Source organism: Candidatus Poriferisodalis sp. (genome assembly GCF_965208485.1).
Classification (GTDB): domain Bacteria; phylum Actinomycetota; class Acidimicrobiia; order Acidimicrobiales; family Poriferisodalaceae; genus Poriferisodalis.
Genome location: NZ_OZ242344.1, coordinates 3,670,177 through 3,727,847, shown reverse-complemented (window position 1 = coordinate 3,727,847; position 57,671 = coordinate 3,670,177). Strand labels below are relative to the sequence as shown.

Here is a 57,671-nt window from a genome sequence, read left to right as displayed (position 1 = left end):
CAAGGCCGGCTCGAACAGCATCTCGAACAGCATGATGTCGTCGCGGCTGGCACCCTCAGCGGCCCACCCGACGGGGACGCCCGCAGCGTCGGTCGCCGCCGATTTCGGGCGGTGCCCAGTTGCAAACCCGCAGGTCAGGGGCTTGTCCTTCCGGCCAGACCTGCATACTTCAGCATCCTGCTAAGCGTCCGCGCCCCCGGGATCGATGAGTTGTTTCCCGAACTGCATGCACGGCCTAGGAGTATGTCTGAGGTTTGCTCGCGGGGTGCCACCCGCTGTTCGCGCGGGTCAGAGAACCAGCGCACCGCACCAGCGCACCGCGCAATGAAACCCGCGACGCACCACTAGGGTTCAGAGCCAGCCATTGGCCCGACTACGCTCCCCCGCAGGGAGCCCTCGTCGAGCCGGGCGATCGGCGCCACTCTTGCGTGGTCGCAACACGGTGCACCGCGTGACGCAACCAGAAGCAGATCAGGGAGGATCTCCGCAATGTCCACTAAACGAATGACCAAGCTGCTGCTGTTGCTGGCAGCGTTCGCATTGTTCGCTGCGTCGTGCGGTGACGACGGCGATGGCGACGGCAACACCACCGACGTCCGAGAAACCTCGCCACCGGCTGCGGCCGACGACGACATGGACGACATGGACGACATGGCCGACGACGACATGGCCGACGACGACATGGACGACATGGCCGACGACGACATGGACGACATGGCCGACGACGACATGGCCGACATGGCCGACGACGACATGGCCGACATGGCCGACGACGACATGGACGACATGGACGACATGGACGACGACGACATGGACGACATGATGTCGATGACTCCCGGCGAGGGCGTCACCGTCACCATGGGCCGCGCCAACTGGAGCACGGGCTACTTCCAGGCAGAGCTGTACAAGGACCTGCTCGAGGAACTGGGCTACGACGTCACAGACCCGGCCGAACTGGAGCTTGGGCCGAACAACGCCTACATCGCTATGGCCCAGGGCCAGATGGACTTCTGGGCCAACAGTTGGTACCCGGGCCACCTTGCCTGGCTGGCCGCTGAGCTGTCCGACGGCTCGCTCGTCGGCGAACACGTGAGGATTGTGGGCGAGGAGATGATCGCCGGCGGCCTGCAGGGCTTCCTGGTGACCAAGTCCTTCGCCGACCAGTACGGCGTCTACACGATGGACGATCTGAACAGGAACGCTGATGCCTTGGCGGCCTTCGACGCTGCCGACCCGGTGCCGGGCAATGGCATCGCCGATATCTTCGGCTGCCCCGAGTCGTGGACCTGCGACAACATCATCACTAATCAGATCCTGTTCTCCGAGTGGGACAACATCGACCAAGTGATCGCAGGCTATGACGCCATGTTCGCCCAGGCTGTCGACTCGGCCAACGATGGTGTCCCAATGGTGATCTACACTTGGACGCCTTCGGCGTACATCACCCAGCTGCGCCCAGGCGACAACGTGTACTGGATGGGTGTCGAAAACATCTTGGACGATTCCAACCCTTCCAACACCGATGGTGGTGAGGCACACTCGCAGCGTGGCGAAGACGGCACGGGCGGCTATGCGGCCATCGGCCCGGACCAGTGCCCGTCGGCCGCCGACAATCCTGACGGCCTGTGCCCGATTGGCTGGATCGCTGCCGACATCCTGGTCACTGGCAACAACGACTTCCTGGCTGCCAACCCGGTCGCCGCGAAGCTGCTCGAGGTGGTGAAGCTGTCGGTGATCGAGGTTTCGCTGGCCAATGTCGATCAGGGAGAGGGTGCATCGCCAAGCGACTTGGCCATCGACTGGATCGCGAACAACCGCGACACGGTCGACGCTTGGCTCGACGCTGCTCGCGCTGCTGCATAGGCAGGTGCACATAGCCGCCGCCTAGTCGGGCGAGCGGCACAGCAAGCACTCAGCAGAGGGTGTCGGGCCGCGGCCCGGCACCCTCTGCGCGTCGTGCCGCGCTCAGTCCTGAAGCTCGGGCAGCGCAGGCGGGGCGTTGGACGCCGCCACCCGTGCCATGCCGCCATCCACCACCAGCGTCTCGCCGGTGATGTAGCGAGATGCGTCAGACGCGAAGAACAGCACGACATCCGCTATGTCGTCTCCGAAGCCCCAGCGCTTGAGCGCAATCTGGCCGGCAAGGTCCTCGATCAACCCCGGGACGTTGTTGCGGGCGTCTTCCCAGATGGCAGTGGCGATGAGGCCGGGAGCGATCGAGTTGACCCGGATGCCTTCAGGTCCCCAGTCCGCCGCCAATGCCCGTGTCATGGCATCGACAGCACCCTTCGTGCCGGCGTACGCCACGCGGCCGAGCGGGCCGTGCACGCCTGCCACCGAGCTGATATTGATGATCGAGCCGCCGCAGCGGCTGATCATCGACGGGGCCAGACCGACGCTCAGCATCACCAGCGACCGCACGTTGATCGAGAAAACCAGGTCGAAATCAGCCTCGGTGAGCTGTGCCGGGGTGCGACGCATGGGTATGCCGGCGTTGTTGACCAGCACATCCACCCCGTCGACCTCGCCCAGGATGCGCCGCGCCAAGTCGGTGCCCGCACCTGCTGGGGCCAAGTCAGCGGTGAGCACAACAGGGTCGTGCTGCAGCTCGGCAGCAACACGTTCAAGGTCAGGCGTAGTGCGCCCGGTCAGCACCACCTGTGCGCCCGCGCTGTCCAGCGCACGGGCGCTGGCTTCCCCGATGCCGCGGCTGGTCCCGGTGACCACCGCCACCTTCCCGTCAAGCCGGATGCTGGAACGTTCGGGACCCTCTGTGCTGGTTGCATTCGTCATGCGCGCAAGCTAACGCGCCGTGCCCCCAGAGGCGTCAGGGCGTCTGCGCGGCCAGGAAGGCGGCGAACTGATCCATCGCCGCAGTACGGGCGTCGCCTTCCATCCAGTCCTCGATCAGCGTGGAGTTCGGCGCAGCCTCGTGGACGATCCGGGACGATGACTCGGGGTGGTACAGATCGCTGCCTGCCAGCACCAGCAACGGCGTCTGCACGGTCGCCACGAAGTCCCGATCCACGTTGAACAGGAAGTTCTCGCCGTCGTACATGTTCGAGCGGAACTGCTCCCAGGCTGCGTCGTCGGCCTCGGGATGCGCGTCGCGAATCGCCGTGGCCCAGTCGTCGAACATGGCGTAGAAGGCATCCCGGTTGCCGTCGAGGCCGATCGTCTGGAACAGCGTGGCACTGGCGACCCGCTCGGGTGCCGCCTGGATCAATCCCATGATGTACGGGCCGCCGATGCACATGCCCGCCACGTGGAATCGCTCGCAGCCGAGGTGGTCCATGAGCGCCAGCTGGTCAACGGTGTAGGTCGCCCAGCCGTCGCCTGCCGAGACAGGAGCGCTGGAGCGGCCGGCATTGCGCTGGTCCATCGCAATGACCCGGTACCGGTCAGCAAGCTGGCTGATCGGGTTCCACGGCGTCTGTTCCCAGAACGACGCCGCTGATCGCATTCCGCCGGGAGCAATGAGCAGCAGCGGGAAACCGGAGCCGTGGTCGTCGTAGTGGATGTCTGCGGAGCCGTGCACGAAGTTCGCCATGGCACAAGTCTGCCGCAGTGCGGCGATACGGACCCGGCTGAAGCGAGCGCCGGCTACACGACAGCGCCACGACAGGCCACTAACGTGCCGATGCGATGATGCGCCTGACCACCTCCGACGGCGAGCACGCCGTACTCCACGATCTCGGGGGGCACGGAACACCGCTGCTCTTGACGCACGGGAACGGCCTCAACGTCGGCATGTGGGCAACCGTGGTGCCGCACTTGGTGGACAGCTTCAGGTGTTGGGGCCTGGACTTCCGCGGACACGGTGCGTCTCGCCCCCAACATGACGCCATGTCGGTCGATCGATCCCGCTTCACCGATGAAGTCCTCGCCGCCGTGAACGCCCTCGGCGGCGAGCCGATGCTGGCGGTCGGTCACTCGCTCGGGGCGGCCAGCCTGCTGCACGCCGAGCTGTGCCAGCCGGGCGCCTACCGGGGCCTGTACCTGTACGAGCCGGTGCTGGTTCCCGAGGGTTTCCCGATGCCCGATTCCGACCATGAGCTCGTGGTGGCTTCACGGCGGCGTCGCATCCGCTTCGCGACGGTTGACGAGGCGTACGACCGCTTCATGTCGAAGCCGCCGTTCTCGCGCTGCGAGCCCGAGGCGGTCAGGGCTTACGTCGAGATCGGCACGTATCCCTCAGGCGACGATGCCGTACGTCTGTCGTGCTCGGGTGACACCGAGGCCCGCATCTACGAGTCGGGCGTGCCCATGGACTTCGATCGCTTCGGGTCGGTGACGTGCCCCACCGTGATTGCCCGGGGCGATGCCCCCGCCCAGTGGAACGAGATCCCGCCTCGGGTAGCGCAGCCGATTGCCGAGGCGCTCGGCAACGCCCGTCTCGAGACGTTCGCCGAACTCAGCCATTTCGGCCCGATGGAGAACGGCGAGATGGTCGCGAAGGCCATCCGCGCCCACCTCGAACCCCTCCCTCATTCCTAAACCTGCGCAGAAATGCCGCTCGGCGCGCCACATGTGCACCATGAACACGGCGCTGAGATCTAGTGGTGCGTCGGCAATTTGCGCAGGGCCTGCCGAAGCCTGTTTCCGCAGGTCAGCGAGCCGCGACCTGCCCGCAAGAAAACCGCGGCACACCACTAGGCGACAGCGGGGAGCGAGTCGGGATCGAGGCCGTAGAGCTCTAGGACGTTGCTCCAGACCATCTGCTCCTTCTCGTCGTCGGGCACGCCGGCGAGGATCTCGTCGAGAATCGGTCGCGAGTTCGGCCAGATCGAGTCGTGATGGGGGTAGTCGTTGCCCCACAGCAGGTTGCCGACGCCGATCGAGTGCCGGGTCGCGATGCCCTCGACGTCGTCCTCGAAGGTGACCCAGAAGTTCCGGTCGAAGTACTCCGAGGGCTTCATCGTGAGCTCGTCGGAGACTTCCCAAGGTGTGCGGTACGCCGCATGGTCGAGGCGCTGCTTGAAGTGGCCCACCCAGCCCGTCTCGTACTCGGCACAGACGAAACGCAGATTGGGGAAGCGCTCGACGACCCCGCCGCAGATGAGGTCGATCACCGTGTTGGCGATGGTGGTGTGCGCCAGCGTGTAGCCCTTCAGGTGGCCGCCGGGCGTGCCCCAGTGATCGGGCATGCCGCCTTCGAGGCTGGACCCGGTGAAGATGTGCATGGTGAGCGGCACGCCGAATTCCTGGGCACGGGTCCAGAACGGGTCGAAGTCGGGATGGCAGTAGGGCTTGGCCGGGTCGATGTGCGCGGGGATGGCGAAGCCCCGCACGCCGAGCTGGGCCGAACGGTCGATCTCGGCGACGGCTCGCTCCACGTCGGGCAGCGGGAGACAGCCGACGCCGATGAGGCGGTTGCGGTCGACTGAGCAGTAGTCGAGCACCCAGTCGTTGTGGTTGCGGAATGCGGCGTCGCGAACTTCGTCGTCCGGAATGGCGAAGGTGAACATCGACAGGCTGGGGTACATCACCTCGCCCACGATCCCGTCTTGGGCCTGTTCGTCGAGACGTGCCGTCGGGTCCATGACACCGGGGTTGAAGCCGTCGTAGCCCCTTTCGATGCGAGCGTGGGTCGCCGGGTCGGACAGGCTGGCACCGGCGATGCCCAGCCGGCCCACCGGCACCGGGCGGAAGCCGCCCGGCAGCACCAGCCAGGTGCCGGGCTTGTCGTCGTGGTCCTTGCTGATGTACGGCGCCCGATCACCGAACCTGTCGGTCAGCCCTGCATAGATCTCGGCTGCTTCGACCACATGCGAGTCACACGAGTAGTACCGCATCGCTCTCCCCTGCTTCCCATGGAACGTCTGTGCGGCTGGTCGCCCCAGTGCAAACACACTGCGGGGCCAACAGTACCAGCGGCCTCGCTTGCGCTCCCGAGGTGCAACATCTCGCTGCACATACTCCCCACGTTGGTTCTGGCCGCCTGCACTCGCCGTGGACCGCTGGCGCTCGTTGTGAAACAGTGACGCCATGCGTGCATTGGAAGTCCAGTCCCTCACCGGCCCTGCCGGAGTCGCCGTCGTCGACGCCCCCGAGCCGGTGGCCGACGCCGACAGCGCGTCGGTCATCGTCGACATCGTCTGCGGTGGCGTGTCGTTCCCCGATCTGCTGCAGAGCCAAGGGCTCTACCAGTACCGGCCCGATCCCCCGTTCCGGCCAGGCATCGAGGCCTCGGGCGTCGTCCGATCGGCGCCCGACGATTCGGGATTCTCGCCCGGTGACCGGGTATGCGTCTCGGCGAGCGGCTGCCTGGCCGAGGTCGTGACCGCCAAGCCCCGCGACCTCTTCGCGCTGCCTTCAGAGCTGAGCTTCGAAGAAGGTGCTGCGCTGGTCATGAACTACCAGACCGCCGTGTTCTGCATGATCGACCGGGCGGGCCTGCGCGAGGGCGAATCCGTGCTGGTGCTCGGCGCATCGGGCGGCGTGGGTACCTCGGGCATCCAGGTCGCGAAGGGAGTCGGCGCGAGTCCGGTCATCGGTCTGGTCTCCACCGAGGCAAAGGGCGAGATCGCCCGTGCAGCCGGCGCCGCTCACATCGTGCTCATCAGCGAGAACTGGAAGGACGAGGTGCGCGAGCTCACTGGCGGGCGCGGCGTCGACATGACCTACGACCCGGTCGGTGGCGACCGCTTTCTCGACGGCATCCGGGCACTGGCGCGCTTCGGACGGCTCGTCGTGGTCGGGTTTGCCGCTGGCGAGATCCCGACGGTGAAGGTCAACCGGTTGCTGCTGCGCAACGTCAGCTTGGTCGGCGCTGCGTGGGGCGAAGCCGCCGCGGCGGACCCGACGATCCCCGCCCGCATCCACGAGCGGCTGCTGCCGATGATCGCGAGCGGCGCCGTCCGCCCGCCGATCGGGCAGGTGCTGCCGTTCGAGAAGGCTGCCGAGGCCTACCGGCTGCTCGACGAGCGCGAAGCCGTCGGCAAAGTGCTCGTGCGCATGCGCCCCGACCCGAGCTAGGAAACTGCTGATTTATTCGGATCCGGGCAAGTCTGCAACGCTCTGACCTGCGGCTTTGTGTCCGTGAATCGGCGATTTCGGCAATTGCTCAGCAGTCTCCTAGCTGGACTGGGCTAGCCGGATTGGAATTCTCGGGCGAGGAGCGACATCGCGACAGCCACGTACGCCGCGTCCTCGCCCACGTTGTGGCCGCCCGGACCCTCGCTGCGCGCTCGGGCCTGCTCTTCATTCTCGACCGTGACCAGCCCGAATCCGATGGGAATGCCAGTCTCGAGCTGAACCGCAAGCACGCCTTGTGCAGCGGCCCCGCTGACCAACTCGTAGTGCGTCGTCTCGCCGCGGATCACTGCCCCGATCACCACCATGGCATCGACCTGACCAGAGCCGGCGAGCAGCCTCGCGGCCAGCGGGATCTCGAAGCATCCGGGCACCGTCACGTCGGCGGCGTGAGCGGCCGCCAACTCATCGAGGCCTCTCTCGACACCCGCGGCGAGCCGGTCCACGATCTCGGGGTTCCACGTCGCTCGCACGATGCCGACACGGAGCCCTGCTCCGGCCCCCGCCGGCGGCCTACCCGCTCGCTGATCGCCGCTCGCCACGCCTGCACCGTATCGGGATCGCCGCAACCGCTCGCAACGCACTCGAGCACGCCTCCGCGCCCGCCCGCTGCGGGCACGGCGCGTGTGCTCAGACGTTCGCGATGGCGCTGAGGATGACCGCCGTCAGGATGCCGAACATAGCCACGATCACACCCAGCGACGCCACCGTGGTGCCTACGATCCAACGGAATCGCTGACGCGCCTCGGCACGGTCCGACTCACGCAACGCAGCCGCCTCGGCACGATCAGACTCACGCAACGCAGCCGCCTCGGCACGATCAGACTCACGCAACGCAGCCGCCTCGGCACGATCAGACTCACGCCACGTCACCGCCTCAGCACGATCAGCCTCACGCTGCTGCAGCACCCCGCTTACCAGCGCCGCGACCTCGTCCTTCGTTGCGAACCTTGACAGCTCAGCGCGCAGAAACTCCTTGGTGACCAGATCAGACAGGGGGGCTGGTGCCAAGCACGACATCAGATACTCGGCCAGCAGGTCGTCGATCTGCTCACGCAGCCAAGCATAAAGCCGTGCTCGTTCTTGCTCTGACATGGCGCACCTCTCGTGGCCTCAATCTGAACTTGGTGGTTCGAGTCGCCGTCCGACAGAGTTCTAGAGGGAAATACAATCTATTTCAAGATATTTCCATGAGATTGAGTCGACCTGCGCTCAATACTGCCGGCCCAGCGTCGAGCGGCACGGCATGACAGGCCAGCAGCGATGCAGGACATGGGCACAAGCAATTCGGCACTCCTGCACATGCGCGTACGCTGAGCCGATGGCAGGCGCACGCGCCCGGCTCGCGGCCGACATCGGCGGCACGTTCACCGACATCGCGCTCGAAGTCGGCGCTGACAGCGGTCCCGGTGAGCTGTACACGACGAAGGTGCTGACGACATCGAGGGCGCCGGCGGATGCCGTGCTCGACGGCGTCCAGACGGTTCTTGCCACCGCCGGTGTCGAGTCCGCCGACGTGGAGGTGTTCATTCACGGCACCACGCTCGCCACCAACGCCCTCATCGAACGCCGCGGCGCCCGCACGGCGCTGCTCACGACCCAGGGCATTCGCGACTCGGTCGAGATGGCCCACGAGAATCGATTTGAACAGTACGACCTGTACATGCGACGGCCAGAGCCGCTGGTGCCGCGCAACCGTCGCATCGGCATTCCCGAGCGCCTCGCGGCCGACGGCAGCGTGCTGCTGCCGCTCGATGAGGACGCCGTCCGAGCCGCCGCCGCGAGGCTGGCCGCCGATGGCGTCACCTCGGTTGCGGTGGGCTACCTCCACTCGTACCTCGACGACCGGCACGAGCAGCGCACCGCCGAGATCCTGGCCGAATGCTGGCCCGAGGCGACCGTCACGCTGTCGGCCGAGGTGTGCCCGGAGATCCGCGAGTACGAGCGGTTCTCCACCGCGTGCGCCAACGCGTACATCGCACCGCTCATGCGGCGCTACCTGACCGACCTCGATGGGCGACTCACGAAGCTCGGCCTGGGCTGCGAGCTGTTTCTCATGATGTCGGGCGGCGGGCTGGGCACGCTCGCGGAGGCACTGCGCTTCCCGGTCCGGCTGATCGAGAGCGGTCCCGCCGGCGGGGCGCTGCTGGCCGCAGAGCTGGCCCGCGGCCTCGATTGCGAACGGGCGCTCAGCTTCGACATGGGCGGCACCACCGCCAAGCTCTGCATCGTCGAGTCCGGCCAGCCGCGCACCAGCCGTGAATTCGAAGTCGGGCGCGAGTACCGGTTCCTGCCAGGCAGCGGGCTGCCGCTGCGCCTGCCGGTGATCGAGATGGTGGAGATCGGCGCCGGCGGCGGATCGATCGCCAGCGTGGACGCACTCGGACGGATCACGGTGGGGCCGGCCAGCGCCGGCTCCGAGCCGGGTCCTGCTGCATACGGCCGCGGCGGCACGGAGCCCACGGTGACCGATGCAGATGCGGTGCTGGGCAGGCTCCTGCCGGGGCGCTTCGCCGGCGGCACGCTGACGTTCGACCCAGAGGCTGCTGCCAAGGCGGTCACCGCGGCTGTGGCAGAGCCAGCCGGCCTGCAGACCACGGTTGCTGCCATCGGCATCTCCGAGGTCGTGGACGAGAACATGTCCAACGCCGGCCGGGTTCACGCCGCCGACCGGGGCTGCGACATCAGCCGCGGCACGCTGATCGCCTTCGGCGGGGCCGCCCCGCTGCACGCCGCCGGCGTGGCCGCCAAGCTCGGCATCGACGACATCGTGATCCCTGCGGGCGCCGGGGTCGGATCGGCGCTCGGCTTCCTGCGCGCCCCGGTGTCCCACGAGTCGGTCCGCACCCGTCACGCCCGCGTCAGCGAGCTGACGACGGCCGCACTGGCTGGCCTGCTGGGTGACATGGCCGATGAGGCGTTCGGCATCGTGCACACCGCCGCGCCGGGTGCTCCCACCAGCACCCGGGTCCGGGCGCTCATGCGGTACCGCGGCCAAGGCCACGAGATCAACGTCGAGATTGACGCCGCCGATCTGCTTGCTGATCGTGACGGCGGCGACATTCCGGCGCCGACCGATGCCGAGCAGCTCGCCGATTCCTGGCCGGCGCTCGGCGATGCGGCAACCGGACAGCAGGATGCGACAACGGGACAGCAGAGTGCGACAACGGGACAGCCCAACGCAGCAGTGAGCCGCGCTGATGCGGCTGCGGCCGATGCCGAATTGCGCGCAGCGCTGCGGCAGGCGTTCACCAAGGCGTACCAGCAGCTCTACACCCGTCATATCGGGAATCTCGAGATCGAGGTGCTGAGCTGGCTGCTCGAGGTGCGCACTCCCGGGCCCGAAGCGGCAGCACCGCACGCCGAGACGGCCGCCGTAGCCGTCACGTCGTCGGTGACCACGGCCGTCATCGACACCAGCACCGGACGAGCGGTCGACCATGCGACGTTCGAACGCGACGCGCTCGGCGAGGGCAGTTGGCTGATTGGCCCTGCGCTCATCACCGAGGATCAGACCACCACGGTCGTGCCTGCAGGATTCGTGGCCACGGTCACCGGCGGCGGGCACCTGCGGCTGCGCGGCGAGGTCTTCAGAAACGGCACGTCGCGGTTCGACTCAACTGCCGCAGGCTCGGCTCGCGCTGGCGGTGCCGCCGAACCCGCGCTCAGGCCATCTGCGCACCTTGCGCCAGCACAAGCAGCCGGCACGGCCGATCTCGACGCGGTGCGCCTCGGCGTGCAGTGGAACCGCCTCATCTCGGTGACCGAAGAGCAGGCACGGGCGTTGGTCCGGGCTGCGTTCAGCACCTCGACCCGCGAGGCCGGCGATCTCTCCGCTGGCATCTTCGACCCGCAGGGGCGGATGCTCGCCCAGTCCGTCACCGGCACGCCGGGCCACGTCAACTCGATGGCGTACTCGGTGCTGCACTTCCTGGAGCGCTTCCCGGCCGCCGAGATGCGTCCCGGCGACATCTTCCTGACCAATGACCCGTGGAAGGGCACCGGGCACCTCTTCGACATCGTCGTGGTCACGCCGGCGTTCCGTCACGACGAGCTGGTGGCGCTGTTCGCCTGCACCAGCCATGTCGTCGACATCGGAGGAGCCGGATTCACCACCGATTCGAAGGAGGTGTACCACGAGGGCCTGTACCTGCCGATCCTGAAGTTCGCGACCGACGGCGTCTTCGATCCGACCGTGGTGGCGATCATCGAGGCCAACGTCCGCGACCCCACCCAGGTCATCGGGGACATCCACTCCCTGGCCGCCTGCAACGAGACTGGCGCGGCCCGCCTCATCTCGATGATGGACGAGTACGGCATGGCCGACCTAGACGAGCTGGCCGGCCACATCATCACGTCGTCGCACCGGGCGATGCTCGACGCCATCGGCGAGCTGCCGTCGGGCACGTGGCACTCGACGATGCGGGTCGACGGCATGGAACAGCACATCGACATCGTGTGCACCCTGAGGGTCACCGATGACGGCATCGAGGTGGACTTCGACGGCACCGGGCCGCAGTCGGGCTGGGGCATCAACGTGCCGATGGCCTACACCGACGCCTACACGTCCTTCGGCGTGCGCTGCATCATCGGCCCCGACATCCCCAACAACACCGGGTCGCTCGACGCCGTCCGCGTCCGGGCGCCTGAGGGCTGCATCCTCAACGCTCCGCATCCGGCTGCAGTGAATGTGCGCCATGTCATGGGCCAGCTGCTGCCCGACGCCGTGTTCGGCTGCTTGGCGCAGGTCGTGCCCGAGCGGGTGCCGGCCGAAGGCACCTCGTCGCTGTGGAACCTGCTCGGCACGGGCATGTGGGAGCCCGACACGGGAGTCAGCACCACGAATCGCTCGATCACCAGCGTCGGCCGGCGAGACCCCAAGAGCGCCCGACGCAGGCTCGAGCGGTACATCCTGATGAGCTTCCACTCCGGCGGCGCCGGCGCCCGCCCGCATGCGGACGGGTTGTCGGCGACGGCGTTCCCCAGCGGGGTGCGCAACATGCCGGTGGAGGTCAACGAGATCGGCACGCCGCTGGTGTTCTGGCGCAAGGAGTTCCGCACCGATTCGGGCGGCTTGGGCAAGCACCGGGGCGGGCTGGGGCAAGTAATCGAACTCGAGAACCGCCAGGGCAGAGCCTTCTCGATCAGCGCGACATACGAGCGGACCGTGTTCGCTGCACGAGGTCGCCATGGCGGCGGGCCGGGTGCGCTGGGTCGCTTGTCGTTCGACGACGGGACCGAGGTGCGCGCCAAGGGTCGCTCGGTGATCCCCTCCGGCCGGCGCCTGATCGTGGAATTTCCCGGGGGCGGCGGCTACGGCGACCCGGCCGATCGCGGTCCCGACGCCTTAGCACGTGACCTGCAACTCGAGTTCACCTCACCGCAGTGATGCCTCGACGCGGCGCAGCCCAGCCGTCGTAGCGCGTGGCCTGCGGTTGATATTCGCTTGGGCGCAGTCGACTCCAGCGCGATACTTCTGGGTCGGCGCTGACTCTCGACACTCGAATCCGCCGGCAGGCAACGAGGACCTACATCGATGAACGCAACTGCAGACGCCACCGCCGCCGAGACTGCGAACAGCGATCCCGCCCGCCATCGCAGCACCGCCGAGCTCACCGCAGCACTCGGTCACATTCGCGAGGCCCCTGCCGACAACGGCACGATCGAGCTCATCGTCCGGCGCCCCGCAGAAGACGCCCGTGAAGTGCTCGACGCAGCCGAGATCAACGAGGCCGAAGGCGTCGCAGGCGACACGTGGAACCAGCGCGGCTCCTCGACAGCACCCGATGGCGGACCGCATCCCGACGCACAGCTCACCATCATGAATGCGCGTGCGGCGGCCGCCGTCATCGGACCAGTTGAACGCTGGCCGCTCGCGGGCGATCAGATCTACGCAGACTTCGACATCAGCCACGAGACGCTGGCCCCCGGCACCCGGCTGAGCGTCGGCCAGGCCGTCGTGGAGGTCACCGCCAAGCCGCACCGGGGCTGTGCCAAGTACGCAGCCCGATTCGGCCGCGACGCCCTGCGTTTCGTCAACACCGGCGAGGGCCAAGCCCTGCGCATGCGAGGCGTCAACTGCCGTGTCATCCAGCCCGGCACGGTCCGCGTCGGCGACTCCATCACCCGCCTCTGACCCGCCCGCCGCACCGCAAGCCCGGCACTTTCGTTCTCCGGGGCATCCACTCGAAGCGGCGCGCAGGATGCGTGCGGGTGCTGAGCGACGTTCAATCGGTCTGCATCCGACACTACGAACCTGATCGAGCGACCTAGGACAGGAAAATGCACGTGAGCCTGTGACATCCCCCTACTACGCTCGTACGCCATGAAGTTCATCCATACAGCCGATTGGCAACTCGGGATGACGCGCCACTTCCTAAGCGGAGAAGCGCAGGCCAGGTTCAGTCAGGCTCGGCTCGACGCGGTCCGGAGCATCGGCCAGCTTGCGACCGACGAGGAGTGTGAATTCGTCGTGGCTTGCGGCGACGTGTTCGAGTCGAACCAGGTCGATCGTCAAGTGCTCACCCGAGCATTCGATGCGATGGCCGCCACGCCAGGCGTGACCTTCTACCTGCTACCTGGTAATCACGACCCGCTCGACGCAGCGTCGATCTACACGTCTCATTCGTTCAAGGAGCGGCGGCCTGCGAATGTAGTTGTGCTGGACGGCAGCGAGCCGATCGAAGTCGCAGCTGGGGCCGAACTGCTGGCTGCGCCGTGGACTTCGAAGCGACCGCTCGCCGATCTGGTTGATCGTGCTGTTGATCTGGTTGGTCCCTCGGATGCACTTCGTGTGGTCGTCGGACATGGGGTGCTCGACGCGCGCTCGCCTGACAAGAGGGACCCGGCGCTTGTTTCGCTGAGTCGCCTCGAAGAGCGCATTTCCGCTGGCGAGATTCACTACGCGGCGCTCGGCGACCGCCATTCCGTCACCAATGAAGGCACCACGGGGCGCATCTGGTATTCGGGAGCGCCAGAACCCACCGACTACGACGAGGTCGATCCCGGCAAGGTGCTGCTAGTCGACCTCGCTGCGGACCGGTGTGTCGTGGAATCGCGCCGAGTGGGAACCTGGGCCTTCGAACTCGTCGAGCAGCGGCTGACTTCGGATGCAGACATCGACACGCTCCAGAGCACGATTGACGCAGTGACCGACAAGGAACGCACCGTGCTCAAGCTTGCACTCGTCGGGCAGATCACCCTCGCGCAGAGCGATCGGCTCGACCGCCTGCTGGAGCATTGCGTCGACCGTTTTGCCGCTGTCGAGGAGTGGAAGCGACGCACGGACCTCCATGTGCTGCCCGACGACATAGAGGCCGAGACATTCGGCCTCTCGGGCTTTGCCGCCGAAGCGCTGGACGACCTGCGCGGTCTCGCCCGGTCATCCGATGATTCCCAGGCGGCTGAAGCCCGCGACGCCATGGCCCTGCTCTATCGGCTCACGAGGTCCGCATCATGAGGGTCCACCGCATCACACTGCACAACTTCGCGGGCGTCGACAGCGTCGAGGTCGTCTTCGACACCAGCGGTGTCACCGTGATCGAAGGTGACAACGAGGCGGGCAAGACGACCATCGTCACTGCCTTGGATCTGTTGCTCGACCGCAAGGTTCGGGATCGTTCGGGCAAGCAGGACGTCAAGGCGATCCGGCCCGTCCACTATGACGCCGACCCCGAGGTCGAAGCCGAGATCTCGACGGGTCCGTACCGGTTCGTGTTCTCCAAGCGTTGGGGCAGAACGAGTTCCAAGAACGCCACTGCGCTCAAGGTCACGGCGCCCAGCCAAGAGCAGCTCACTGGTGACGAGGCACATGATCGCGCGTACGAGATTCTTGACGAGACGCTCGACGCCAGTTTGCTGCGAGCACTGCAGGTCCATCAGGGTACCGAACTGCTCCTGCCCACGTTCCAAGACACTGAACTCGGCGCCGCGCTCGACGTCGCGGCGGGCAGCGCCGCCGGTGGGGATCGCCACGGCGATCTGTGGACTGCCATCGAAGTCGAATACAGCGACTACTGGACGCCGACCGGGCGCGAGAAATCGTCCGTTGCCGAATCGCGACATCGACTCGAAGAGGCCGAAGCCAAGGTCGCAATGCTCGAAGAGCAACTGCGTGGAATCGAATCAGACGCGAAGACAGCGGCGCAGCTCTCCGACAATGAGCCCCGTCTGGTCGAAGCAACGAACGATTCCGCCAAAACCCGCGACAAATGCCGCCGCCAGGTTGAGACCGCCGAGACATTGGAGGACGATCTCAAGGCACGGCAACGTGAACTCGATGATGCTGACCGTGACTATGGGCGCGCGCTTGTAGATCAAACTCGACGCGAAGAGCTGGTTGATGATCTACGTGGCCAAGAGGACGAACTGGCTGAGATGACTGCCAAGACTGAGCAGTCGGCACCAGCGCTCGCGGCAGCCCAGAGTCGCAACAAAGACGCCGAAGACGCTTGGAGGTCCGCTCAGGAACAGCTCGGCGAGGCTCAGCAGGCGTCGGAGTTGGCCGATCGAGACCGTGAGCACCTGCGCCAGATCATCGAGGCCCAGCAATTCAGCGATCGCCACCAGCGCCTGTTGGCCGCCCAGCAGCAGTTCGATCAAGCCGATGACATAATCGATGCCATCGACCTGAGCGACGAGGACGTCAGCCAGATCGAAGCAGCCGAGCGAACTCTCATTCAGGCTCAGGCAGCTGCACAGGCAGGCTCTGCAACGGTGACTTCCACTGCGCTGAACGACGTCACGCTGGTCCTCGACGGCAAGGCCGCGCAGGTTGCCCAGGGGGACGAGCAGGTGTTCCATGTGGCCGACTCGATCGAGATAGCTGTCCCTGAAGTGCTGCGGCTGACCATTGCTGCCGGGGTCGAAGCGCGCCAGCTCGCCGGTGACGTGGCCGAAGCCACAGCTGAACTGCGTCGCCTGTGCAAACAGGCCGGGGTCTCCGACCTGACCGAGGCGAGAGTGACTCATCAGCGCCGCGTCGACGCAGAACGAGAACGGCGCGAAGCGCACCTAGCCATAGAGCGCGACCGGGCCGATCTCACAGTCGACGAGATCGCGAAGAGGGCCAAGCGGCTGGCGGCACGGGTCGCCGCCTACGAGACCGAGCGGGTTGCACAAGCCCCGCTTCCCCCGGACGAGAAGTCCGCCACCCGTGCGGCCCTCGACCTGCAAGACGAATTGAAGGAACGCCGATCCGAGTTCGAGGACGCCGAGAGCGCTCGTGACCGTGCACAGGCGGCACTGCACACCGAGGAAAAGAACCATGCCGTGCTCGACGCGAGCATCAGCGCTGCTGAACGGGCAACAGTTGCTGCCCGGCAGAAGCTCGAGTCGGCCAGAGCGCAGACTTCCGACCACGAACTCGATGAGCGAGTCGCCTCGACTAGCGCAACCGCTCACCATGCCGGAAGGGTCCGTGACAGCGCCTTGAGCAGACTCGAAGCAGCCGACGTCACATCACTGCGCAGCCGGCTCTCCAATGCAGAGGCAGTAGTCAAGCGGGCCGAGAAGCAACTGGCAGACAATCGCAGCCAACTCCGCGACCTGCTCATCAGCCTGGAGCTGCGCGGCGAGCACGGCCTCGAAACTCAACTCTGGAACGCGCGCGGCGACCAAGACCGCCTTGCTGCCGAGCACCGCAGCCTCGAAGCCCGCGCCGCGGCGGCCAAGCTTCTCCACAATGTGTTCAAGCGTCGACGCGTCGAAGCTCAGCAGCGTTACCGAGCACCGTTCAAACGACACATCGAGCAATTCGGGAGCATCGTCTACGGCAGTTCGTTCAAGGTCGACATAGGTGACGATCTCGGCATTGAGCGACGCACACTCGAGGGCGTCACACTCGGTGTCAGCCAACTCAGCACGGGTGCCCGAGAGCAGCTCGGGATCATCGCTCGCTTGGCGTGTGCAGCCATCGTCAGCCCCGATGGCGGTGGTGCACCGGTGGTTCTGGACGACGCGCTCGGCTGGAGCGACCCATCGCGACTGCAGGGAATGGGGGCCGTGATCAACACAGCCGGCGACGACTGCCAGGTCATCATCCTCACCTGTACGCCGGGCCGCTACGCCCACGTCGGCAACGCCAAGGTGGTGCAGTTGCGTGCTGCAATGAACAGCGAGCGATGAAACTCGGAACTGCCTGACCAGAACCTGCGCAGGCGTTTTCCTGAAACCTTTGTAGCGCAGTACGGGGGTGCGTCGGCGCCAGACATGGGCTTTTGCTCGCCTGACGCGGGCGACGCACAGTTTCACCGCTAGTTTTGTTGATTAGTCCAGTCATTAGACTAAGTTCATAGCAGGTTACTCGTGAAATTTAATTGAAAGGGCTGACATTCCGTGGAACGATCACAAGCCGTGAATGTGCATGAAGCCAAGACGCATCTGTCGAAGCTGCTGAGCCGGGTGGAGGCAGGCGAAGAAATCGTGATCGCACGAGCCGGCAAGCCCTGCGCCCGCCTCGTGCCGTACGAACCGCGCAAGCGGCGTACACCCGGTCGGATCCGTGGCATCATCGTTCCTCCCGAGTTCTTCGACCCGCTCCCAGACGACGAGTTGGCAGCCTGGGAAGGCGAATGAGCGATCTGCTGCTGGACACCCACGCTCTGCTTTGGTGGTGGGGCAATGACCCACGCTTGTCGTCAGCAGCTCTTGAGGCAATCGCCGATCCTGATGCAGCAGTTCATGTCAGCGCCGCCAGCGCTTGGGAGATTGCGACTAAGCACCGACGCGGTCGCCTCGTCGTCCCCCAGCGCGTCATCTCGCGCTTTCACGAGGAGGCCATCGCTGAGTCCTTTCGTCATCTGTCCATCAGTTACGCGCACGCGCGTCAAGCAGGGCTGCACGAAGTGGCGCACAAGGATCCGTTCGACCGGATGCTGGCGGCCCAAGCCGAGATCGAATCGTTGATGCTGGTCACACTTGACCGGTCGTTTGAGGAATTCCCAGTCACCACACTGTGGTGAAGCAACGCAGCTTGCGGTGACCCCGCCGGCCCGGTTCAGGTGAGGTGGGCGGTGGCGGGGAGTTGTGAGGGGTGGCTGAAGACTTCTTCGAGCAGCGGACGGAAGTCCTCGACGGCCAAGTTGGGGTACTTCGGGTCGAAGCAGTTCTGGTCGTAGTTCTGGCAGAAGTCCACGCAGGCGTCGTAGTGGGGCGAGTCCATGTACCGCTCGCGGGCATCCCGGTCGCCGCCGAGATGGTGGAAGTAGTAATAGCCCTGAAAGAGCCCGTGGTGGGCGATCACCCAGTGGGTCCGCTCGTCGACATAGGGCTGCAGAACAGCGGCGCTCGCGGCGCTGTGATTCTCGGGCGCGAATGCATCGCCGACGTCGTGCAGCAAGGCAGCCACCACGAGATCGGTCGGCTCGCCGTTTCCCAGCGCCCGGGTGGCCGACTGCAGCGAGTGGTCGTAACGGTCGATCTGGTAGCCGAGCGTGGGGCCGCGCAGGCACTCCAGGATGCGCAGGAGGTTGTCCACGAGCCCGGATCGGGCGTGTGCATAGAACGCCGCGTCCAAGAATTCGTAGTCCTCGGCCGTGCCGTGCTCCATCGCAGTCCAGGACACGATCCGGCTGCTGTCATTGCCTCCCATACCGCCCCCGCTGCTGAGCGTTCCGTCCAGTATCGCCGTCATGATCGCGCACCCGCGCGCGGCTGCCGACCAATGGCGGCTGGTGGCGGCTGGTGGCGGCGGCGGTTCAGCCCTTCACGGGAGTGCGCCAGCCGAACGGATCGGGCGCTGCACCGATCTGGATGTCGACCAATGCCTGGCGCAGCCGCATCGTGTTGGCGCCGGGCTGCCCGTCACCCACCGTCAGCGTCTTGCCCTCGTACAGGATCGTGCCTACTGGCGCCAGAACGGCGGCTGTCCCCGACAAGAAAGCCTCGCCTCGCTCGGCCCACTCGACAAGCTCCTCGGGGTCGATCGACCGCTCCTCCACCTCGTAGCCCAGCGACGCGGCCAGTTCGATCACCGAAGACCGGGTGACGCCATGGAGGAACGACTCGTCGAGATGGCGAGTCACAACCCGCTCGTCGTCAGCGAGGAAGAAATTCGACGCTCCAGTCTCGGTGATGTCGCCACCGGTGGCGAACAGCATCTGGTCAATCGCCTCGTTGCCGGCCATCGCATCCAGCGTCGGCGCGAGCGCCATCGCATAGTTCCCGCCGCACTTCACCATGCCGAACTGCGGAACAGTCCGGGGAATCTCGGTCTCCACCAGCAGTGTCAAGGGCCGCACGCCGCCCTTGAAATAGTCGCCCACCGGGCAGTTGACGACATAGAGCAGCGCACTGCTCGTCGGACGGGCTGCGGCGCCGATGTCGGGCTCGGTGCCGATCAACGTCGGGCGGATGTAGAGCGAACCGGGCGGATCCGGCACTTCGCCCGCATTTGCCTCGACCGCGTCGATGGACATCTGATAGAGCACGTCGCCGTCGATCGCGGGCAGCCGGAGGCGTTCCGCGCTCGCGACCATGCGAGCGACATGGCTGTCCAGCCGGAAGATCGCCAATGACCCATCGACCTGGCGGTGTGCCTTGAGCCCTTCGAAGATGGCGCTGCCGTAGTGCAGCACGTGCGCTGCGGGGCTGATCGAGAAGTCGCCGAAGGGTTCTGCTACGCCGCTGTAGACGTACGGTCCGTCGTCAGCGCGCGCCGTCGTCATCCAGTCGCAGAAAATGGTCCCGAACGGGACCGTGAACGGGTCGGGCTTTTCAGTCACCGGCACTCCATTCGATGCGGCTTGGCGCCCCACGGACACCCAAGACATTCGCAGCGTATCGCCGGGTTCCCTCCGCACCGGGGAAAATTTGGAGCCGAGTCTCTTGGCCCCGTCCGGCGAGGTCCTTGTTGCGTACGCTGCCGCACATGACACCGAACGACCCAACCCAGATCACCGAGTCAGTCCGCCTAGAACGCCGCGACGACATCGCACTGCTCATCGTGAGCAAACCCGCCGGTCAACGCACTCAGCCACCATGTGCGCCTCGGATTGCTGGAGGGCATGGCCGCGGCCGAAGCGAGCGACGCCACAGCCGTCGTGCTGATCTGCGACGGGAGGACCTTCACCGCGGGTGCTGACATCACCGAGTTCTCTCAAGCCCCGCGCAAGCCGGGCATCAGCCCACCTCAAGCAGCAATGGAGAACTGCGGCAAGCCCGTCGTGGCCGCGATCCACGGCACCGCCCTCGGCGGAGGTCTCGAAGTCGCGCTGTGCGCGCACTGCCGGGTCGCGACCAGCAACGCCCAATTCGGGCTGCCTGAAGTGAAGCTGGGCCTGGTTCCCGGCGCTGGTGGGACGCAGCGGCTGCCGCGCATCACCGGTCCGCGAAGGGCGCTCGAGATGATGACCAGCGGGGACCCCACCCTCGAGGAGTAGGACGGCTCCGTCTCGCCCAATCAGCGCCCGATCAAACCGGCCGCACTTGGACATCGTGAGCGTGCAAGGCCAACGCACCGATGTCACCGGCATCGCCGGTCAGCACCGAGCCGCCGGACGGGGCTCGTCGGTCCTTTCAAGCAGTCCCACAACGTGCTCGCCGTCAGATACAAGCAGGTCTTGGCGCAGTATCTCTCGGCGGATGGCCTTCTCCAGCAGTTCGGAGAGCGACAGTCCGTGCGCCTCGACCTTGTCGAGCAGCGGTTTCGGCAGCGTCACCCGCACCTTCGGCATGCCCATAGTCTCGCACCCTCCGTCCGCGCCTGATCTTCGCGCCCTAGTCGACGGAACCAGAAACGATTTTCCGTGGGGATCGTCGGCGGGATTTGCGGATGGTGGCCAGATCGGCGGGCATAAAGTCGCGATTCTCAAACTCTGAGGCGATCTCGTCGATCTCGTCGTCGCTCGCCGGTGTGTCAACGCCGCTGGACGTGTCCATGCCCATCGTCACGTCGTGGTGGCAGCGATTGTGGATTCGGGCACGCCGGCGGCGCGGGCGCCGCCGCAGATGCTCTGCCATGTCTCGGCAGGCAGCGTGATGCCGTTGGCCATGCGGTGCTGGCGCCGCTCGTGCTCGACATCGCCGGGCAGCTTCACCCCTTCGCCAGGGTCGATGGCGTCGGCGTCGTAGAACCAGTCCAAGTAGTCCGCCGCGATGCCGTTGTAGCCGTCCTCGGACTCGCCGACCCCTGACTCTGATTGCGACGGGTCCACCTGCGCCGGGTCGACATAGACCGACAGCATCCCGTTCGCAAACCGCACCCGGTGCGGCCCTGCGGTGCCGGTGCCGGTGAGCGCCCCGGCCAGCAGCTCGCACATCACTGAGATGCCCGAGCCTTTGTGCTCCCCCATGGCCCTCAGCGCGCCGGGACCGTCCATCGAGTTCGGCCGCTGGCCCTCTTCGAACGTGTACAGCACCCGTGGATCGCCAGTGATCTCCCCGTCGCCCGACACCAGCGCGTTGTCGGGCACGGCCGGGCCGCCATGCAGGGCGACCATGGCCTTGCCTTCGGCCACCACTGAGGTGGCGAAGTCGTGAATGACCGGCCGGCGACCGGCCACCGGCGCACCGTAGGCGCACGGGTTGGTGCCCATGCGGCGGGCCTTGGCGCCGAACGGGGCCACCAGCCGGCTGTTGGCGACGTTCACGAAGTGCACCGAGACCAAGCCTTCGGCGGCGGCCATCTCGGCGTACTCGCCGATGCGGCCGAGATGCCCGGCGTTGCGCAGCCCGACGACGGCGACGCCGAGATCGGAGCAGCGCTCGATGCCGAGCTTCACCGCTGCCGGGCCGACGGTCTGGCCCATGCCGTACTGGCCGTCCACCAGCAGCAGCGAGCCCGAGTCGATCAGCACCTTGATTTCCTGATCGGCGAGTTGGACGCCGTTGGCGAGCAGATCCACGTACAGCGCCGAGCGGATCACCCCGTGGCTGTCATGGCCGGCGAGGTTGGCGCCCACGAGGCTCGTGCCGATCCGTTCTGATTCGGCATCCGAACACCCGGTGTGGCAGAAGATCTCGGCGATGAAGCTCGCCAGGCGCTCATGGTCGATCACCACCGGCGCATCAGAGCCGACCTCGGCGGATGTCTGGTTCTCGCTCATCGCCGCAGCGTAGGTCGCCGGCCCACGGTGTACTGATCTGGCATGGCGCGAGTCGGGCACGCGGCGGGCGGCCCGAACGCCCACCACATAGGCTCGCCCGGCGTGAGCGACACTGGTGCGACATCGCAGACGCAGCCACAGCGCTACGACGTCGTAGTGGTCGGTGCGGGCAACGCTGCGATGTGCGCAGCGCTCGCAGCGCACGAGGGCGGCGCGCGGGTGCTGGTGCTGGAGCGGGCGCCCGAGGCCGAGGCCGGCGGCAACAGCCGCTTCACCGCCGGTGCGATCCGTTTCGCCTACGACGGCGTGGACGATCTGCGGGCGCTGATGCCCGATCTCACCGACGCCGAAGTGGAGGTGACCGACTTCGGCACGTACACCGAAGAGCAGTTCTACGCCGATCTGGGCCGCATCACCGACTACCGCTGCGATCCTGAACTGGCTGACGCGCTGGTCACCCGCAGCAAGGAGACGCTGCTGTGGATGGCCGGCCACGGGGTGCGCTTCGCGCCGATCTGGGGACGCCAGGCCTTCCAGGTGGACGGGCGCTTCACGTTCTGGGGCGGCCTCACGGTGGAGTCGGTGGGCGGCGGCGAGGGACTCGTCGAATCGCTGCGCGCTGCGCTGGCTCGCAATGAGATCGATCTGTGGCACGAGGCTGCGGCGCGCTCGCTCGTGACCGACGACAGCGGCGCCGTACAGGGCATTCGGATCCGGCTGCATGGCACAGATGGGCCAGCTGTAGGGCACACGACAGCAGATGAAGCGTCACTCGCTGGGCCTCACAGCGTGGGCGCACCCCTGACGCACAATACGCATGCCCTCGAACCCCGAGCGCGGGTGGTCGACATCGAGTGCGACGCGGTCGTGCTGGCAGCCGGCGGATTCCAAGCCAACGCCGAGTGGCGCACCCGCTACCTCGGCCTTGGCTGGGACCTCGCCAAGGTGCGCGGCACCCGCTTCAACACCGGCGACGGCATCAAAATGGCGCTCGACATCGGCGCGATGTCCTACGGCAACTGGAGCGGTGCCCACGCCGTGGCCTGGGACTACAACGCTCCCGAATTCGGCGACCTCGCCGTCGGCGACGGCTTCCAGAAGCACAGCTACCCGTTCGCGATCGTGCTGAACCAGCAGGGAAAGCGTTTCGTGGACGAGGGCGCCGACTTCCGCAACTACACCTACGCCCGCTACGGGCGCGAGATCCTCGCCCAGCCGGGACACTCGGCCTGGCAGGTCTTCGACGCGAGCACCGATCACCTGCTGCGCGACGAGTACCGCATCCGCGAGGTCACCAAGGTGACCGCCGACACGCTCGAAGAACTCTGCGCTCGCATGGAGGACGTGCACACCGCCGGGGCGCTGGCGACCATCGCCGAATTCAACGCCGCCGTAGACCGCAGCGTCGAGTTCAACCCGAACGTGCTCGACGGCCGTCGTACCAAGGGCCTGAACCCCGACAAGACGAATTGGGCGATGCCGATCGAGACGCCGCCTTTCTCAGCGTTCAGGGTCACCTGCGGGCTGACCTTCACGTTCGGCGGTCTGCGCATCGACGAGACCGGCTGCGTGGTGGACACCGACCTGCGACCGATCAAGGGCTTGTATGCCGCAGGCGAGCTGGTGGGCGGCCTGTTCTACGGCAACTATCCCGGCGGTTCGGGCCTCTCGGCGGGCGCAGTGTTCGGCCGCCTGGCGGGAACCTCCGCCGCTGCGCACGCCACCGGCTGAGCCGCCGCGCGCGAGCGGGCATCGCCTCGCGACAGGCATCGTGCCGACGCGGCGTGCAGCATGCGGCTTCGGGATCATCCCCGGATCAGCATCGGGATGCTCCCCCCGCAGCGTGTCACAGGCTCGCGGTAGCGTCGCATCGCCACGCTGGCACCCTCGGACCCGCCTGACGGTCGCCCGGCGAATGGCACGAACCGGGAGCCTGCCGTGAACTCGACCGCCGACTCGACATCCAAGATCGTCTACACCCACACAGACGAGGCGCCGGCGCTCGCCGCGTACTCGCTGCTGCCGATCATCACGGCATTCACCGAGGCCGCCGGTGTCGATGTCGAGACCCGTGACATCTCACTGGCGGGCCGCATCCTCGCCGTGTTCAGCGACATGCTCGAGCCTCACCAGCGAACCGGCGACGCGCTGAGCGAACTCGGCGAATGGACCCAGCGTCGAGACGCCAACATCATCAAGCTGCCGAACATCTCGGCCTCGGTGCCCCAGCTCAAGGCCGCCGTGGCGGAGCTGCAGTCGAAGGGCTACGCGGTCCCCGACTACCCCGACGATCCAGCCGACGCCTCCGAAGCCGAGATCCGTGAGCGCTTCGACCGGGTCAAGGGCTCGGCGGTGAATCCCGTGCTGCGCGAGGGCAACTCCGACCGCCGTGCCCCCCGTGCGGTCAAGAAGTACGCCCGGCAATACCCGCACTCGATGGGCGCCTGGTCGCCGCAGAGCCAGAGCCATGTCGCCACGATGTCGGGCAGCGACTTCCGCTCCAACGAGCAGTCGGCAACGGTGCCGAACGCCGGCTCATTGAGCATCGAGCACATCGATGCCGATGGAAGCGTCCGGCTGATGCGCAAGGTCGTCGTCGATGCGGGCGAGGTGGCCGACTCCACGTTCATGTCGGTTGCCGCCCTGCGCGAGTTCCTCGACTCCCAGATCGCCGACTCCCGCTCATCGGGTGTGCTGTTCTCGCTGCACCTCAAGGCCACGATGATGAAGGTCGCTGACCCGATTGTCTTCGGGCACGCAGTGCGAGCCTTTTTCGCTCCGGTCTTCGAGCGGCACGGCGAAGCGCTCGCAGCGGCCGGCGCAGACCCCAACGACGGCTGGGGAAATGTGCTCGCCGCCGTCGAGTCGCTGCCTTCGGAAGAGCGCGAGGCGATCGAGGCGGACATCGCCGCGGTCGTGGACAAGGGTCCTGCGCTGGCGATGGTCGACTCCGACCGCGGCATCACCAACCTGCATGTACCGAGCGACGTCATCGTCGATGCGTCGATGCCGGCGATGATCCGGGCGTCAGGCCAGATGTGGAATGCCGACGGCAACCAGCAGGACGCCAAGGCCGTCATCCCCGACTCCAGTTACTCCGGCGTGTTCCAGACGGTCATCGACGACTGCCGCGCGCACGGCGCGTTCGACCCCACGACGATGGGCTCGGTGCCCAACGTGGGCTTGATGGCACAGAAAGCCGAGGAATACGGCAGCCACGACAAGACCTACGAGGTGGACGCAGCGGGGACGATGCGGGTCGTGACCGAATCCGGCGAGGTGTTGATGAGCCACCAAGTCGCCCAGGGCGACATCTGGCGCATGTGCACCACCAAGGACGCTGCCATCGTCAACTGGGTGGACCTGGCGATCGAGCGCGGGCAGATCACCGGGGCAGCCGTGGTGTTCTGGCTCGATTCGCAGCGGCCCCACGACGCCCAGCTCCTCGTCAAGGTTCATGCCTGTCTGGCGCAGCGGGCCGCCGCAGCCGGCGCCGGCGATGCCTCCGGGGGCAGCGACTCCCTGCAAGCCGCACTGGCCCGTGCGGGCGAGGCATTCGGGGCCGAATTCAGGGTGCTGGCGCCCGCCGACGCATGCCGGTTCTCGCTGGAACGCATCCGGCGGGGCGAGGACACCATCTCGGTGACCGGCAACGTGCTGCGCGACTACAACACCGACCTGTTCCCGATCCTGGAGTTGGGCACCTCGGCCAAGATGCTGTCGGTCGTGCCGCTCATGGCCGGCGGCGGCCTCTTCGAGACCGGCGCCGGGGGCTCGGCGCCCAAGCACGTGCAGCAGATGGTGGCCGAAAACCACCTGCGCTGGGACAGCCTCGGCGAATTCCTCGCATTGGCCGTCTCGCTCGAGCATCTCGCCCGCGTCGCCGGCAACGCCGCTGCCCAACTGCTGGCCGACACGCTCGATGCCGCCATCGGCACGTGGCTGGCCGAGGGCCGCGCTCCGAGCCGACGGGTCAACGAACCCGACAACCGGACCAGCCATTTCCACCTCGCCAAGCACTGGGCCGACGAGATGGCCCGCCAAGGATCCGATGGCGACCTAGCCGAGCGGTTCGCCCCGCTCGCGGCGGCGCTGACCGTCAACGAGCACCAGATCGTCGCCGAGCTGGTGGAGTGCCAAGGCGTGCCGGTCGATCTCGGCGGCTACTACTTGCCCGATCCCGCGCTCGCCGAAGCCGCCATGAGGCCCAGCTCGACCTTCAACGAGATCCTCGACAGCTTCCGCGCCAATACCGCCGCCTGAACTCCAACGTCTTTTTTCGAGCCGCCGGAACCCCAAATGACGGTACCCCTGTGAGTGACGGTACCCCTGTGACTGCATCGCCTGTCATCGGTACACGGAACGGCTCATTCTGCGGCCCGCTACGCCTCCGGCCGATGTTCTTCGGGCGAGCTTCGCTCAGCGCCTCCGCCGCTGCCACGATGTCATCACAAAGAAACGGCACTTCGCGCATGCCGGGTCGGTAGCGATCAGCGAAGATTTCAGCGATGACAGATGATGCGCCATGCCGCCGAAGTACAGCTTCGTCACGCGGTGGTACTTGCGCTCAAAGCCCGAGTCCTTGTCGAGAGCGATGCGGCGTTCCTCGATCTGGGCTGCGAGTTCCTGCACGCGCTGGTCGTCGGCGATGGTCAGCACACGATTGAGCCAAGGCGCCACCACAGCAGCATCGTCGCGCCGCGTACCGACACCTACGTCCATCCAACCGCCGTACTCCCTGAACGGAGAGATCTCGACCACCACATCGTCCGGCGGCGGCTCGCTCTCACTCGTTGGCATCACCGATCAATTGTGTCTTCTGAACTGCAGCTTTGCCTGTGCGATGCGGGCAGTTTCAGCAGACGTCAAGCAGACCTCGAATCGCTGCTAGTGCCGTGTCAAGCAACCTTCGCTGTGGCGGGGATCGCTGGAGGGCCTGCTCGCAGGCGAAGCGACGGCGCCAGCAACCGCGCAAACGTTTGCTGACGCGGCACTAGTCAGCGTCGAGTTGGCGGAGCAGCGTCGCTGGCGCACGCAAGCGATAGCTGTCCTCAATCCAGTCGGCGAGGTCGTCAAGGTCGACGTCGGCCATACGGACAAGCACAGCGCCGTAGCCGTCGTAGTGCGGGACGGTGAACAACACGTCGGGATGGTTGTCGAGCAGAACCTGCTTTATCTCCAGCTCGCAGAAGAGCACCAGCACCTCAGTGTCGTGCACATCGTCGCGGTTGTATTCCCGCTCGCCCCACATCCGGCACACCAGTTTCTTGCGAACCTTCAGCGCTGGCGTGCCGTACGACGTCGACTCAACGACCTCGGGCAGTTCCACCCCGAGCCGCAGCACATCGGAAAACGTCGCCATGGCTCACCCGGTGCCATCGTATACGCCGAGGGAATCGATCCGCTGTGACACCAAATCGCTCCGACGGGTCGAGCACTTCGGCGGGCGTGGACGTCATGAAGATGACGCTGCCAAGCTGGTCGCCATCTGTGGCGAAGGCGAACAGGACTGCCAGCCGAAGAGATTGCTCACAGCAGAGCAGAAGTGCGACTTGCGGGTGCGGATGCTGACCGGGCAGATCACCCAAGCCGATGCCGCCGCGGGGAGGCGGGCGTGGATCGCTCGGTGATCTCTCGTTTGCGTACGGCGACACGCGACGGGGCGGTCGCTGCGGGGGAAAACGGGCTGGAGATGAGCGGTCCTGTCCCCGCCCGCGTCGATGGGGCCGCCAAGGCCGTGCTGTGAGAGCTGATCGACGATGCCGCCGCAGCAGGCTGGACCCGCGGCTGCGCTTGTGCGGTGCTGGGCATCGACCGGCGACGGGCGCGGCACGGTCCCAGCGCCGCGCAGCAGGCCGGCTCGATGACGCCCGCTGCAGAGGGCGGCCGATCCATGGGCTGCTGGAGCGGGAACGCGACGAGATCGTGAAACTCTTCGAGGAATGGGGCGACATCGATCGGTCCCATCGCAAGCTCGCCCACCGCGGCTCCTGTGTGGGCAGCGCGTGTGGCACCTTCCAGCGTGGACCGCGTTCTCGCAGGTCACGGCCTCGCCCTGGCAGCGTGTCGCGCCCCAAGCGGGCGGCCCGCTCGCCGTGGCCCGACTGGTGCGATATGCCATCCCCGACGACGAGCACCAAGGCAACGACGAACAGATCCGCCGAACCCGACACGACGGGCTCCAACGAGCCGATGCCCAACACCGCGCCACACACCGAAACCGCCAACCACCATGGCCAACCAACCATCACCGCCAGCCCGCCGACGCTGCTTGAAAACCGGCGAATTGTCACGCAGAGCCAGAAACACCTCACAGCAACAGCAATCCAGCACAAACCAGTCGGGACTCGGCGTGAATCAGTCTCGGGGGAGAATGGTGCGGGCGATGTTGACTGAGGTGTGGATGCGGGTGCTGCCGACGATGCGCTGGGTGCGTGCGCCGGGTGCCAGCAGGGCGTCTGTCTCTGCTCGCACCTCAGCGGAGACCGTGTCGGGGTCGCCGACGATGCGTACCAAGTCGGGGCCGATGCGGTTGATCGACTGCGCTGCCCGCGTCCCGAGCGAGCCGCGTTCGGTGTAGACCACAACTGAGCCGGGCGTGCGCGCGGACAGCATCGCAGCCAGCCCGATGTCGTGGGGACTCCAGCCGCTGGTCACAATCACGACACGTTCGCCCGGCAGCAGCGTGGGTCCTCGCCGTTCGAGGAACTGCGCCGCGATCTGCGCGGTGTGCGTGCGCGTCTCACCGCTGAAACGCCGGAACCCCGCGCCCGGCGCGGCCCCTCGCAGCGCAGCCCCCGCCTCCGCTGAGACTGCGGCAGCGCCGCCGATCACGATCAGGTCCGCCGGGTCGACCTCTGCGATGAGCTGATGCACCTCCTCGGGCACCTCGCCAGGAGCGATGTAAACCACGGCTGCGAGCGGCAGCCTGGCGGCCACCACTGACGCAACCCCGACATCCGCGGGACTCCAGCCGTTCGCGACCACCAGCGTCGCGGCGCCCGGCTGCTCGCCCTCCAGCACCGTTCTGGCGGCTTCTACGGCGGTCTCGATACGCGTCGCTCCCGAGACCCGCTGCCGCATCGCGGAGGGTTCCGCTTCTCCCAAAGACGCGCTCACCTCCGGCGAGATCACCCGTTCGCCGCCGATCATGACGATGCGGTTCACCACCCGGATCCCCAGCAGACCCTCCACCGCATCCGACAGCTCCTCGGCCTCGGTATAGACCAGCGCCGAACCCTGCGTGCGCGCCGCCAGCGCCGCGGCCGAACCGATATCGGCCGCACTCCAGCCATTCGCTACGAACAGCGTCACCCTGTCGACATCACCATCACCACCGCCGCTGCCACCACCGCCACCACCGCCGCTGCCACCGCCGCCACCGCCGCTGCCGCTGCCGCCGCCGCCGCCGCCACGCGGAGGCGTCGGTTGCGCCTGCACCGTGGCGTCTGTCGTTGCCTCGGCTGACTGTGGTCCGAATGCGTCTTCGTATTCGATGCGCACGCCAATCCGTCTCCCGGCATCGGCTGCTGTCAACACATAGCTCGCCGCATCAGCTCCTTCGATGCGTGCCCAGTCGCTCAGGTCGGGCGTGCCGTTCGACCTCCACCACGACCACTGCAGGGAAGAGACCGGAACGTCGGGTTCGCTCAACTGGGCGTTCGCGGCTGTGCCGACACGCAGCGGAGTCGCCGACAGCTCCAGGCCAGCGGGCTCGTCCACATTGCGTACCGTCACGGTCACTGCAAGCTCCCCGAACCTGACACCGTCGCAGCCGCGCACAGTCACCTCGTAGTCGTTGAGGTTGTCGACGTCGACCGGGCGCTCAAAGTCAGCCAGACTGGCGAAGCTCAAGCCGCCCTGGGGATCGAGCAGAAATGCTTCCGCGTCATCGCCGGTCAGCGACAGTGCGACCAATCCGCCTTCGGGATCGACACCGGCAAAGCTCGCTATCGACCCGGCGCTGTTCTCGTCGACAGTCACGACCGGCGGACCCGTCACTGTCGGGGGCCCGTTCGCCGGACCGCCTGCACTCACCGTCACGGTGACATCGGCAGTGTCGGCCAAGCCGTCGGGATTGGTGGCGGTGACCGTGAACTGGTACTCCGGCTTGACAGCGGCATTCAGCGACGAGTTCAGCACGACACTGCCAGGAGCACTGTCGTCGAGGCGAAAGGAGGCTGCATCGGCGCCGCTCAACGCATAGGCCAGCGGGTCTCCATCAGGACCGGTCGCTTCGACGGTAAACGACGCGCACTCCGGATCCGAATGCTCTTCCAGGCTGAATGCATACGAAGGCTGGGAGAAAGCCGGAGACCGGCCGCTGGGCGCCACCCGCAAGATCTTGTCGTCGGAACCGTTCGACGTCGTGACATACAGCGCTCCGTCGGGACCCAGCATCGGCGTGCGCAGCCGTCCGTAGGTGCCGTTCAGCTCCGTCGGCGTCATCTCGGAGACGAGGCTGCCGTCTGCATCGAATTCCAGCAGCACCAGCTTGCTCGTCCTGAGGGCCGCGACAGCGAGGCGTCCCTGCCATGCCCCCCAGTCGTCGCCGTCCAAGAAGATGCCGCCGCTGGCTGCGATCGTGCTGGCACCGCTGCTCCATTTCGCCGGGATCGCGCTCGGGTACTTCCCCAGGTCTGTCATCGGGACGTTCTCGTTGTAGCCCGGGACAGGATCCCAGCCGTAGTTGCTGCCGGCGACGAGCAGGTTCACCTCATCGTCTGCCGACGGCCCATGCTCGACAGACCACATCTGCGTGGTACCGGGCCGCAGCGCCAGCCCTTGGACATTGCGGTGGCCGTAGGTGTAGACACGCGAGCCGACGGTGGGATTGCCGGATGCGGCGGCCCCCGACATCGGATCGACTCGCAGCACCTTGCCCCCGAGCGAGCTGAGATTCTGCGCATGAGTACCCCTCGCGGCATCGCCAGTGGCGATCCAGAGATTGCCCGACGGGCCGAACCTCAGCCGGCATCCGCCGTGGCGCCCGCGAGTGCCCGTCGGGATCCCGCCGACCAGCGGATCGTTCGCCCTCGTGGCTGTGGCGAGGTCGTTGCTGAGCGTCCAAGCAATGACCTGCACCTCGGGGCCGGTGTGGCCTTGGCATGTGTAGAAGCGGCGGTTCGTGTCGAACGCGGGATCAACCACGATGGCCATCAACCCCGTCTCGCCGCTGGCGAACAGGTCACTCATGTCGGCGGCGACCGTGTGGATGGTCCCGTCGGGCGATCGGGCCTGCAGCACCCCGCGCCGCTGCGTGAACAGCATCGTGCCGTCTGAGGTGAACGCCAGATCCCACGGGATAGCGAGGTCGCCGACGAACACGGTCACCGAGATGTCCACGCCCGTGGCTGATGTTGCGTCGGCTCGCGGCTGGAAGGCAGCGGAGGACGACGCCTGGATGTCGATCGATACCCGCGCCTCGGACACTGCAGGGAACAGTCCTGCGCACAGCAAGACCACGACAGCGAACGCTGCTGCTCGCGTACCTGAGCGCCTGCCGAGCCTCGCGCCGCCGAGTCCGCCGACCGAGCGCTCGGACGGCTCGCGGAGAGCGGCCAAGGAGGTCTCGCAGGAGAGCGTGCCGACGCCGTCCAGCGCCACCGAGGAATCGGCCATTCGCGGGGCGCCGTCGCAGCGCCGATCTGCCGGCACGTCCCGGTTTCGAGCACCGCTCATGCGTACTGGGCGGCTGTCTGGCGTTCGAGCCAGCCGAGCAGGATGGCGACTGCTCGCGGATCGTGGCGGATGCGGTGATCGGCGCCCTCGATGAGGCGCAGTTCTGCGCTCGGGTGCCCCGAGGCGAGATGGCGGGCCTCTCCATAGGGCACCTGCCGGTCGTTGATGCCATGCAGGATCAGCAGCGGCCGGTCCGCTAAGTCGCCCACAGCGTCCATCGCCCGGTTCTGCTTCAGCTCACGGTTCCAGGCGCTCATCGAGCGGGGGAAGCCCTCGGTGCGGATCACGCCGACGTTGCGGCAGTGCTGCACGAACGCCTTCGGATCGCTCGCCCAGTCGTCGAAGTCCGCCCTGGGTGCCATCGCCGCCACGCCGCGCACCCTCGGGTCACGGGATGCAGCCAGGATTGCCACTGAGCCGCCCGTCGTCGAGCCCACCAGCCACACGCCGCGGCAGCCCTCCGACAGCACATGGGTGACCGAGCGGCCGATGTCGTCAATCCAGCCGAGCAGCGAGAAATCGCCAGCGGACTCCCCGCATCCGCGCATGCTCACCGCGAGGACCGTCCATCCTTGGGCCTCGGCAATGCGCTCGGCGAACAGCTGGTAGGTGCGATTCGGCACGCCGGGGCGCTGGATCGACGGGAATCCGTGGCAGAGCACGACCGCGGGTCCGCTGCGGACCGGACGCTTCGGGCGCACCAAGATCGCCGCCAAACCCGGGTTGCCCTCGATGGTGGTCTCGGTGACGTCGGTGCTCATGTCGCTGCGAGGTGGCGATCGAACGCCGCCCTTGCCACCGTCGCAGCGTGCATGGCCTCGTCCGAGCGGCGCGCGGATTGGCGGCCCTTCCGCCGCGTCGCTTCTTGTTCCCCGCTCTTGTTCCCCGTTCTCATTGGATACGGGCTCACGGTGCGCTCGGGCCACGGCTTCGCCATTCGGCTCAGCGTCCTAGCGGCAGAGCCGCGACAGGCGGTAGCCGCGGTTGCGTGCCTCGGGCAGTTCGTCCGGACCGAACGTGGCGTAGGACTGCACTGCCACGATGTCAGCCACCGCGTCGGCAATCTGTTCTGCCAATGCCGGATCGTCGGGTTCGGATTCCATATCGTAGACGATCTGGTTGCGCTTGTCGCCCACGAACCGGCAGCCGGCGAGCTCCCTCGGGATGTCCATGGCTCACATTCTGCCGTCCGCCAGCAACATGGCGGGACTCATCTCCCGTCGCGGCGCACGGCGGCGAGCGCCCCGATGCGCTGCAGGTACTCCAGATGAGCCCCGCTGACAGCGGTGACCTGTTCGAGCGTGACTTCACGGCCGTCGCGGCGGAGCGTGCGATACAGCTCCGTGGTCGAGGCACGCTCCTCGACCGCAGAGGCAGCCATGGGATCAGACCCAAGATCGGATCGGGGATCCGGCGGCTGGACGCTCTCGTCGTCTTCTGACGGACGCGGCCCGAACTGCAGTTGATTGAGATGCACTCGCAGGATCACTTCGAGCTCTTCGGCGTTGAGACCTGCAGCGATGTCGTAGGGCAGCAAGTCGCCGATGTACGCCGCTGCCTCTGCTAACCGCCACACCGGCTCGCGGCGCTGGCGACCCAGCAGATGCGCCTGCGAGCCCACCACGCCTGCAGCGACCACGAAGCCGATCACCAGCGAGATGACGAGGACCGCGATAAGCACAGACAGCTCCTGGGCTGCTGATGTCCGGTGCGGCGCACCGACCGCCCCATGCGTTTCGCCCCGAGGCCTACAAGCCGATGCGCTGAGCCAGCTTCTCCCGGTGGTACGCAGGATCGCCGAAGATCAGCTCAGAGCTCTTGGCACGCTTGAAGTACAGGTGAGCGGGGTGCTCCCAAGTGAAGCCGATGCCGCCGTGGATCTGGATGTTCTCCGCGGCGCAGTGGAAGTAGGCCTCAGAGCAATAGGCCTTGGCCAGCGATGCCACCGACGGCAGCTCGTCGTTCATCTCCGACGCGCACCACGCCGCGTAGTAGGCAGCCGACTTGGCCGACTCGACCTCGAGCAGCATGTCGGCGCACTTGTGCTTGATGGCTTGGAACGAGCCGATCGGGCGGCCGAACTGCACCCGGTCCTTGGCGTACTGCACCGCCATGTCGAGCACGAACTGGGCGCCGCCCACCTGCTCGTTGGCCAGTGCGACAGCGGCAAGGTCGAGCACCTTGTCGATGCAGGCGAAGTTGTCGGTGTCGCACAGGTGCTTGGCCGGCGTGTTGTCGAAGGTGATGCGGGCCTGCTTGCGGGTCTGGTCCATCGTGGCGAGGTTCTCGCGGCTGAGACCCTCCGCGTCGCCTTCCACGGTGAAGAGGTGGATCCCGTCGTTGCAGCGCGCTGCCACCACGAACAGGTTCGCGGTGCCGCCGTCGGTCACGAACATCTTCTCGCCCGAGATGGTGGCCGAATCGCCCGTGTCCGAAGCCTCGACCTCGACGCCGTCGGCATCCCAGCTTCCGCTGGCCTCGGCCAGCGCCAGGGTGGCGATGATCTCGCCCGAGGCGATGCCCTCGAGCAGTTCTTCCTTGGCCTTCTCGTTGCCTGAGTGCAGGATGGCGTTGCCGGCCAGCACCACGGTGGAGAAGTACGGCGAGCACAGCAGGCTGCGACCCATCTCTTCGAGCACGATGCCCAGCTCGACGTAGCTGGCGCCTTGGCCCCCGTACTCCTCGGGAATGATCAACGCCTGCAAGCCGAGCTGTTCTGCCATCTGCGACCAGACCGCTGGGTCATAGCCGTCGTCGGTCTCCATCAGCTCCCGGACGGTGGCCTCGGACGACTTGTCCTCCAAGAATGAGCGAACGAAGTTGCGGAGCTCTTCCTGCTCCTCGGTGAATGCAAAGTTCACGGACACCCCTCCGGGCCGATGCAGCCTGAGCGCCGGCACAGCACAGGCACAGGCGCGATAGTCAGGCGAAGTTCTATCACCCAGACGCAGAATCGGCTCATCCGCAGCAGAAGGGCCAGTGTGGAACCTCACGTGCGAGCCGGGCGTTAGCTTTCGTGACATGTTCCACGCACCGGCACGCGACGGACCCAAGGGGTGGCCCGAAGAACGCTCGACTCGACCACAGCCGACTCGACCACAGCGCCCAGGACCCAGGGGCCTGAGCCTCCCAACCAGCAAGGCGGTACAGCAATGAGCGACAGCTCCAGCGAGACTTCGACGGCAGAGGGTTCCGGCAATGCCGCCCTCGAAACGACGCCATCACGCCGGAGCGGGGCGCGGCGGCTGATCAGCCGTCCGGGCACCGGCGTGGGCCTGCTGGCCGGCATCGCAGGCGCAGCGGTGGCCTTGGCCTTCGGGGAGTTCATCGACGGACTCGTCGACTCCATCCCGTCGCTAGTGGTCGCCGTCGGCGAGGCATTGGTGGACTACTCACCCGACTGGGCCGTCAAGCTGAGCATCGAACTGTTCGGCGAGAAGGACAAGGCGGTGCTGGCGATCGGCATCGTCGGCGTCTCGCTGATCATCGGCGGACTGCTGGGAACTTGCGCACTCTCGCCGCGACGACGGGCGCCAGGCGCAGAAATTGCCGAATCGGATCGCCAGCCCGTCGAACCCCGCGACGACACCGCCAACCAGCAGCGCAATTGGCTGCCCGCAGCGGGGTTCACCCTGTTTGGCATCGTCGGAGGCTGGACCGCCGCCCGAAACCCGATGAGCCCGTTCGTCGGCTCGTGGATCGTGGCGCTGACGGCGGCAGCGCTCGGCTACATCATGCTGCGACTCCTGCTGCGGCTCGCTCCCTCTCACGCTGATGCACCGGATTCTGAAGAACCGTCGGCACCGGAGAGCGATACGGTCGTCGCCGGCCGTGCCCTGCCCGACGGCGCGCTGGATGCGAGTCGCCGCCAGTTCCTGCTCGGCGTCGGCGGTGCCGGTGTTGCTGCATTCGGCTTGGTGGCGCTGGGGCGGGGCGTGCGCGGCCCGTCGGCAGCGGAGACTGCCCGGGCAGGCATCGACCTGAGCGCCATGAGGCCGCCCGCCACGACAGCAGCCAGCGGCGCCGCGACCGCCGCCGAACCGACCGCGACCACTGCAGCGGGACCCTCGGTCGCTACCCAGGTCGCCGCGCTGGACACGCTCGACGAAGTCGTCGGCATCTCCAGCTACGTGACACCCAACGACGAGTTCTACCGGATCGACACAGCGCTGACCGTGCCCCAGGTCGACCCGGCGAATTGGAAGCTCTCCTTCACCGGCATGATCGACAATCCCTACGAGCTGACCTTCGACGAGATCTTGGCAATGGACCTCCAAGAACACGTCGTGACGCTGTCGTGCGTGTCGAATCAAATCGGCGGCAACCTGGTCGGCAACGCCGTCTGGACCGGCGTGCCGCTGGTGGACCTGCTGGAGCGGGCCGGCGTGCAGGACGGCGCCGACCAGGTGGTCGGCCGCTCGGTGGACGACTGGACCGCCGGTTTTCCCACGCCGCTGCTGTACGACGGCCGCAACGCCGTCCTGGCTGTCGGCATGAACGGCGAGCCACTGCCGACCAGGCACGGCTTTCCGGCCCGCCTGATCGTCGCCGGGCTGTACGGCTATGTGTCAGCCGTGAAGTGGATCGAGGAGATCCACCTGACCACGTGGGATGCGTTCGACGGCTACTGGGTGCCCCGGGGATGGTCGAAGCGGGGGCCGATGAAGACCCAGAGCCGCATCGACGTGCCCGGCAGCGGCGACCGGCCCGTGGCCGGCACCGAGACCGCCATCGCGGGCATTGCCTGGGCGCCGACACGGGGCATCAGCGCCGTCGAGGTCCGCATCGACGACGGTCCGTGGCAGCAGTGCGACCTCGGCGAGGCGCTGGGTGACGAGAGCTGGGTGCAATGGCGTCTGCCGTGGACACCCACCTCGGGCACGCATTCGCTGCAGGCGCGGGCCATCGACGGCACCGGCATGACCCAACCCGAGGGACCCAAGGACGTTCGGCCCGACGGCGCCGAGGGCTGGCATCGCGTCGCTGTACGGGTGGACGCAGCCTGAGCAACAACCGGGGGTAGTCATCACCCTCACCTCACCCTTTCGAACGAGCAGAGCGCCAGACAAGGCACTGGATGCGCAAGAGTGATGCTCAATCCCATCGAAAGAACCTGGCCGAGAGCGAAGAGCATGCAGTTGTGCGCCGGCGTGCGCCGGCGCACTGCCTCGATCCGACCCAAGCCCTGAGTTGCGCTGCCCACAAAAGCGCCTCCCGTCATGGCATCACGCCGAACATCCACGAACGGCAAAATGCCACGTCAGGAGACCTTTCTGGCGGACGCGCCGCACCACCCACCCACATCACACCAGTGGATCAGGGCTTAGGATGCACGCATGGCTCTGCACTGGTCCGCAACCGGCATCGAAGTCCACAAGCACGTGGTTCGTCCCGTTGACGGCGACCTGCCTCACGGCTTTCCCGACGACTTCGACAACAACGTCTTCACTATCCGCTGCACCGAGACCGGCGAGGCGATGCTCATCGATGCCGCGAACGAGCATGAACGGCTGCTCGAGGTGTGCCGCACGCTGGGTGTGACGCTGGTCGTGGAGACCCACGGTCATTGGGATCACATCCAGGCCGTGCCCGCCGTGCGCGACGCCGGCATCGAGGTGGCCATCACCGCCGAGGACTCGTCGATGCTCCCCAGCTACGACCTCATTCTCGAAGACGACTCGGTGCTGGAGGTGGGTCGGCTGCGCATCCGCACCATTCACAATCCGGGCCACACCGCAGGCTCGATGAGCTTTCACGTGGAGGGAACGCCGCTGCTGTTCACCGGCGACACGCTGTTCCCAGGCGGACCGGGTGCCACCAGCTACGGCGGCGACTTCGATCAGATCATCCGCAGCATCGAGGACCGCATGTTCTCGGCATTCGGGGGCGACACCATGGTGCTGCCCGGGCACGGACTCGACACCACGATCGGCAACGAGTCGCCGCATCTGCAGGAGTGGATCGACCGCGGCTGGTAGCCCGCCTAGTCAGCCCGTCGCGACGCGACGTCTGCATCTATCCCGTCGCGAAGCGACGTCTGCATCTATCCCGTCGCGACGCGACGTCTGCATCTATCCCGTCGCGACGCGACGTCCGAGCGACCTGAACGCCATCGTGAAAGTCACCACGGCCAGCCCCACGATGGCCGCTGCGCCCTTGAGGATCGCCAGACCGTCCCAGCCCTCCGACAGAATCGCCCGCATCCCCTCCAACAGATAGGTGACCGGGTTCCACGCTGCAATGGCACGCATCCAGCCCGACATCAGCTCACGGGGCAAGAACGCCGGCGTCAGGAAGGCGAAGGGGAAAAAGATGAGAAACGCGGAGTTCACCGCCGCGGGATTGCCGGTCCGCAGCGCCACCGTGTACGGGAACCCGGTGAACGCCAGGCTCCAGGCAACGGCGAGCAACAAGAAGACCGCCAGCCCCGCGATGCCGGTCTCGAACCACACTCCGAAGGCCAGTCCCATGCCGACCACGAACAGCGACAACCCCAGAGCCATCACGATGTCGGCCACCATCAGCCCGAACAGCAGCGTCGACCGCCGGATCGGCGTGACGAGCATCCGGTCGAGATAGCCGGACTGGATGTCAATCACCAACACGCTGGCCCGGGAAATGCCCGTGACGGCGAAGATGATGGCGACGGGGAGCTGGAAGGCCCGGTAGTCGATGCTTCCGCTGCCCGCTGGGGCCGCTGCGCCCGACTCCACGAATGGCTCCAACGCGCCGACGTTCACCACGAAGAAGAAGACCGGGATGATCAGCGCCGGGCCGACAAACTCGGGCTCCCGCACCACACTGCGCACGGCCCGGCGTGCGATGGTGGCGATATCGGTCAGGAAGCTGACCCGGTTCGTGAGACCGCCGCCAAGCGCAGTCGCTGCCTCCTTCATGACCCTTCTCCTGCCGGCGTCTCCCCGGCCGCAGCCTGCTCAGCTGCGACTGCACTCCCGGCCGCAGCCTGCTCAGCTGCGACTGCACTCCCGGCCGCAGCCTGCTCAGCTGCGACTGCACTCCCGGCCGCAGCCTGCTCAGCTGCGACTGCACTCCCGGCCGCAGCCTGCTCAGCTGCGGCCATGCGGTACCCGGTTGCCTGCAGGAAGACATCATCGAGCGACGGGGTGCGGACGGTGAGCGCTGTCGGGTGCACGTCGGCATTCGCCAAGGCCACCGCCACGGTGCCGACGAGTCCCGCCCCGTCGGTGGTCGCGATCGTGACGCCGAGCCGGCCGGCGGTCACCCCGTCTGCGCCCGGCACCATCCTTGCTACCTCTTCCGCCCGTGCGATGTTGCCCGGTTCGAGATCCACCACGATCACGTCGGACCCGACGGCCCGCTTCAGTTCGGCAGGTGTGCCCTGCTGCACAATTCGACCGTCGGCGAGGATCGCGACCCGGTCGGCGAGGGCATCGGCCTCCTCCATGTACTGCGTGGTGAGGAACACCGTCACGCCCAGCTCGCTGTTGAGCCGCCGTACTTCGTCCCACACCTGCGCCCGGCTCACCGGATCGAGCCCGGTGGTGGGCTCGTCCAGGAAGATCACCTCGGGTGCGTGGATCAGCGAGGCCGCGAGGTCCAGCCGCCGCTTCATGCCGCCGCTGTAGGTGCCGATGCGGTCGTCGATGGCGCTGCCGATGTCAGCGAGGTCAATGGCCTGGGTGATGGACGCCGACCGGTCCGCAGGGCGCAGCCCATACAGACGGGCCTGCAGGTCGAGGATCTCGCGGCCGGTCTGCTTCTCATCCAGCGATGCTTCCTGCATCGCCACACCGATGCGGATGCGTACTTGCCCGGGGTTCTTCTCGACGTCGTAGCCGGCCACCCTGGCCCTGCCCGCCGTCGGGCGCAGCAGGGTGCACAGCATGCGCACGGTGGTGCTCTTGCCAGCGCCGTTGGGGCCCAGAAACCCGTAGATCTCCCCCTCGCGCACCAGCAGGTCCACGCCGTCGACGGCCCGCTTGGCGCCGAAGTCGCGCACCAGCTCGTGGGCCTCGATCGCCGTTACCGACCCGTTTGACGCCGCCTCGGACACGGGCAGCAGGCTACCGAGCGGAATTCAGCCGGAACGATAGGTCCCTCGAGGTTCTGATGTTGTATCGCCGGGATCAGTGCGAGGTCACGCAGGCGTAGGCGGGTCCGCATTCGTGTCACACCACCGCGCCAAACTGCTCCCCGTGGCTAGTGCTCCGCACACCGAGGAGGGGGCGTTCAACTCGCTCTTCGCGCAAGCGCTGCTGCAACGCTCGCCCGGCTGGAGTGGGCATCTCAATGCTGAGCAGTCAGGCGTGATTCAGGGGGCTAAATCCAAGCGTCCCGACATCGTCTTGCATGCGAGCAGCAGCACTGCGACGGTCATCGAGATCGAATACGACGACAGCCCACCCGCGAGCGTCGAGGCCGATGCCCTCGCGCGGCTCGACACTCAGCTTTCGAACGGTGCCTTCGTTGAACATGTCGTTGCGTTGAGAGTCCCGGCATTTCTCGGTTCGCTCGATCAGTCCGCTCTCGCGGACGCGCTGAGCGATCCCGGAACGCGCTATGCGTACTGCTCCTTCGTAGGCGCAGACGCTTGGGCACCCGGCGATCCCGGCTCGAATTCAGCCGACGACGCGCCACCCGCAGTGAGGTACCCCGCCTCCGGTTGGATCGAAGGGATGCTCGACAACGTCGTTGGGTTCATCGAGACGACCGCAATCTCCGAACAAGCTGTCGACCGGGGGGCGAAGCTTCTCGAAGAAGCTGTCAACGAAGCAGCATCGAGAGTGATGTTTGCGGTCGAGAAGCGGCCGGATGCTCTCGTGAACATCGCTAAGTGCCTGCAGCAGGAGCCTGGACTTCAGACCACCCGAATGGCGATGACCGTGCTGGCAAACGCCTGCATCGTGCACCGGGCAATCGCAGACACGCACGGCATTAGGAACTTCACGCAGATGCGTGCCAAGAGTCTCTCGCTCGGCAAGCCGCATGTAAGCCAGCTCGAGTTCATAGATGAGTGGCATCGCATCATGAACGAGGTGGACTACTGGCCAATCTTCTCCCTTGCCCTCGACATTCTTTCGGCGCTGCCATCGCCGAGCGCTTCACCCGTGTTGCTCCGCATGATGGGGTTGGCGGAAGACCTCGAGGGTCTCGGGACGGTGACGACCGGAGATCTCGCAGGACAGGCCATTGGCCGCCTGATCACCGATCGCAAGTTCCTTGCGACCTTCTACACGCTCCCGAGCTCGGCAGCGCTCTTGGCGGAACTAGCGGTCGAACGGTTGCGCATCCGACCAACGGCGGAGGGCCTCAGCGAAGATCTGAGAGTCGCAGACCTCGCCTGCGGAACCGGCACGTTGTTGTCTGCGGCATATCGCCGCATAGCCGCTCGCGTCCGCCGACAGGGGATAGATGACCGTTCGGTCCATCGGCACATGGTGGAGCAGGTGCTGGTGGGGGCCGACATCATGCCTGCAGCGACGCATCTCACAGTTGCCCAGTTGTCGGCCGCCCACCCGGACATCACGTTCACTCAAACCGACATTCACACGATGCCCTACGGCGAGCACACGCTTCCCGGCGACGACAAGCCTCAGACCTCAATCGGCTCCCTCGATCTCTTGGGCACTGATGTTCAACTCAGCGTGTTCGGCACCGGCGAGCAAGCGCTAAGCGGCGGCGGCACCGTCTCCGGTCATGGACCCGACAGCTACGGCCGCCTCAATCTGCCGGCTGAGTGCCTAAACCTGTGCATTATGAATCCGCCGTTCACACGGCCGACCACCAAAGAGACTGCGGAACAGCAAGGAGTCCCGATCCCGGCGTTCGCCGGATTCGAGACACGCAAGGCCGAGCAACGCGCAATGTCGCGCGAACTGAAGCGCCTCGGAAAGCGCTTGCCTCATGCTCGGGTAGGTCATGGCAACGCAGGCTTGGCAACCAACTTCATCGACCTCGTCCACTTGAAGACGAAGCCTGGTGGAGTCGTTGCTCTGGTAGTCCCGGCAGCGTTCCTGTCCGGTGCCTCGTGGAGTCGCGTGCGCAGTCTGCTGGCTGCGGAGTACGTCGACATCACAGTCGTTTCGATTGCGGCGGCCGGCAGTACCGATCGAGCCTTTTCTGCCGACACGGGCATGGCAGAAGTCCTTGTCGTCGCAACGCGATACCGCAACTCAGCGGACCTGCGAATCGACACGCCCGCAGATACCGAAGGCAGGACTGTGGCGACCAACCAAGAAGCCCCCGCTGACAATGTGTTATGGATCAATCTCCACCGTCGGCCCAGCGGGATCGTCGCTGGAGTCGAGATCGCTCGAGCGATTGCAGCCCTCAGAAAGGACACAGCCGGGAGTTTGCGCGTAGGGAGTGAGGCGGTGGCGACCTTTGTCCGAGCGCCCATCACGGACGGGGGCTGCGCGGCCGTGAGAGAACCGGATGTCACCCGAACCGCGCTGGGACTCGGCCAAGGGGCGCTTCGGCTGCCGAGGTTGGCTGACGTTCTGCTCCCTCTCATCCCTCTTCGCGAGTTGGGCGAACCGGGTCCCTACCACCTCGACATCAAATCCACAGGCAACACTGCACGTGGCCCGTTTGTCATCGAGGATCCGGCTGCGGGTGCGCCTGCCGCTTATCCGATTCTCTGGGGTCATGACGCGACGCGAGAGCAATATCTGCAGGTGGTGCCAGACACTCAAGGCCGCGTCGACGGTGAGCAACACGAACTCGCACGGCAAGTTTGGAGTACAGCTACACGACTTCACTGCAATTTGGACTTCCAAATCAACAGTCAGCCTCTAGCCGCATGCCTTACCGAAACGCCAGTGATCGGTGGTCGCGCTTGGCCCTCATTCAGCCTGCACAATGATTCATGGGAGCCATTTGTCGCCCTCTGGCTCAATTCAACCCTTGGCTTGATCAACTTCTGGTTCCTTGGGAGTCGGCAGCAATCCGGACGTGCAATACTCACCCTCACCCGCATCGGCGATCTGCTCGTGCCCGATCCACGCCGTCTCGACGCGAGTCAACTGGCGCTCGCCGAGTCGACAGCCGACGCGTACGCCGGGATAGACCTGCTTCCCGCCAACGAGTCATGGCGCGACGAAGCTCGTCAGCAGCTTGACGCGATTCTCTTGACCGATCTCCTTCGTTTGGAGCCGTCCGTCATCAACTCTCTGACCATCACCCGTGACCAGTGGTGCAGAGAGCCGTCCGTTCACGGCGACCAGCAGTCTCAGCCGGCAAGTTAGCCTTCGCGTCCACTAGTGGTGTGTCGCTGAAATGGCTGGGGCTGAAGCAAGCCCACTCTTACAGGTCAGCGAGTTGCATGATGCCCGGAAGAAAACTGCGACACACCACTAGCAGGATGCTGAAAAATGCAGGTCTGGCTGGAAGCACAAGCCCCTGACCTGCGGGTTTGCAACTGGACGCTGCCCGAAAATCGACTTTTTCAGCATCCTGCTAGACATTCACGCGCTGCGGCCGTGACGGCATTCAGCGCTGTTGATTGATCGGAATTGTCTGGCATGCCTTGCGAGACTCCTTAGCAGGGTGCTGAGATTCGCTGGTTTGGCCGGGGTTGGGGCCGGTTGGGGTCTGTGTCGGGGCTTCGGCAGTGGTCGCTGGGGTGCTGTGGCGGTGCTGGCTGGTGCGGGGAGGCTGTTTCAGGCGGTGTCTGTGTCGAGTCGGGCTGGGCGGATGAGGTTGCAGGTAGCGGCCATGTCTCCAGGGTCGAGCCGCGCTCCGCAGACAGCCGCAAAGCCATCTCGGTTGACACACCACTTCGGCCGTTTACATGGCGCGGCAACGCCCGCTTGGTCACGCCCAGGCCATGTGCCGCCTGCTTGACCGTGAACCCGAGCCGGCTCCAGGCACTCCCACTTGACGATTTCGCCGGGATGAGACGGGTGCTGCATCGACATGACTGGTTCCACAGCGGTAGCCGACGCACTTCACGTCGCCCGCGTGCATCTACCAGTCTCGCCCAGTGCACAGGTCAACTGCTCGCCGATGGGCGTCACAGGGTCGCCGTAGGGTGCGCTCGTGGACGTCGTCAGCGATCTCGCCGGCACTTGGGCCGACTCCCGCCGGCTAGACCCGCGTCCCACCCACACGCGAGATCCGGCGCAGGTACCGCTCACATTGGTCGGACGTGAAGATCTCGGCGACCTTGTCGATGCCCTCGCCGCCTCCGACGCCCGCGCGGTGGACACCGAGACGGTGTTCGAGCCACGCGCAGCGGCCGCACGCGGCAAGGTGCCCAAGCTGCGGGTGATCTCGACGGCGACCCGTGCGGCAGACGGCACTGAGCGTGCTTGGGTGATCGACGTCGCCCAGCACGACCTGCGCGAGCTGGCCGCCGCACTCCACGAGGGCCTCGTCGCACCCGATCTGGCGTCTGATGCGTGGAACGCCACGTTCGACGACCGAGTCATCGACACCCATCTCATCGAGCCTGCAAAAGCCGCTGGTGCATCCGTCCGATCCCTGCGATGGTGGGATGCGCAGCTGGCCGATGCGCTGCTGCACCAAGGCCTGACGGGGTTCAGCTTCTTCCATGGGCTGGCATGGGCGGCCGAGCGCTACTTGGGATTGCGGGTCGAAGGCAAGGCCACGACGCAGCTCTCCTATTCGGCCGAAGGGATGCTGAGCGACACCCAAGTTGCATATGCGGCCGCCGACGCCGTCGAGACCCTGTGGGTGTCGACGCTGCTGCGTGAGCGCCTCACACAAGCAGGGCTGGACGAGGTGTGCCGGCTCGAGCAGGCTGCCCGGCCCTTCCTGGACCGTATGGAGCGGGCCGGCTTGCCCTTCGACGCCGCCGGGTGGGAGGCCGAGCTGGATGCGCTGGCGACCCGGCGAGTCGACGTGCTCACCCGCCTGGCCGAGCTCACCGGAGGAGGCCAAGCCGACCTGTTCGGCAGCGGCATCGAACCCAGCTGGAACCCCGACAGCGAACAACAGACGCGCGAGATCCTCAACCGGCACGACGCCGAGCGGGTGGCCGCATGGACGACCAAGACCGACGGCCGGTCACGCACGCTCACAGCGACCGATTCGCTCGGGGCCTCCGTGCTGGCGGGCATCGGCGGCGACATCTGCACGACCCTGCTGGAGTACCGCGATCTGTCCAAGACGCTCAGCACCTACGGCCACACCATGAGCGAGCACCTCTGGCCCGACGGCCGGCTGCATCCCGAATACCTGCAAGTCGTCGGCACCAACACCGGTCGGCTGGCCAGCCGCAACCCCAACGCGCAGAACTTCACGCCCCGGCTGAAGCCGTACATCACGCCGCCGCCCAGCAGGGTGTTCGTCTATTCCGACCTGAGCCAAGCCGAGTTGCGCTTCGCCACCCAGCTTGCCGACGACGACGGACTGCGGACTGCGTTCACCGAAGGACTCGACATTCACTCTGCCACCGCCGAGCGGATGTTCGGCGTGCAGCTCGACGGACCTGCGGGACTCGCTGCGCTCGACCGGCCCCGTTACGAGGAGTTCCGCACCAAGGCCAAGCGCATCAACTTCGGGATCCTGTACGGGCAGCGGGCTGCGGGCCTGTCGCGGGGCCTCACCGACGCGGGCGTACCCACGAGCCGCGACGAGGCCGATGAGCTCATAAGGTCCTACTTGGCCGCCTATCCGGGCATCGCGCAGTGGGTGGATGAGCGCGACCGGTTCATCACGCGCTTCGCTGCAAGCGAACTCGGCCCGGACTGGCCGCTGACTCTGCGACTGCAGTCGCTGTGGCCCCGAGCGGACGAGGCCCGGCGAGCCCTGCGCGGCCAGCAGCGTCGCCATCACAGTGCCGAGGAGGTGCACCACGCGTTGTCGGGCGCTTCGGGGGCAGACACGCTCGGCAGCGACGAGGTCTCGGTGGCCGAGGTGGCGTGGGCGCTGTCGTTCGCTGCCCCGGTAGTGGTGCGGTCCGACGGGCGGCCCGTGTCCTTCGACTCCCGGACTCCGGCCGGGAGGCGCCAGCAGTTCACGTTCTCCACGGACTGGGTGCTCGGCGAGGCAGCTGCGGTAGTGGGATGCTCCGCCAAGCCCCATCCGGTGCAGGTGTGGCACCGGGTGCTGGCCCGTTTCGATCTGGCCCCGCCCACGACCGCCGAGGGCGCGAATCAGCGGCCGGCAGTGAACAAAGTACTCGAAGATCGGCATCTGCGGCGGGCCGTGGTGGACGAGGTGGGCGCGTCGATGGGCCAAGCCGATCAGCAGTTCCTGCTGCAGCGTGCCTTGCACACCCGTGTAGGCCAGATGGCCAACGCCTACCGCAACGCCCCGATCCAAGGAGGCGTGGCGGACGTGATGCTCGACGCATACGGGCGCCTGCACGCCGTCCTGGCCCGCTACCCCACCGCCGCCGCTGTGCAGACTGTCCACGACAGCGTGGTGATCGAATGTGACGAGCGAGATGCCTCGATTCTGTCCATCGAAGTGAAGGCGACGCTGGAGGCTGCGATGTCACGCTGGTGTCCCGACGTGCCCACGCGGGCCGACACCGACATCCGGTCGAGCCTGTCGGAGACCTCGATTCTCGAACACGTCAGCTGACACCTCGACACTGACCGCATGGCCTGCATGCGAGCCGAGTCGGCCTGCCGCGCCTACGGGGGACTCGTCGGTTGGCGGGTTCGACCGCTGTTCACGTTGGACATCGAGTAGGCCGTCATGCTGAGTGTCACGGCGATGCCCATGGTCAGGAACATGGCGCGGACGCCTGTCCACTCCGCCAGCACGCCGAGCGGAGCTGCGGCGATGGCGAATGCTGCGAACGGCAGCTGCACCAGTGATTGGACGCGGCCTTGGTAGGCCTCGTCGGTGGCGCGCATGACGGTCGCTTGGGTGAGCGAGATGAACCCGATCGACGCGGCGCCGATGACCGCGGTGACCACCAGCGCGATCTCATAGCTCGGGGCCCAGGCGAGGGCCATGACCGAGACGCCGAAGGCGAAGCCCAGGCCGGTCATGATCGAGTCGGCGCTCGGCGAGTCGGCACGCGAGGCGAGCACGATGGACGCGACGACGGCGCCGATGGAGGAAGCTCCGGCGATGAAGCCGACCTGCCGGTCGCCGAGGCCGAAGACGCCCTCGACAAGCGCAGGCTGAAAGGCGACGTAGCTGAAGCCGAACATGATCACGACGATCGACGTGACGATCGGCCGGCGGAGCTCAGGCCGGTTCGTGACGTAGCGAACTCCTTGGCGGATCTCGGCCAGGGGGTTGCCGATGGCGAGCCGAACAGCGCGCGCCGCGCCGTCAGGGGTGTCGTCCTGCTTGCTCGTCTCCGGCAGCGGCACCAGCAGCACGTAGCTCAGCGTCGCAATGGCCGCCGAGACGAAGTACGCCCCGGCGAGGCCGAACAGCGCCCAACCTGCCAGCAGCCCGGCGCCGGTCGGGGCGATGACACGGCTGCCGCTGAGCGACAGCGACGACAGCGTGATCGCGTTGCCCAGCCGCTCACGGCCGACCAGCTCAGTCGTCATCGAGATGCGAGCCGGCCCGATCAGGCCGAACATGAGGCCCTGCAGCGCGCTGGAGACCAGCAGCATCCAGAACGCGATCACATCGGCCGCCAGCGCCAAGCCCATGCCGACCGAGCCGAGCAGCAGCACCATCTGCCCGAACAGCATCAGCCGCCGCTTCGACAGTCGATCAGCCGCCACGCCGCCGAACAGCGTCGAGATGCCCAAGGCCGCGCCGAAGGAGAACATGACGATGCCGAGGGCCCCCTCGCTCTCGGTGAGATCCCAAGCAAGCAGCGAGCGCAGCAGGAACTGCATCTGGATGCTCATGAACGAGAACACGCCGCTGAGCCACAGCAGCCGGAACGCCGGCACCCCCAGCGCGGCAAACGTCGCTACCCGCCCGGGGGACTCAGGAACCGACAACGCGCCGACGCGGCCGCCGAAGATGCGGGCCTGCCCGTCGGGCGCCGTCGTCGCCCGTTCTTCCTTCATACCCGTGTCCCCTTCGGACCTTCATACCCGTGTCCCCTTCGGACAAGCCGACCGCCGACGCTATCTTCTTCCCGGCTCCCGCGACTTGGAGGACAGCAACATGCCGCGCCTTGATCTCACCGGAGCATCAGCCATCATCACCGGCGGAGCGTCCGGCATCGGCAAGGCCAGCGCCCGCCAACTCGCCGACACCGGCGCCCACATCGTCATCGCCGACCTGCACGAAGAACTCGGCAACGAGACGGGCGTCGATCGCGGCGTTCGACGGCCAGATCGGCCAAGCCGTCGAGATTGATGCAGTATAGCTCGCCGGTTTAATCTGGCGACGACTCGTCAAGCCGAAGCCGAAGCCGAAGCCGAAGCCGAGTCGGCGCCATCGCCGAGCGCCGCATCCATCACGTTGCGCAGACAGAGCTTACGCGGTCAGGCGTGCTGCTACGTAGCCCCAGCAGACCACCGAACCATCCGCACGCACACCACACGAATGATCGCTGCTAGCCGACACCGAGAGGAACTTGCCCGACGGCACGTCAGCCTGCCCGTAGTAGTTGTCGCCCCAGCAGACCACCGAACCATCCGCACGCACACCACACGAATGAAAATCTCCGGCCGACACTGAGGCGAACCTGCCCGACGGCGCGTCAGCCTGCCCATCGGCGTTGCTGCCCCAGCAGACCGCCGAACCATCCGCACGCACACCACACGAATAAGCGCCCTTCCATCCGGCCGACACCGAGACAAACTCACCCGACGGCGCGTCAGCCCGTCCGTCGCGTCTGTTGCCCCAGCAGACCACCGAACCATCCGCACGCACACCACACGAATGAGTCCGTCCGGCCGACACCGAGACAAACTCACCCGACGGCACGTCAGTCTGGCTGAGTCTGTTGTCGCCCCAGCAGACCACCGAACCGCCCGCACGCACACCACACGAATGAAGCAGACCGGCCGACACCGAGACAAACTCACCCGGTGGCGCGTCAGCCTCACCTAAGCGGTTGCCGCTGCCCCAGCAGACCACCGAACCGCCCGCACGCACACCACACGAATGACCCAGACCGGCCGACACCGAGACAAACTCACCCGACGGCACGTCAGTGTGCTCGTACTTGTTGTCGCCCCAGCAGACCGCCGAACCATCCGCACGCACACCACACGAATGACCCAGACCGCCGGCCGACACCGAGACGAACCCGCCCGACGGCGCGACAACCTGACCGTAGTAGTTGAAGCCCCAGCAGACCGCCGAACCATCCGCACGCACACCACACGAATGACCACCGCCGGCCGACACCGAGACAAACTCACCCGACGGCGCGACAGCCCGACCATCGGCATTGTCGCCCCAGCAGACCGCCGAACCATCCGCACGCACACCACACGAATGAGTCCGTCCGGCCGACACCGAGACAAACTCACCCGACGGCGCGACAGCCCGACCATCGGCATTGTCGCCCCAGCAGACCGCCGAACCATCCGCACGCACACCACACGAATGACCGGCACCGGCCGACACCGAGACAAACTCACCCGACGGCGCAACAGCCCGACCATCGGCGTAGTTGTCGCCCCAGCAGACCGCCGAACCATCCGCACGCACACCACACGAATAATGACTCCATCCGGCCGACACCGAGACAAACTCACCCGACGGCGCGACAGCCTGACCATCGGCATTGTTGCCCCAGCAGACCGCCGAACCATCCGCACGCACACCACACGAATGACCGGCACCGGCCGACACCGAGACAAACTCACCCGACGGCGCAACAGCCCGACCATCGGCATTGTTGCCCCAGCAGACCGCCGAACCATCCGCACGCACACCACACGAATGACCACCGCCGGCCGACACCGAGACAAACTCACCCGACGGCGCAACAGCCCGACCATCGGCATTGTTGCCCCAGCAGACCGCCGAACCATCCGCACGCACACCACACGAATGAAGATTGCCGGCGGATACCTCCGTGAACTGTGCGGCGGCGCCGGTTCCCTCAGTTGCGGTGCTCACTCCGGCGGTGGTGTCGCCGCCTGCTCGTCGTCCCACGAGCTGCGCAGTGGCCCAGCGGGTAGCTCCGCCGAGGCGTGTCATGTCCCGACCGGCGATCTTGACGGTCGGCACCGCAGCGTTGCCGCCGAGCACGTAGCCGCCCGCTTCGGCCGCCCTCAGCCGGACCCGCTGACTGGCGGGCATGGGTCCTTCGCGGGGACCGACGAGCACCACACAGTCGGTGCCGACGACCCCGGCGAGGGTGATCGCGCTGTAGATGTCCGACTGCGCCTGTGCATCAGAGCCGACCACGATGGGAACGTCACCGGTGCAGTCTGACGCGATCCACGGCTCAGCTCCGTTCAGGTAGACGCCGGGCTGCTGCACATCGGGCGGCGCCGCAAGCATCGTGTCGGGCACGCTCGAGGTGTCCGGATCCTCGCCTTCGACCAGTGCGCGGGCCTCGATGCCGACGAGATGTGCGGTCTCCCAGCGAGTCCCAGCGCCGAAACGCGTCATGTCCCGACCCGCGACCTTGGCCTCCGGGACCGCGGCCGTGCCGCCGAGCACGTAGCCGTCCGCCGCAGCCGCGTCGAGTCGCTCCCGCTGATCCGCTGACATGTCCACGCCGCGATGGCCTGCAAGCACAACGCAGTCGGTGTCCACGACCCCGGCGAGGGTGATCGCGCTGTAGATGTCCGACTGCGCTTCCGCATCGGAGCCGACCACGATGGGAACATCTTCTGTGCAGTCCGATGCAGTCCACGGCTCTGCGCCGTCGAGGTACGCATCCGCGGACTGCGCCGAAACCACCGTCGGCAACGCCAGCAGAGCAGCAGGCGCCACAGCTGCCAACAGAACTCGTCGCATCGACATCGAAACAGCTCCCCATACGCGCCTCCGAGAGCATCTCAGAAACGCCAAGGGATGCTATTGGCATGTCTGAGGCTTGCTCGCAAGGTGCCATTCGCTGTTCGCGCGGGTCGGAGAACCAGTGCACCGCGCAGCGAAACCCACGACACACCATTAGCACCCTCCTAGCAGCCATCTCAGCGGGTAGAGCTGAGACCGATGGGCAGCGGGTGGCCGACCCGGGTGAACAAGTCCTGCAGCATCCGCAAGGTCATGCCCCAGATCACCCGGCCGTGCGCGACCTCGATCCCTGGAAAGTGCATCTCGGGACGCGGCGGGTAGCAATAGTCGATGTGGTGCTTCGGATCAGCCAACTCGGCTGCCGACACCCACAAGGCGTCGGCGACTTCGTGGTTGAGGGTCAACTCGGGACGGCTGCCTTCGAGCCAGCACACGTGCGGGGTCACCCGCAGTGCCGCGCCGCGCCAGCGCGGGTTGCCTTCGAGGTCGTCGAGCCGGCCAAGCCAGCGGACACCCGAGTGCGCGGTGATGTCGAATCCGATCTCCTCGCGGCTCTCGCGCACTGCCGTGTCGAACGTGTCGTCGTCGTCGGGTTCGGTCCGGCCGCCCGGAAACGCCATGTGACCCGACCAAGGGTCCCCGTTGCGGATGGCGCGCTCGATGAACAGCATCTCGGGTCCGCGATCACCCGGCCGCACCACGGCTGCTACGGCGGCAGTCGGACCCTGATGCGGCGTGTCCAAGTCTTGGCTGAGCACTTCGGACAAGCGCTCAGCTTCGAACGCCCCGACGACGGAGTCCTGCCCAACCACAACGGCGCAGCGTAGGCGGCCTAGCCCTCCCGGCTCCCGGCTGGCCCCGGATCGCCGCTGCTGCCGCCGTCGGGGTCGACGAACTGATGATCTCGTGAAACGCCGACAATGCTGCTGTCATCAGCGAGGGTCTCGCCGCCCTTGCCGCTGAGCACAGCGTGGGCCGTTGAACCGCAAAGCCGTTCGGTCTGATCAGTCTGACTAGTTGGCGCGGAACGAGGAGCGCATCTGATCTATGTCGTAGCCGCCGTGCGCCACACCGTCGGTGGCGTACTCGTAGAGCGCTGTCTTGAAGTACTGGCCCAACGCGCCGATCACCACGCTGACGGCAAGCATCCCTGCGACGCCCAGCACAATGCCGACGATGGCGCCCACGCCGGGCACCAGCACGGCGATCAGCGCAGCTACCAAGATGATCGGCAGTGCAAGCATGAAACCGAGCAATCCGAACCCGGCTTGGGAGATGAGATTCTCGCCCCATGTGCGCCGCACCAAGGACATGGACTGCTTGACCCCTGCGAACGACCGGTGCTTGTCGATGATGATGGCCGGCACCACGAGGTAGGTGGCCACGCCCCACGCAGCCTCGGCGAGGAAGGTGAGCATCTGACCCAGCCAGCCCAGACGCTCCCGCAGGAAACGCAGCACCAGACCGACGGTCATCGTGATGAAGGCCCAGCCGAGCAGGCTCGGCAGCCTCGACGCAGCCTTGCTCATGGCACTGCGCACGGTGGGATCACCGCCGGTCATCCGCTCATGCGCTCCGGCCACCAGCGCGCCTTCGAAGAACACCACCGTCGCTGTTGCCACGAATGCAAACACGAGGCCGAGCACCGCTGCGCTGCCGCCCAACCCCTCGGTGCCTTGGTCCACGTCGAAACTGCCGGTCGCGAAGCCGACCACGGTCGCCGCGACCACGATGGCAAGGATGCTCAGCATGCTCAGGACCGGCAGCCACAGCAGCTCGCGGTCCTGCTTCAGCAATGACCACGAGGTCTTCGTCAGCCGCCATGTGTTGGCAAATCGCCCCATCAAGATACTCCTTTTTGAATAATCACCTTAGGAGGCCGCGCCAATAGGTGAATCCCATTTCGGCCCGTTCCGACTCGCTCGTCAGCAACGCCGCCAAACGCGCTGACCACAGACTTGCGTGGCCATCCGGCTTGTTGAGCGTTTCCGCAGGTCAACGCCTATTGGCGCATCCTCTAAACAAACAATCAGCAATCAGTACGTTCTGAGCATACTGGGTTGCTGTGACAGCAAAGGCCGAATTCGGTCAGCTGGACTCGGGCGAGCGCCCAGAAACGGTCGGCGTGCGGATCACCATCGCCACCGAGAACAGCACGACCGCGCCGCCCAGGAACTGCATGGGCGTGATCGGCTCGGCGTGGATGAGCCACGCCGTCCCCACCGCCACGATGTGCATCGCCAGCACATACAGCGACGATCTGGCCACCTCGATGTGGCCGTGGCACCATGTCATCAGCACATGACCGAACACCCCGGTCACGAAGGCCACGATCACGATCCACAGCCAGTCCAGCCCGCCGAACTCGAAGAACTGGCTCGGCGTCACCCACAGCAGCGTGGGCAGGACCGCCGCGATGAAGGACCAGAAGTTGATCCCGGCCATCCACTCGATCGGATCGACCGCGCTCGTCGAACGGGCGATACGGGTCAGCACGAAATACACGCTGAACGTCAGCACCGACATCGCGGTGAGGGACAGGCCGAACGCACTGGCGCGGAATTCGCCGCCGGCGCCCACGATCACCCCGACGGCGCCTGCTGCCCCGATCAGCGTGAAGACGACCTGGCGGAAACTCACCCGGTCGCCGAACAGCGGCCCGACGACAGCCAGCAGCATGGCCGGCTGCAGGGCCATCATCACCGACATCACCGAGATGGTGACCTCCTGCACTGCGGCGAAGACGAAGACCATGTTGACGCCGAAGGACAACCCCGGCAGCGCCGTCTGCCAGAACACCCGCCGCGACAGCCAGCGGCCACGCAGCGCCAGCACCACCAGCAGGAACGGCGCGGACATGCCGAAGCGGATGAAGGCGCTCACCATCGGCGGCGACGTGAGCAGCTTGGAGACCGGCGGCCCGAGACCCCACGAGATGACGACGAGGCCCATGACCAGCAGCGGCAACGCACCACTGCTCGTGCGAACCGGTGAACTGTCGAGACTCGTCACCGAGCTTTCGGCCGGGACATGCCGCGCAACAGCCGCTGCACCGTTGGAAGGCATGACGGCTTGACCCGCCCGATCGATCGCCGGGGCAACATGGAAGACCGCTCCGGCACCGGACGACGCAGCTGGTCTGCTGTCGCTCGCCGCAAACGGCCTAGCCGAATCCCTCACCGGAGTGAGGCTAGGAGGGTGGTCGGTTATTGGGCTTTGCGGTTGGTGGGCTTCCCCCCAAATTGTGGAGGGTTGGTTAGTCGGTTTTGGTGCTTTCGTAGTCGGTCGGGCTGATCATGTCGAGTGTGCTGTGGAGCCGTCGGGTGTTGTACCAGTCGGTGATCCATCGGGCGATGTCTCGGCGGGCTTGGCGGCGTGTGGCCCAGTCTCGTCGGTGCAGCAGTTCGTGGGTGAGGGTGGAGAAGAACGACTCGACGGCGGGGTTCGAGGCGACAGCGATCAGGAACCTGGTGTCGTGCTCGGTGAGCTTGTCGATCAGGTCCCACGACAAGAAACCCGCATCCGCGCGCAGCGTCAGACCCGCGTCGGGCGCCAGGCGGCGCACCCGGTTGAGGGTCCCGGCGGCGAAGCGGACATGGCCCCGCTGGGAGGACCCGCCGCGCATCGGGGAATGCACGATCCCGCCGGTGTCGTCGCGGACCGCGGCCAAAGGGTGACAGCCCAGCCGCCCGCCACCTCAGGAGGCCTTTCTGGTGGACGCGCACCCCCCAACACCCCAACCCCACCGGTGGATCCGGGCTAAAGCCCTCTTCGAGCAACGCATAGCGCCAGGCCAGCAGCCCGGCCTGGGTTTCGCCCCTGCTGAGGTGAGCGATGAACCCCTGCGCTGTGCTGAAGCCGAGTTCCAATCTTTGAATGAGCCTTATGAGCCGTCGGATTTCAGCGGCTACGTACGGGAGACATTGCACCCCGGCTGGTACATCGCCGACGACGAGATATTCAAGAGGATCGCCTCCTACGCCAACAGCGAGGCCGTCTACATCCAACGCGAGAAGCGCTTGAAGGAGATCGCTTCGTCCTGCCTGAACATTCTCAGAGCGCTCCGCAAGCAGGACCTTGTCATGCTGGCAGCAGCCGACTTGCACGACCCGGCAGGACTCTTGGCACAGGCCTTGGAGGAGAAGCAGCGCGACTGATCTCGCGACCGGACTCGGCCCGCCCGCTCAAGCCGCGAGCTTGCCGACGACTTCCCGGCTCAGCCCCCGCACGCATCCGCCCATCGGCGTCACAATGCCAACGTGAGTGTGGACGATCCGGGTCGGCCGCATGACTGATGGCTCTGCGGTTGGCCCGGACTCGACGCACAGCAGGCGATGTCACCGCCTAGACCCGTGAGCCAGCATTCGCCACGGGCCTCAACAGCGAAACGGTCCGGGTTCCGTCCGGCGTTTGAGCGCAATTCGCTAACCTGCGGCTTCAGGTCTCGCGAAGCGGCCTAACAAACGCGCAATCCCGATTTGCCCAAACGCTATTCGGCCGCATATGGGCCGCTGCACAGCCCTCGAACGAGGGCGGCCTCCCTCAAGACGGAAGCACGCCCCGTTCGGCGGCTACCTCTTCGGAACGATGTAGACGGTGTGATCGGGGTCCCACCACACGAGGTAGAACACCCCGTGTTGCTCGAAGCCCCACAGCCGCTGCATCTCGCCCAGCCGGAATCGGGTCAGTTGGCTCGCCTTCTCGTCGAGCTTGATCTCGCTGGCACGCTCCTGGGCAGCCTTTTCAAGGCTGTCGAAGGACTGCGCGTGATACTCGCCCACACCGCTGTGGGGCTGCCGCAGTTGCGCCCATGTCCGGCTGCTGATCGTGACGAGGAAATCGAGCACGGCAGTCCGATCCCCGGCGCCGCAGCGCGACCAGCCCCATGGGCCGTTCAGATCCAGGAACCGGAATGAGAACTTGGGGTGCTCGTCGCCGAAACGGGCTGTGCGGTCCTCGACCGGCCTCTTCGCTCTCGACGCCTCCCGGGCGCGGTTGTGCTTCGGCCGATTCCTGCCGGGCACCCACGGCTAGTCCCAGTCGACGTCGCTGACGACAGTCGCCTCGTCTGACTCCCACAGCGCCGTGTAATAGTCCTGCATGCGCTCCAGGCTGATCGGGCTGCGGCCGCGCTCGCCGACGTCGAGTCCCTCGCGCGCCTCGCGCCACGGAGCCTCGGCGTGCGTCATCGTCGAAAGCTGATGGCCGTCCAGAGCGCCGTAGTGCTCCAGCACGATGTCGACGGTCTCGCGCTCGGAGTCCGACAACCCGTCGGGCTGGCCTGCGGGCCACTGCGCGACGGCGAACTGGCCCCGATGCTGCCGGTACACCCGATCCAGCACCGGGCCGTTGGCCCAAGCCTCGAAGCTCTCGCAGAAGAGAGGCTCATGGTCCCACACGAGATGCCAAGCCTGCGAGTAGTAGAGCAGCTTCTGCAGCTTCAGCGTGTCGGTGCGCCCCTGCTCCTGCAGGATGTACGCCACCACGTCGTTCACTCGTGCCATGATTCACCTCCTCGGCTCACATGCCCACGGCAGCAGGTCGGCGTCCTGTACCCAGAATGCACCACAGGACGCCGGGAGCCACACGCCGGGAGCCACGCACCGCTTCGGGCGAGCGCCTCGCCAGCCGAGTGGGGCAAACCGACTCTAGCGAGCCGGGCCTCGAATCCGTGGCAGAGGGGCCTGTGGGACGGCCCAGCCAAGCGGTCAGCCCGTGCTGTCCTGGTACGCGCCGAGCTAGCTCGGCGCGTACCAGACGTCGTGTGTCCACAGAGTGAGCACCATGACCGCGCAGTCCCCCTGCCGCTGGCCGCATAGCGCGGCACTTCATCATCGCCGCAACGAGAGGCGGCCACCCAGTCGCGCCCGCACAAGCCAACTCGCGCACCGCGGCCATTGATCCCGGTTCAACGCGATCGATAATCCGCCTAATGTGCGACAGCACATCTCGCATAACAGGAACAATCAGATTCACGCAGGATTTCGGGCGTTTCGCGTTTGCGTGTGGGATGTCCGGTTGAGGGTCTGGTTGTGTAGGGAGGGATCCCTCAGAATCGGAGGTGCGTGTTGTCCTGATTCGGGCGGATTCCTGTGGTTGTTGGCCTTACGCGTGTGTTGGTGTTGATCGTCGGTCTGGGGCCGGGTGTGGCCGTGACCGGGGTGCGTGGCCGCCCGGGGCGGGCCGTTGACGGTCGAGGTCGAGCTGTCGGGTTGTCCGTGCTGTGGGGGCTGCGGCGGGCCGGTGCGTCGTCACGGCGCCGGCAAGGTGGGCCTGGCGGATCTGCCGGCGTTCGGGCGCCCGGCGCGGCTGGTGCGGAACAAGCGCCGCCGGCTGTGCCCGGGGCGGGTCGTGTGCGGTGCGCGCGTTCACCGACCAGGACCCTGCTGTTGCGCTGCCCAGGGCGCGCATGGCATCCCGTGCGGCGCGGTGGGCGACACGCCGGGCGGGCCTGGGTCGGGCGATCACCGAGACCGCAGCCGAGCTGGGCACGGGCTGGCACACGGCCACCTCAGCAGTGCACCGGTGGGGCCCGGCGCTGCTTGGCGCCGGCCCTGGCCGCACCGGCGGCGTGAGAGCGCTGGGCCTCGACGAGATCCTGATGCCCCGCCGCGGCCCGTACCGCCGAAAGCACTGGGGCGCCACCATCGTCGGCGTGCGCAGAGGCGTCCTGCTGGACATCGTCGCCGGTCGCAGCGCCGCCGGCGCCAAGGGCTGGATCGGCGGGCGCACGCCGCTGTGGCGAAAACGCATCCGCTGGGCGGTCACGGGGCCTGTCGGGCCCCTACCGCAAGGCGCTCGGCGACACGATGCCGCACGCCACCCAGATCGCGGACCCGTTCCGCGTCGCGCGGCTCGCCAACAGCGCCGCCGACGACATGCGACGACGCGTCCAGAACCACACCACCGGCGGCAGAGGCACCAAAGGCGACCACCTCTACCGCACCAGACGGCTGCTGCTGCGAGCCGCCGAGCGCATCAGCGACCGAGGCCGCACCAAGCTGCGCGGCCTGCTCGCAGCCGGCGACCCACGCGGCGAGGCGCGCGACGCCTGGCACGCCAAGGAAACCCTGCGCGGCATCTACCGCATCGGCGACCGCGACC

The 57,671-nt window shown here is 66.5% G+C and carries 49 protein-coding genes and 1 pseudogene (2 of these 50 only partly in view); 22 read left to right on the top strand and 28 right to left on the bottom strand.

What is annotated here, in order from left to right; genetic code table 11:
- On the bottom strand, positions 1-33 hold the 5' portion of the coding sequence (locus ACOGXQ_RS17275) for a hypothetical protein (protein WP_419944842.1). The gene continues 396 nt to the left of window position 1, outside the view; the window shows 33 of its 429 coding nt (coding positions 1-33); the start codon lies at positions 31-33; the stop codon falls past the left edge of the window.
- A 456-nt stretch (positions 34-489) separates the two neighbouring features.
- Here ACOGXQ_RS17275 and ACOGXQ_RS17270 point away from each other — a divergent pair, with 456 nt between their 5' ends.
- Complete coding sequence (locus ACOGXQ_RS17270; protein WP_419944841.1) at positions 490-1,863, top strand: glycine betaine ABC transporter substrate-binding protein; 1,374 nt, start codon at positions 490-492, stop codon at positions 1,861-1,863.
- A gap of 102 nt (positions 1,864-1,965) precedes the next feature.
- On the opposite strand, the gene ACOGXQ_RS17265 is transcribed toward ACOGXQ_RS17270, so the two are convergent.
- A complete protein-coding gene (locus ACOGXQ_RS17265; RefSeq protein ID WP_419944840.1) occupies positions 1,966-2,793 on the bottom strand; it encodes an SDR family NAD(P)-dependent oxidoreductase in 828 nt (275 codons plus the stop codon).
- Positions 2,794-2,827: 34 nt separating this feature from the next.
- Positions 2,828-3,550: an alpha/beta fold hydrolase gene (locus ACOGXQ_RS17260; RefSeq protein WP_419944839.1), complete on the bottom strand. Its 723-nt coding sequence runs from the start codon at positions 3,548-3,550 to the stop codon at positions 2,828-2,830.
- A gap of 98 nt (positions 3,551-3,648) precedes the next feature.
- On the opposite strand from ACOGXQ_RS17260, the gene ACOGXQ_RS17255 reads away from it, so the two are divergent.
- Positions 3,649-4,497 (top strand): alpha/beta fold hydrolase, encoded by an 849-nt coding sequence (locus tag ACOGXQ_RS17255; protein WP_419944838.1) that lies wholly within the window; start codon positions 3,649-3,651, stop codon positions 4,495-4,497.
- A gap of 155 nt (positions 4,498-4,652) precedes the next feature.
- On the opposite strand, the gene ACOGXQ_RS17250 is transcribed toward ACOGXQ_RS17255, so the two are convergent.
- The gene (locus ACOGXQ_RS17250) at positions 4,653-5,795 is read right to left on the bottom strand and encodes an amidohydrolase family protein (protein WP_419944837.1); all 1,143 of its coding nucleotides are present in this window, start codon (positions 5,793-5,795) and stop codon (positions 4,653-4,655) included.
- A 193-nt stretch (positions 5,796-5,988) separates the two neighbouring features.
- Here ACOGXQ_RS17250 and ACOGXQ_RS17245 point away from each other — a divergent pair, with 193 nt between their 5' ends.
- Complete coding sequence (locus ACOGXQ_RS17245; RefSeq protein WP_419944836.1) at positions 5,989-6,978, top strand: NADPH:quinone oxidoreductase family protein; 990 nt, start codon at positions 5,989-5,991, stop codon at positions 6,976-6,978.
- 113 nt (positions 6,979-7,091) lie between these two features.
- Here the strand turns inward: ACOGXQ_RS17245 and ribH are convergent, their stop codons facing one another.
- Together ribH and ACOGXQ_RS17235 are read right to left on the bottom strand one after the other, a co-directional pair.
- On the bottom strand, positions 7,092-7,577 hold the full coding sequence (gene ribH, locus ACOGXQ_RS17240; RefSeq protein ID WP_419944835.1) for a 6,7-dimethyl-8-ribityllumazine synthase: 486 nt from the start codon (positions 7,575-7,577) through the stop codon (positions 7,092-7,094).
- Between the two features lie 88 nt (positions 7,578-7,665).
- On the bottom strand, positions 7,666-8,130 hold the full coding sequence (locus ACOGXQ_RS17235; protein ID WP_419944834.1) for a hypothetical protein: 465 nt from the start codon (positions 8,128-8,130) through the stop codon (positions 7,666-7,668).
- A gap of 226 nt (positions 8,131-8,356) precedes the next feature.
- On the opposite strand from ACOGXQ_RS17235, the gene ACOGXQ_RS17230 reads away from it, so the two are divergent.
- From ACOGXQ_RS17230 to ACOGXQ_RS17205, 6 genes are all read left to right on the top strand, one after another.
- Entirely contained in the window at positions 8,357-12,424 is a 4,068-nt protein-coding gene (locus ACOGXQ_RS17230) for a hydantoinase B/oxoprolinase family protein (RefSeq protein WP_419944833.1), read from the top strand.
- Between the two features lie 147 nt (positions 12,425-12,571).
- A complete protein-coding gene (locus ACOGXQ_RS17225) occupies positions 12,572-13,171 on the top strand; it encodes an MOSC domain-containing protein (RefSeq protein ID WP_419944832.1) in 600 nt (199 codons plus the stop codon).
- Positions 13,172-13,360: 189 nt separating this feature from the next.
- Positions 13,361-14,494: a metallophosphoesterase family protein gene (locus ACOGXQ_RS17220; protein ID WP_419944831.1), complete on the top strand. Its 1,134-nt coding sequence runs from the start codon at positions 13,361-13,363 to the stop codon at positions 14,492-14,494.
- Positions 14,491-17,160, top strand: a complete 2,670-nt coding sequence (locus ACOGXQ_RS17215) for an AAA family ATPase (RefSeq protein ID WP_419944830.1) — start codon at positions 14,491-14,493, stop codon at positions 17,158-17,160. The genes ACOGXQ_RS17220 and ACOGXQ_RS17215 overlap by 4 nt, the downstream gene beginning before the upstream one ends.
- A gap of 228 nt (positions 17,161-17,388) precedes the next feature.
- Entirely contained in the window at positions 17,389-17,610 is a 222-nt protein-coding gene (locus ACOGXQ_RS17210) for a type II toxin-antitoxin system Phd/YefM family antitoxin (protein ID WP_419944829.1), read from the top strand.
- Positions 17,607-17,996 (top strand): type II toxin-antitoxin system VapC family toxin, encoded by a 390-nt coding sequence (locus tag ACOGXQ_RS17205; RefSeq protein WP_419944828.1) that lies wholly within the window; start codon positions 17,607-17,609, stop codon positions 17,994-17,996. The genes ACOGXQ_RS17210 and ACOGXQ_RS17205 overlap by 4 nt, the downstream gene beginning before the upstream one ends.
- A gap of 35 nt (positions 17,997-18,031) precedes the next feature.
- On the opposite strand, the gene ACOGXQ_RS17200 is transcribed toward ACOGXQ_RS17205, so the two are convergent.
- Both ACOGXQ_RS17200 and ACOGXQ_RS17195 read right to left on the bottom strand, forming a co-directional pair.
- Entirely contained in the window at positions 18,032-18,667 is a 636-nt protein-coding gene (locus tag ACOGXQ_RS17200; RefSeq protein WP_419944827.1) for an HD domain-containing protein, read from the bottom strand.
- A 64-nt stretch (positions 18,668-18,731) separates the two neighbouring features.
- The gene (locus tag ACOGXQ_RS17195) at positions 18,732-19,757 is read right to left on the bottom strand and encodes a branched-chain amino acid aminotransferase (RefSeq protein ID WP_419944826.1); all 1,026 of its coding nucleotides are present in this window, start codon (positions 19,755-19,757) and stop codon (positions 18,732-18,734) included.
- Positions 19,758-19,903: 146 nt separating this feature from the next.
- Here ACOGXQ_RS17195 and ACOGXQ_RS17190 point away from each other — a divergent pair.
- A pseudogene (locus ACOGXQ_RS17190) lies at positions 19,904-20,393 on the top strand (enoyl-CoA hydratase/isomerase family protein); the annotation flags it as partial.
- A gap of 120 nt (positions 20,394-20,513) precedes the next feature.
- On the opposite strand, the gene ACOGXQ_RS17185 reads toward ACOGXQ_RS17190, so the two are convergent.
- From ACOGXQ_RS17185 to ACOGXQ_RS17175, 3 genes are read right to left on the bottom strand one after another with little or no spacing between them, the layout of a single operon-like run.
- Positions 20,514-20,714: a hypothetical protein gene (locus ACOGXQ_RS17185; RefSeq protein WP_419944825.1), complete on the bottom strand. Its 201-nt coding sequence runs from the start codon at positions 20,712-20,714 to the stop codon at positions 20,514-20,516.
- Positions 20,715-20,751: 37 nt separating this feature from the next.
- Complete coding sequence (locus ACOGXQ_RS17180; protein ID WP_419944824.1) at positions 20,752-20,919, bottom strand: hypothetical protein; 168 nt, start codon at positions 20,917-20,919, stop codon at positions 20,752-20,754.
- Positions 20,920-20,921: 2 nt separating this feature from the next.
- On the bottom strand, positions 20,922-22,079 hold the full coding sequence (locus ACOGXQ_RS17175) for an Ldh family oxidoreductase (RefSeq protein ID WP_419944823.1): 1,158 nt from the start codon (positions 22,077-22,079) through the stop codon (positions 20,922-20,924).
- Between the two features lie 180 nt (positions 22,080-22,259).
- Between ACOGXQ_RS17175 and tcuA the strand changes: the two genes are divergently transcribed.
- Both tcuA and ACOGXQ_RS17165 read left to right on the top strand, forming a co-directional pair.
- On the top strand, positions 22,260-23,810 hold the full coding sequence (gene tcuA, locus ACOGXQ_RS17170) for an FAD-dependent tricarballylate dehydrogenase TcuA (RefSeq protein ID WP_419947423.1): 1,551 nt from the start codon (positions 22,260-22,262) through the stop codon (positions 23,808-23,810).
- 207 nt (positions 23,811-24,017) lie between these two features.
- Positions 24,018-26,342 (top strand): NADP-dependent isocitrate dehydrogenase, encoded by a 2,325-nt coding sequence (locus tag ACOGXQ_RS17165; protein WP_419944822.1) that lies wholly within the window; start codon positions 24,018-24,020, stop codon positions 26,340-26,342.
- A gap of 156 nt (positions 26,343-26,498) precedes the next feature.
- Here the strand turns inward: ACOGXQ_RS17165 and ACOGXQ_RS17160 are convergent, their stop codons facing one another.
- Together ACOGXQ_RS17160 and ACOGXQ_RS17155 are read right to left on the bottom strand one after the other, a co-directional pair.
- A complete protein-coding gene (locus tag ACOGXQ_RS17160; RefSeq protein ID WP_419944821.1) occupies positions 26,499-26,882 on the bottom strand; it encodes a hypothetical protein in 384 nt (127 codons plus the stop codon).
- Positions 26,883-27,072: 190 nt separating this feature from the next.
- A complete protein-coding gene (locus tag ACOGXQ_RS17155; RefSeq protein WP_419944820.1) occupies positions 27,073-27,441 on the bottom strand; it encodes an MmcQ/YjbR family DNA-binding protein in 369 nt (122 codons plus the stop codon).
- Positions 27,442-27,451: 10 nt separating this feature from the next.
- Between ACOGXQ_RS17155 and ACOGXQ_RS17150 the strand changes: the two genes are divergently transcribed.
- From ACOGXQ_RS17150 to ACOGXQ_RS17140, 3 genes are all read left to right on the top strand, one after another.
- Positions 27,452-27,709, top strand: a complete 258-nt coding sequence (locus ACOGXQ_RS17150) for a hypothetical protein (protein WP_419944819.1) — start codon at positions 27,452-27,454, stop codon at positions 27,707-27,709.
- Entirely contained in the window at positions 27,694-27,825 is a 132-nt protein-coding gene (locus tag ACOGXQ_RS17145) for a hypothetical protein (RefSeq protein WP_419944818.1), read from the top strand. Before ACOGXQ_RS17150 ends, ACOGXQ_RS17145 begins: the two co-directional genes overlap by 16 nt.
- Before the next feature lie 259 nt (positions 27,826-28,084).
- Positions 28,085-28,354: a hypothetical protein gene (locus ACOGXQ_RS17140; protein WP_419944817.1), complete on the top strand. Its 270-nt coding sequence runs from the start codon at positions 28,085-28,087 to the stop codon at positions 28,352-28,354.
- A gap of 82 nt (positions 28,355-28,436) precedes the next feature.
- Here ACOGXQ_RS17140 and ACOGXQ_RS17135 read toward each other — a convergent pair whose 3' ends face one another.
- The 5 genes from ACOGXQ_RS17135 to ACOGXQ_RS17115 form a co-directional block, all read right to left on the bottom strand.
- A complete protein-coding gene (locus ACOGXQ_RS17135; protein WP_419944816.1) occupies positions 28,437-31,760 on the bottom strand; it encodes a PQQ-dependent sugar dehydrogenase in 3,324 nt (1,107 codons plus the stop codon).
- Positions 31,757-32,521 (bottom strand): alpha/beta hydrolase family protein, encoded by a 765-nt coding sequence (locus ACOGXQ_RS17130; protein WP_419944815.1) that lies wholly within the window; start codon positions 32,519-32,521, stop codon positions 31,757-31,759. Before ACOGXQ_RS17130 ends, ACOGXQ_RS17135 begins: the two co-directional genes overlap by 4 nt.
- Before the next feature lie 189 nt (positions 32,522-32,710).
- The gene (locus tag ACOGXQ_RS17125; protein ID WP_419944814.1) at positions 32,711-32,932 is read right to left on the bottom strand and encodes a hypothetical protein; all 222 of its coding nucleotides are present in this window, start codon (positions 32,930-32,932) and stop codon (positions 32,711-32,713) included.
- Positions 32,933-32,970: 38 nt separating this feature from the next.
- Positions 32,971-33,441: a hypothetical protein gene (locus ACOGXQ_RS17120; RefSeq protein ID WP_419944813.1), complete on the bottom strand. Its 471-nt coding sequence runs from the start codon at positions 33,439-33,441 to the stop codon at positions 32,971-32,973.
- A gap of 67 nt (positions 33,442-33,508) precedes the next feature.
- Complete coding sequence (locus tag ACOGXQ_RS17115) at positions 33,509-34,621, bottom strand: acyl-CoA dehydrogenase family protein (RefSeq protein ID WP_419944812.1); 1,113 nt, start codon at positions 34,619-34,621, stop codon at positions 33,509-33,511.
- A gap of 291 nt (positions 34,622-34,912) precedes the next feature.
- On the opposite strand from ACOGXQ_RS17115, the gene ACOGXQ_RS17110 reads away from it, so the two are divergent.
- Together ACOGXQ_RS17110 and ACOGXQ_RS17105 are read left to right on the top strand one after the other, a co-directional pair.
- The gene (locus ACOGXQ_RS17110; RefSeq protein ID WP_419944811.1) at positions 34,913-36,766 is read left to right on the top strand and encodes a molybdopterin-dependent oxidoreductase; all 1,854 of its coding nucleotides are present in this window, start codon (positions 34,913-34,915) and stop codon (positions 36,764-36,766) included.
- A 330-nt stretch (positions 36,767-37,096) separates the two neighbouring features.
- Positions 37,097-37,738 (top strand): MBL fold metallo-hydrolase, encoded by a 642-nt coding sequence (locus ACOGXQ_RS17105; protein ID WP_419944810.1) that lies wholly within the window; start codon positions 37,097-37,099, stop codon positions 37,736-37,738.
- A gap of 93 nt (positions 37,739-37,831) precedes the next feature.
- Here ACOGXQ_RS17105 and ACOGXQ_RS17100 read toward each other — a convergent pair whose 3' ends face one another.
- Positions 37,832-38,656, bottom strand: a complete 825-nt coding sequence (locus tag ACOGXQ_RS17100) for an ABC transporter permease (RefSeq protein ID WP_419944809.1) — start codon at positions 38,654-38,656, stop codon at positions 37,832-37,834.
- Positions 38,653-39,795 carry an ATP-binding cassette domain-containing protein gene (locus ACOGXQ_RS17095; protein WP_419944808.1) on the bottom strand — a complete coding sequence of 381 codons (1,143 nt, stop codon included), beginning with the start codon at positions 39,793-39,795 and terminating at the stop codon, positions 38,653-38,655. Before ACOGXQ_RS17095 ends, ACOGXQ_RS17100 begins: the two co-directional genes overlap by 4 nt.
- Before the next feature lie 142 nt (positions 39,796-39,937).
- On the opposite strand from ACOGXQ_RS17095, the gene ACOGXQ_RS17090 reads away from it, so the two are divergent.
- Both ACOGXQ_RS17090 and ACOGXQ_RS17085 read left to right on the top strand, forming a co-directional pair.
- Entirely contained in the window at positions 39,938-42,988 is a 3,051-nt protein-coding gene (locus ACOGXQ_RS17090; RefSeq protein WP_419944807.1) for a class I SAM-dependent methyltransferase, read from the top strand.
- Between the two features lie 793 nt (positions 42,989-43,781).
- A complete protein-coding gene (locus ACOGXQ_RS17085; protein ID WP_419944806.1) occupies positions 43,782-46,295 on the top strand; it encodes a DNA polymerase in 2,514 nt (837 codons plus the stop codon).
- Positions 46,296-46,348: 53 nt separating this feature from the next.
- Here the strand turns inward: ACOGXQ_RS17085 and ACOGXQ_RS17080 are convergent, their stop codons facing one another.
- The gene (locus ACOGXQ_RS17080; RefSeq protein WP_419944805.1) at positions 46,349-47,701 is read right to left on the bottom strand and encodes an MFS transporter; all 1,353 of its coding nucleotides are present in this window, start codon (positions 47,699-47,701) and stop codon (positions 46,349-46,351) included.
- Positions 47,702-47,801: 100 nt separating this feature from the next.
- Between ACOGXQ_RS17080 and ACOGXQ_RS17075 the strand changes: the two genes are divergently transcribed.
- Entirely contained in the window at positions 47,802-47,996 is a 195-nt protein-coding gene (locus ACOGXQ_RS17075; RefSeq protein ID WP_419944804.1) for an SDR family NAD(P)-dependent oxidoreductase, read from the top strand.
- 120 nt (positions 47,997-48,116) lie between these two features.
- Here ACOGXQ_RS17075 and ACOGXQ_RS17070 read toward each other — a convergent pair whose 3' ends face one another.
- The 5 genes from ACOGXQ_RS17070 to ACOGXQ_RS17050 form a co-directional block, all read right to left on the bottom strand.
- The gene (locus tag ACOGXQ_RS17070; protein ID WP_419944803.1) at positions 48,117-50,570 is read right to left on the bottom strand and encodes a hypothetical protein; all 2,454 of its coding nucleotides are present in this window, start codon (positions 50,568-50,570) and stop codon (positions 48,117-48,119) included.
- Positions 50,571-50,743: 173 nt separating this feature from the next.
- Positions 50,744-51,379 carry an NUDIX hydrolase gene (locus ACOGXQ_RS17065; protein ID WP_419944802.1) on the bottom strand — a complete coding sequence of 212 codons (636 nt, stop codon included), beginning with the start codon at positions 51,377-51,379 and terminating at the stop codon, positions 50,744-50,746.
- A gap of 201 nt (positions 51,380-51,580) precedes the next feature.
- On the bottom strand, positions 51,581-52,411 hold the full coding sequence (locus tag ACOGXQ_RS17060; protein WP_419944801.1) for a DUF6159 family protein: 831 nt from the start codon (positions 52,409-52,411) through the stop codon (positions 51,581-51,583).
- A 244-nt stretch (positions 52,412-52,655) separates the two neighbouring features.
- Positions 52,656-53,534, bottom strand: coding sequence for a DMT family transporter (locus tag ACOGXQ_RS17055; RefSeq protein WP_419944800.1), 879 nt, complete (start codon positions 53,532-53,534; stop codon positions 52,656-52,658).
- Positions 53,535-53,823: 289 nt separating this feature from the next.
- Positions 53,824-54,237 carry an integrase core domain-containing protein gene (locus ACOGXQ_RS17050; RefSeq protein ID WP_419944799.1) on the bottom strand — a complete coding sequence of 138 codons (414 nt, stop codon included), beginning with the start codon at positions 54,235-54,237 and terminating at the stop codon, positions 53,824-53,826.
- Positions 54,238-54,439: 202 nt separating this feature from the next.
- On the opposite strand from ACOGXQ_RS17050, the gene ACOGXQ_RS17045 reads away from it, so the two are divergent.
- Positions 54,440-54,724, top strand: coding sequence for a hypothetical protein (locus ACOGXQ_RS17045; protein ID WP_419944798.1), 285 nt, complete (start codon positions 54,440-54,442; stop codon positions 54,722-54,724).
- Positions 54,725-55,138: 414 nt separating this feature from the next.
- Here ACOGXQ_RS17045 and ACOGXQ_RS17040 read toward each other — a convergent pair whose 3' ends face one another.
- Together ACOGXQ_RS17040 and ACOGXQ_RS17035 are read right to left on the bottom strand one after the other, a co-directional pair.
- A complete protein-coding gene (locus ACOGXQ_RS17040) occupies positions 55,139-55,591 on the bottom strand; it encodes a hypothetical protein (RefSeq protein ID WP_419944797.1) in 453 nt (150 codons plus the stop codon).
- Between the two features lie 6 nt (positions 55,592-55,597).
- The gene (locus tag ACOGXQ_RS17035) at positions 55,598-56,071 is read right to left on the bottom strand and encodes a Panacea domain-containing protein (RefSeq protein ID WP_419944796.1); all 474 of its coding nucleotides are present in this window, start codon (positions 56,069-56,071) and stop codon (positions 55,598-55,600) included.
- Between the two features lie 1,305 nt (positions 56,072-57,376).
- On the opposite strand from ACOGXQ_RS17035, the gene ACOGXQ_RS17030 reads away from it, so the two are divergent.
- Positions 57,377-57,671, top strand: partial view of an ISL3 family transposase gene (locus tag ACOGXQ_RS17030; protein ID WP_419944795.1) — the 5' portion only. It continues 284 nt past the right edge of the window; only the first 295 of its 579 coding nucleotides appear in the window; it begins with the start codon at positions 57,377-57,379; its stop codon lies off the right edge, out of view.

Excerpts from the sequence above, each read along its gene's own strand:
- ACOGXQ_RS17270 (WP_419944841.1), top strand. The coding sequence starts at position 490 with ATGTCCACTAAACGAATGACCAAGCTGCTGCTGTTGCTGGCAGCGTTC.
- ACOGXQ_RS17265 (WP_419944840.1), bottom strand. The coding sequence starts at position 2,793 with ATGACGAATGCAACCAGCACAGAGGGTCCCGAACGTTCCAGCATCCGG.
- ACOGXQ_RS17260 (WP_419944839.1), bottom strand. The coding sequence starts at position 3,550 with ATGGCGAACTTCGTGCACGGCTCCGCAGACATCCACTACGACGACCAC.
- ACOGXQ_RS17255 (WP_419944838.1), top strand. The coding sequence starts at position 3,649 with ATGCGCCTGACCACCTCCGACGGCGAGCACGCCGTACTCCACGATCTC.
- ACOGXQ_RS17250 (WP_419944837.1), bottom strand. The coding sequence starts at position 5,795 with ATGCGGTACTACTCGTGTGACTCGCATGTGGTCGAAGCAGCCGAGATC.
- ACOGXQ_RS17245 (WP_419944836.1), top strand. The coding sequence starts at position 5,989 with ATGCGTGCATTGGAAGTCCAGTCCCTCACCGGCCCTGCCGGAGTCGCC.
- ACOGXQ_RS17235 (WP_419944834.1), bottom strand. The coding sequence starts at position 8,130 with ATGTCAGAGCAAGAACGAGCACGGCTTTATGCTTGGCTGCGTGAGCAG.
- ACOGXQ_RS17230 (WP_419944833.1), top strand. The coding sequence starts at position 8,357 with ATGGCAGGCGCACGCGCCCGGCTCGCGGCCGACATCGGCGGCACGTTC.
- ACOGXQ_RS17225 (WP_419944832.1), top strand. The coding sequence starts at position 12,572 with ATGAACGCAACTGCAGACGCCACCGCCGCCGAGACTGCGAACAGCGAT.
- ACOGXQ_RS17220 (WP_419944831.1), top strand. The coding sequence starts at position 13,361 with ATGAAGTTCATCCATACAGCCGATTGGCAACTCGGGATGACGCGCCAC.
- ACOGXQ_RS17215 (WP_419944830.1), top strand. The coding sequence starts at position 14,491 with ATGAGGGTCCACCGCATCACACTGCACAACTTCGCGGGCGTCGACAGC.
- ACOGXQ_RS17205 (WP_419944828.1), top strand. The coding sequence starts at position 17,607 with ATGAGCGATCTGCTGCTGGACACCCACGCTCTGCTTTGGTGGTGGGGC.
- ACOGXQ_RS17200 (WP_419944827.1), bottom strand. The coding sequence starts at position 18,667 with ATGACGGCGATACTGGACGGAACGCTCAGCAGCGGGGGCGGTATGGGA.
- ACOGXQ_RS17185 (WP_419944825.1), bottom strand. The coding sequence starts at position 20,714 with ATGGGCATGCCGAAGGTGCGGGTGACGCTGCCGAAACCGCTGCTCGAC.
- ACOGXQ_RS17180 (WP_419944824.1), bottom strand. The coding sequence starts at position 20,919 with ATGGGCATGGACACGTCCAGCGGCGTTGACACACCGGCGAGCGACGAC.
- ACOGXQ_RS17175 (WP_419944823.1), bottom strand. The coding sequence starts at position 22,079 with ATGAGCGAGAACCAGACATCCGCCGAGGTCGGCTCTGATGCGCCGGTG.
- tcuA (WP_419947423.1), top strand. The coding sequence starts at position 22,260 with ATGTGCGCAGCGCTCGCAGCGCACGAGGGCGGCGCGCGGGTGCTGGTG.
- ACOGXQ_RS17155 (WP_419944820.1), bottom strand. The coding sequence starts at position 27,441 with ATGGCGACGTTTTCCGATGTGCTGCGGCTCGGGGTGGAACTGCCCGAG.
- ACOGXQ_RS17135 (WP_419944816.1), bottom strand. The coding sequence starts at position 31,760 with ATGAGCGGTGCTCGAAACCGGGACGTGCCGGCAGATCGGCGCTGCGAC.
- ACOGXQ_RS17130 (WP_419944815.1), bottom strand. The coding sequence starts at position 32,521 with ATGAGCACCGACGTCACCGAGACCACCATCGAGGGCAACCCGGGTTTG.
- ACOGXQ_RS17125 (WP_419944814.1), bottom strand. The coding sequence starts at position 32,932 with ATGGACATCCCGAGGGAGCTCGCCGGCTGCCGGTTCGTGGGCGACAAG.
- ACOGXQ_RS17110 (WP_419944811.1), top strand. The coding sequence starts at position 34,913 with ATGAGCGACAGCTCCAGCGAGACTTCGACGGCAGAGGGTTCCGGCAAT.
- ACOGXQ_RS17105 (WP_419944810.1), top strand. The coding sequence starts at position 37,097 with ATGGCTCTGCACTGGTCCGCAACCGGCATCGAAGTCCACAAGCACGTG.
- ACOGXQ_RS17100 (WP_419944809.1), bottom strand. The coding sequence starts at position 38,656 with ATGAAGGAGGCAGCGACTGCGCTTGGCGGCGGTCTCACGAACCGGGTC.
- ACOGXQ_RS17080 (WP_419944805.1), bottom strand. The coding sequence starts at position 47,701 with ATGAAGGAAGAACGGGCGACGACGGCGCCCGACGGGCAGGCCCGCATC.
- ACOGXQ_RS17075 (WP_419944804.1), top strand. The coding sequence starts at position 47,802 with ATGCCGCGCCTTGATCTCACCGGAGCATCAGCCATCATCACCGGCGGA.
- ACOGXQ_RS17070 (WP_419944803.1), bottom strand. The coding sequence starts at position 50,570 with ATGTCGATGCGACGAGTTCTGTTGGCAGCTGTGGCGCCTGCTGCTCTG.
- ACOGXQ_RS17060 (WP_419944801.1), bottom strand. The coding sequence starts at position 52,411 with ATGGGGCGATTTGCCAACACATGGCGGCTGACGAAGACCTCGTGGTCA.
- ACOGXQ_RS17035 (WP_419944796.1), bottom strand. The coding sequence starts at position 56,071 with ATGGCACGAGTGAACGACGTGGTGGCGTACATCCTGCAGGAGCAGGGG.